We start from the raw sequence: 54,979 nt of genomic DNA, 5'->3' as shown, positions 1-54,979 counted from the left end.
CATTCTGTTCGCCGGCGCCGAGGTGAGCTTGCAAGGCCGTGTCCAGCTGCAGGGCGACGCCGCGCTGCTGTACGGCGACGTGCTCTGTCTGGGGCGGCCGGCCTGCGGCGAGCGCTTCGACCGCGGGCTTTGGCGTCAAAGCCTGGACATAGAACGCGATGGCCGTTTGATCTGGTGCGAGCGCGCCGCCTTGGCCGGCGGCGACCGCATGCTGGACGCGGCGGTCGGAATGGGCGGCCAGACCGCGGTCGGCCTGCTGTTGTGGGCCGGGCCGGCGCTGCCGGAGGCCTTGCATCAGGCGGTATTGGCGCTGCCGCTGGCGGGCCGCGCCGCCGCCAGCCAACTGCCGGACGTCTGGCTGGCGCGCTTCATCGGCGACAGCGCCGAAGCCGCCCATCATTGGCTGCGGCGGGCGCGGCGCTTGCTTTACCCGTTCACCCACGGCCGCGCGGCGCAGGAGCCGCGCATCTGGGCGACTTGACCCTTCAATGAGAAATGGGACTTCACGATGGAATTGACGCCCAGAGAAAAAGACAAGCTCTTGATCTTCACCGCCGGCCTGCTGGCGGAACGCCGCCGCGCGCGCGGCCTGAAGCTGAACTATCCGGAGGCGGTGGCCTATATCAGCGCCGCCGTCATGGAGGGCGCGCGCGATGGGCGCAGCGTGGCGGAGCTGATGCATTACGGCGCCACCTTGCTGGGCCGCGAGGACGTGATGGACGGCGTGGCCGAGATGATCGCCGACATCCAGGTGGAAGCCACTTTTCCGGACGGCACCAAGCTGGTCACCGTCCACCAGCCCATTGTATGAGGAGGCCGCGATGATTCCCGGACAGATCCAGGCCGCCGAGGGCGAGATCGAGCTCAACGCCGGCCGCCGCACCCTGACGCTGACGGTGGCCAATACCGGCGACAGGCCGATCCAGGTGGGCTCGCATTATCACTTCGCCGAAACCAACGACGCCTTGCGGTTTGACCGCGAGGCCGCCCGTGGCTGCCGGCTGAACATCGCCGCGGGCACCGCGGTGCGCTTCGAGCCCGGGCAGGTCCGCAGCGTGGAGCTGGTGGAGCTGGCCGGCCGGCGCCGGGTGTACGGCTTTCAGGGCAAGGTGATGGGGGCCTTATGAAAATCAGCAGACAGGCGTACGCCGAGATGTTCGGCCCCACCGTCGGCGACCGGGTGCGCTTGGCCGACACCGAATTGTGGGTGGAAGTGGAGCGCGATTACACCGTATACGGCGAGGAGGTGAAGTTCGGCGGCGGCAAGGTGATACGCGACGGTATGGGCCAGGGCCAGGGCCTGGCGGCGGAAGTGGCCGACACGGTGCTGACCAATGCGCTGATCCTGGATCACTGGGGCATCGTCAAGGCCGATATCGGCCTCAAGGACGGCCGCATCGCCGCCATCGGCAAGGCGGGCAATCCGGACATCCAGCCCGGCGTCGACATCGCCATCGGCGCCGCCACCGAAATCATCGCCGCCGAAGGCATGATCGTCACCGCCGGCGGCATCGACAGCCACATCCACTTCATCTGCCCGCAGCAGATCGAAGACGCCCTGATGTCCGGCGTCACCACCATGATAGGCGGCGGCACCGGGCCGGCCACCGGCAGCAAGGCCACCACCTGCACGCCGGGGCCGTGGCATCTGGCGCGAATGCTGGAAGCGGCGGAAGCCTTTCCGATGAATCTGGGCTTCACCGGCAAGGGCAACGCCAGCCTACCGGAGCCGCTGCGCGAGCAAGTGCGCGCCGGCGCCATCGGCCTCAAGCTGCACGAAGACTGGGGCAGCACCCCGGCGGCGATAGACAACTGTCTGACGGTGGCGGACGAGATGGACGTGCAAGTGGCCATCCACACCGACACCCTGAACGAATCCGGCTTCGTCGAGGCCACGCTGGCCGCGTTCAAGGGCCGCGCCATCCACACCTATCACACCGAGGGCGCCGGCGGCGGTCACGCGCCGGACATCATCAAGGCCTGCGGCCACGCCAATGTGCTGCCCAGCTCCACCAATCCCACCCGGCCGTTCACGGTCAACACCATAGACGAGCACCTGGACATGTTGATGGTCTGCCATCACCTGGACCCGGGCATCGCCGAGGACGTGGCCTTCGCCGAAAGCCGCATCCGGCGCGAAACCATCGCCGCCGAGGACATCCTGCACGATCTGGGCGCCTTCGCGATGATGTCCTCGGACAGTCAGGCGATGGGACGGGTGGGGGAAACCATACTGCGCTGCTGGCAGACGGCGGACAAGATGCGGCGCCAGCGCGGCCCCTTGCCGGGCGACGGCCCCGGCCACAGCAATTTCCGGGTCAAGCGCTACCTGGCCAAGTACACCATCAATCCGGCCCTGACCCACGGCATCGCCCATGAGGTGGGCAGCGTCGAAGCCGGCAAGCTGGCCGATCTGGTGCTGTGGCGGCCGGCCTTCTTCGCGGTCAAGCCCAGCCTGATCCTCAAGGGCGGCGTCATCGCCGCCGCCGCGATGGGCGATCCCAACGCCAGCATCCCGACGCCGCAGCCGGTGCACTACCGGCCGATGTTCGGCAGCTGCGGCGCGGCGGTGGCGCGCGGCAGCGTCACCTTCGTGTCGCAGGCGGCGCTGCAGGCCGGCGTCGGCGCGGAACTGGGCCTGCGCAAGCGGCTGGTGGCGGTGCGGGGCTGCCGTCAGCTGAGCAAGGCCGATCTGATCCACAACGATTATCTGCCGCATATCGAGGTGGACCCGCAAAACTACCAGGTGCGCGCCGACGGCGAATTGCTGTGGTGCGAACCGGCCGAGCGCCTGCCGCTGGCGCAGCGTTATTTCTTGTTTTGAGAGGATGCCATGTTGTTGCTGACACGCCGCGCCGACGATGCGAGCGCCTGGGACGATGAGTTGCTGATGAGTTACGAACTGCGCGGCAAGCGCCGGCTGCGCACCCGCAGCGCCGCCGGCGAAGACTGCGGTCTGTTTCTGGAACCGGGGCCGCCGCTGGCCGACGGCGAGGTGTTGCAGGCCGAGGATGGCCGCCGGGTGCGGGTGGCGGCCGCGGCGGAGGCCTTGCTGCATGTCTGTTGCGCCGACGCCGTCGCGCTGACCCGCGCCGCCTACCACCTGGGCAACCGCCATGTGCATCTGCAAGTGGGCGAGGGCTGGCTGCGGCTGTTGGACGACGAGGTGCTGGCGCGGATGCTGGAGCAGATGGGCGCGCGGGTGCGAAAAATCGACGCGCCGTTCCAGCCGGAGTCCGGCGCTTACGGCGGCGGCCACCATCACTCCCACGGCAAGGAGGCGGCCTTCCAGTATCCGCCGCGGCTGCATCAGTACGGCGCGGCATGAGCGCGCTGGCGCGGCTGCAACTGATGCGGCTGGCCAGCCCCGGCCTGCCTATCGGCGCGTATAGCTATTCGCAAGGGCTGGAGAGCGCGTTGGAGCTGGGCCTGGTGCATGACGCCGCCAGCGCCGCCGCCTGGCTGGGCGATGCGCTGCAAGGACCGCTGTCCCGTTTCGAAGCCGCGCTGCTGGCCCAGGCCTGGCGCGCGCTGGCCGCCGACGAGCAGCCGGCGCTGACGCGGATCAATCAGCAATTGCTGGCCAGCCGCGACAGCCGCGAACTACGGCAGGAAACCGTGCAGATGGGGTATTCGCTGCGCCGCCTGCTGCAAGCGTTGCCGGAATGCGCCGGTTTGCCGTGGCCGGCCGGGCTGGAGCAGCCGGAACTGGCGCTGCCGGCGGTTTGGGCGCAGGCGGCGCGCGCCTTGGGCGTGGACGAGGCCGGCGCGGTGGACGCGTATCTATGGGGCTGGCTGGAGAATCAGGTCACGGTTCTGCTCAAGGCGATGCCGATGGGGCAGACGGCCGGCCAGCAATTATTGTCGGCCTTGTTGCCGGCGGCGGCGGCCGCCGGCGCCGAGGCGCGGCGGCTGCCGGCGGACCAACTGAGCAATTTCGCCCCCGGCCTCGCCTGGGCGGCGATGAAGCATGAAACCCAGTACAGCAGGCTGTTCCGGTCTTGAGCCGGCGGCCGCTATCTCAAGGAGAAAGCAATGAACACGACAGGACTCGCCCAGGGCCGCGGGCCGTTGCGGGTGGGCATAGGCGGGCCGGTGGGCTCGGGCAAGACCCACCTGACCTGGGCGCTGTGCGCGGCGCTGCGCGACAAATACAATGTCGCCGCCGTCACCAACGACATCTACACCCAGGAAGACGCCCAATTCCTGGTCCAGCACCAGGCGCTGGCGGCGGATCGCATCATCGGCGTCGAGACCGGAGGCTGCCCGCACACCGCCATCCGCGAAGACGCGTCCATCAATCTGGAGGCGGTGGCGCGGCTGAACGCGCGCCATCCCGGCCTGGACCTGATCTTCATTGAAAGCGGCGGCGACAATTTGGCCGCCACCTTCAGCCCGGAGCTGTCCGATCTGACGCTGTACGTGATCGACGTGTCCGCCGGCGACAAGATTCCGCGCAAGGGCGGGCCGGGCATCTGCAAATCGGACCTGCTGGTGATCAACAAGATCGATCTGGCGCTGCTGGTGGGGGCCTCGCTGGAGGTGATGGCGCGCGACGCCGGCCGCATGCGCGGCGAACGGCCCTTTGTGTTCTCCAATCTCAAGCTTGGCCAGGGGCTGAACGACATCATCGCCTTCATCGAAACCCAGGGCATGCTGCAACTTGACGTCTCGGGAGCTGAAAATGACCTTTCTGCGTAAATTCACGCCGGGCGCGCTGGCGCTATTGCTGGTCAGCGGACTGGCCCAGGCTCACCCCGGCCACGCCGTCGCCGGCTTTTCCAGCGGCCTCGCGCACCCGCTTGGCGGGTTGGACCATTTGCTGGCCATGCTGGCGGTGGGTTTGTGGTCGTGGCGGCTGGGCGGCGCGGCTCGCTGGCAAGGGCCCTTGACCTTCATGGTCATGTTGGCCGCGGGCGGCGTGTTGGGCTGGCTGGGCGTGAGCGTGGCGGCGCTGGAAAGCAGCATCGCCGCCAGCGTGATCGCGCTGGGCCTGCTGCTGGCCTTCGCCTTGCAGCCGCGGCGCGGTCTGGCCTTGGCGGCGATCGCCGGCTTCGCCTTGCTGCACGGCGTCGCCCACGGCCAGGAAATGCCGCACGACGCCTCCGGCCTGGCTTACGCCGCCGGTTTCGTGCTGGCCTCCGGGCTGCTGCACGCGGCCGGCTTGCTGCTGGGACGGACGGAAACGCGCCTTGCCTTGGGCGAGCGGCTGGGGCGCGTCGCCGGCGGCGGCATCGCCGCGTGCGGAGTGTTGATGCTGGGCGGCTGGGTCTAAGCGGCTTCGTAAGCCGCTTCTAAGAACGTGTTTACGATCTCGCGAGCAAGAGCGAGACAAGGCGAAAACCGCTGAGAAATGAGCATTTCGAAGTGCTACTCGCCGCGCCCAGTTTCACGAAGCGCAGCAGATCGTAAACAGGTTCTAAGCGCGCGTCGCGGCGTCGCGGCCGGGCTGGGCCGCCCGCTCCCGGATCAGATCCAGCTCATTGTGGGCGTCCTGCGCCATCTCCGCCGCCAGCCGGCAGAGTTGGGCGATGTGCTCGCGCGTTTGAGAGTCAGCCGTTTCGTTCAGGCGTTCGATCGCGCGCATCAGCGAGGCCAGCGATTGCAGCGTGTCCATGACGCTGGCGGCGACGGCGCGTTCCGCTTGAGTGGATAAGGGCATGGCGGCGTTCAAACGCTGAGCGCTTGCGGGCACACCTGGAGGCGCAGATTGGTGTGGCGCAGGCTGTAGCCGGTTTCCGCGCAGTAAAGCGCGCCGGTGTGGCGGTCCGCCCACAATCTCCGGCGCTGGATGCTGACCGCGCAGACCCGGCGCGGCAGCACGCCCTTGGGGGTGTGCAGCGCGGCCTTGACCACGGGCAGGGGTTTGAGCAGGCGCAGGCTCTCCACGGCGATGCAGCTGCCGTAGTCGGTAAGCCGGGGGCGAAGCGGCGGGAAGGTCATGCCAATCTCCATTCCTCACAAGGCGATCAGCATAGCCTATCAATAAAGATATTAAGCAACAATAACCACTAGGTTATCTACGGCGGAGTGTTGCGTATCGGCCCATGGCCGCGCGCCGGCTCATTCCGCCGCGCCGCCCGCCCAAGCGTCCGCCGGCTGCGGCTGAGGGGGCTCCTGAGTCAGCGCTTCCACCATGCCGCGCAGGCTGATCAGCGCTTTGCGGCTGAGAGTCTGCCCGCGCACGCCGCGATGCAGATCGTCGATCAACAACTGCAGCAAGGCGCGTTCCGACAGCGCGGCCTCGAACTCCGCCACCCGCGCGTGCAGCGGCGGCAGGGCGTCGATGTCGCCTTCCTGATCCAGCCAGTAGCGGGGCAGGTTCAGCCGGTTTTCGATGTGGCGGGCCAGGTGTTCTCCCATGCCGCGGCCGCTGGGAGCGTCCGAGAACAGGCGGTAGATTTGCGGAGGGCGGCGATCGATCAGCTCCGCGAGTCGGGAAACGGTTCCGTCAAAATCGCGTTCGATCAACAGGCCCAGCTTGTGGCGGCGGATTTCGGTGGTGTTCATGTTTGCTATTCAAGCCTAAATATATCCGGCTGGTAAGCTGTCATATGGTTATTGATTTATATATCCGACAGGCCATGCCTGGGGCGGAGGAGCGATCGCCGCCGCTTGCGCGGCCATGAAAAAACGCCGGCAAGCCGGCGTTTTTCGCAGGGACGGCAGGCGCGTTTCAAGCCTCGGCGCTGAGATGGGCCACGACGTTGAAGCCTTCCTGCGGGCTGGGCGGCACGAAGTAGCGGGTGATGTGGTCGAACTCCGCTTCGCTGACGCTGAACGGGTGGGAGCCCTTGGCGTTGCGCTGGCGCAAGCGCGCCTTGCAGGCCTCGTCGCTGACGTCCAGATGGTGCAGCTGGTGGGCGGCGCCGCTGGACTCGATCAGCTCGCGCATCCAGCGACGGCTGTCCAGGGTGTTGGCCGGCATGTCCAGCACCACGGACAGGCCCTGCCGCAGCAGAGCGGAGACATGGGGCGCCAGCGCGTCTTTCAGCGACTGCGAGCGGCGCACATAGTCGGTCAGCGTGCGGATCTCGCCGGGATAGAGCTTGGCCAGCCAGTCGTCTTCGCTGATCAGCACGGTGCGGGGCTGATCGGACAGGCGGCGGGTCAGCGTGGACTTGCCCGCCGCGATTTTGCCGCAAACCAAGTGCAGTGTCGCCTCAGTGGCCGTATCTTTGAATTGTTCATTGCTTGGCATGACAGTCTCCTTGGGAGAGGGGCATATATGAAAAAACCCGCCGGTTGGGGCGGGTTGCCGGGCTTCGTCTGGCCGCGCGCCAACCCGCCTCAAAAAAAGGCGTCAATCCAATCTTGGCTGGAGAAGGGGGCGAAACGGCGCATAGTGGCCTTATGGTGGCCGCTTGGGCCGGCCTTGTCAAACCGCTGAGGCGGGCCGGCCGGCGCGATATCCGGTAGACTGGACCGATGTGCGTCAATTATCTATGTCCCCATCCGGATCAACTGCCGTTGTTCGGCGTGGAGGCCGGCGAACTGCTTTGGCAAGAAGAGGCCTGGCAGGATTACGCCGCGCCCTTCATCGTGGCCGGCCGCCGGGGCCTGGAGCCGCGGCTGGGCAATTACGGCCTGGTGCCCAAGCGTCATCAGCCGGACGGCATGCGGCTGTCCACCACCAACGCGCGTTCGGAAACCGTGGCCGAACTGAAAAACTTCCGCTACCCGTGGCGGGCCGGTCAGCGTTGCCTGGTGCCGATGCGGGCCTTTTTCGAACCCTCGTATGAAAGCGGCCGCGCGGTGCGCTGGCGCATCGGCCTGGCCGACGACGCTCCGTTCGCGGTGGCCGGGCTGTGGCGGGCCTGGTCGGAGCCGGACGGTTCGATCAGCCACGCCTTCACCCAATTGACGGTCAACGCCGAGGCGCACGCGCTGATGCGCCGCACCCACAAGCCGGAGGACGAGAAGCGTTCGCTGGTGATTGTGCGGCCGGAGGATTACCAGGCCTGGCTGACGGCGCGGAGGCCGGAGGACGCGCAGCGCTTGCTGCGGCTGTATCCGGCGGAGGAGATGCGCGCCGAGGACGCGCCGCTGGCGCCGCGCCAGGGCGCGCCCAAGCCGGCGCCTCAGCCGCTGCCGCGAACCTTGGGTTTGTTCGACTGAACGCCGTATGAGCAAGGCCGCGAATGCTGGCGGGTATCGCTTATGGCTCCTCCCTCCCTACGCGCGGCGGTTTGCCATGGGTAGGGTGGGTGGAGCGTAGCGATCCCGCGCGGAGGTCTGTCGCAGAGGCCTGGGGCAGCCAGGATGCGCGGTTTTCTGTGCGCCAAACCAGGTTCAGCGCACTGAAAAAGAGCTTAGATCATCGCCTTCGGATCCACCCACTGATCAAACTGCTCCGCCGTCACATAACCCAGCTCCAGCGCCGCCTGCTTGAGGGTGCCGCCGTTGGCGTGGGCCAGCTTGGCGATGGCGGCGGCCTTGTCGTAGCCGATGTGCGGGTTGAGCGCGGTGACCAGCATCAGCGATTGCTCCAGCAATTGCTCGATGCGCGGGCGGTTGGCCTGCATGCCGCGCACGCAATGATGGTTGAGGCTGTCCATGCCGTCTGACAGCAGGCGCGCGCTTTGCAGGAAGTTGTGGACGATCAGCGGCTTGAACACGTTCAATTCAAAATTGCCGGAGGCGGCGCCGATGGACAGCGCCACGTCGTTGCCCAGCACCTGGCAGCACAACATGGTCATCGCCTCGCACTGAGTGGGGTTGACCTTGCCCGGCATGATGGAGCTGCCCGGCTCGTTTTCCGGGATCAGCAATTCGCCCAGGCCGCTGCGCGGGCCGGAGGCCAGCCAGCGGATGTCGTTGGCGATCTTGATCAGCGCCGTGGCCAGTTGCTTGAGCGCGCCGTGGGAGTGAACCAGCGCGTCGTGGCCGGCCAGCGCGGCGAACTTGTTGCCGGCGCTGGCGAAGGGCAGGCCGCAGGCGCGATTGAGCTCCGCGGCCACGCGCGGGCCGAACTCCGGATGGGTGTTGAGGCCGGTGCCGACGGCGGTGCCGCCCACGGCCAGCTGGTAGAGGCCGGGCAGCGCGGCGCGGACGGCGTGTTCGGCTTGCTCCAACTGGTCCACCCAGCCGGACAGCTCCTGGCCCAGGGTCAGCGGAGTGGCGTCCTGCAAATGGGTGCGGCCTATCTTGACGATGTCGGCGAAGGCGGCCGCCTTGTCCGTCAGCGCGGCGCGCAGCCGGCCCAGCGCCGGCAGCAGCCTGTCGTGCACCGCGCGCGCGGCGGCCACGTGCATGGCGGTGGGGTAGATGTCGTTGGAGGACTGGCCGCGGTTGACGTCGTCGTTGGGGTGGACGAGCCGGCCCGGGCCGCGCTCGCCGCCCAGCAGTTCGGACGCGCGGTTGGCCAGCACCTCGTTCATATTCATATTGCTCTGAGTGCCGGAGCCGGTTTGCCAGACCGACAGCGGGAAGGCGTCCGGATGTTTGCCGGCCAGGACTTCGTCGGCGGCGGCGACGACGGCGTCGGCCTTGTTCGCCGGCAGTTTGCCCAGTTCGCGGTTGGCCAGCGCGGCGGCGCGTTTGACCTGGGCCAGCGCCAGGATCAGTTCCGGCGGCATGGTTTCGCTGGAGATGGCGAAGTGGCCGAGCGAGCGCTGGGTCTGCGCGCCCCACAGCGCGTTGGCGGGGACTTCGATGTCGCCGAAGGAATCGTGTTCTATTCTGTGTGTCATGGCATGCCTTTCGCACGGGAATGAGGTTTCGATTGTATGCTAAATGCAAGTTAAGGGCTGAACCATTGACCCTTTTCCCGGTCTGAACATGAGGCGGAGCGCCTCGGACAGACCGCTTGTCGAGGCGCTCCCATGGTTTTCGCCCTTGAGTGCGTGTTTACGATCCCGCGAGACCAGGCGAAAACCGCTGAGAAAGCAAATGCGCAGGTGGCGCATGAGCGTTTCGAAGCGGGTTTCAAGGCCTTTGTCTAACATCCCGCCGCGGCGCGGCGGGTCGTAAACAGGTTCTTAGCTTGCATCTTGGCTTTCAACAGGAGTCCTTCATGTCGCTTCGTTCCGAATCCACTTTGCGTTCCTTTACCCTGGCCTCGGGCCAGTCCTGTCAATTCCATTCGCTGCCGGCGCTGGCGGAGCTGGGCGTCGGCGATGTCGGCCGGCTGCCGGTGTCGCTGCGCATCGTGCTGGAGTCTTTGCTGCGCCACCTGGACGGCCAGCGCGTAGCCGAGGAGCATGTGCGGCAGTTGGCCGGCTGGCGGCCGCAGGCGCCGCGCAGCGAGGAGATCCCCTTCGTGGTGGCGCGCATCGTGCTGCAGGATTTCACCGGCGTGCCGCTGCTGTGCGATCTGGCAGCGATGCGTTCGGTGGCCCAGCGCTTCGGCAAGCCGCCCAAGCGCATCGAACCGCTGGTGCCGGTGGACCTGGTGGTGGACCACTCGGTGCAGATCGACCACTTCCGCGAGAACAACGCCTTGGACCTTAACATGAAACTGGAATTCCGCCGCAACGCGGAACGCTACCGTTTCATCAAATGGGGGATGCAGGCCTTCGACACCTTCAAGGTGGTGCCGCCGGGCATCGGCATCGTCCACCAGGTGAACCTGGAGTATCTGGCGCGCGGAGTGTTGAGCAAGGGCGGGGTCTATTACCCGGACAGCCTGGTGGGCACGGATTCGCACACCACCATGATCAACGGCCTGGGCGTGGTGGGCTGGGGCGTGGGCGGCATCGAGGCGGAGGCCGGCATGTTGGGCCAGCCGGTGTATTTCCTGACGCCGGACGTGGTGGGCGTGCATTTGAAGGGCAGGCTGCGCGAGGGCGTGACCGCCACCGATCTGGTGCTGACCGTGACCGAAATGCTGCGCAAGGCGCAGGTGGTGGGCAAGTTCGTGGAGTTCTACGGCGCCGGCGCGGCCTCGCTGACTCTGCAGGATCGCGCCACGCTGGCGAACATGGCGCCGGAGTACGGCGCCACCATGGGCTTCTTCCCGCCGGACGAGCAGACTGCCGCCTATCTGACCGCCACCGGCCGCAGCGAGGCGGAAGTGGACGCGTTCCGCCGCTATTTCCAGGCGCAGCAAATGTTCGGCATGCCGCAGGAGGGCGAAATCGATTACAGCAGCGTGCTGGAGCTGGATCTGGCCACGGTCGCGCCCAGCGTGGCCGGCCCGCGCCGGCCGCAGGACCGCATCGCCCTGCCGGACTTGAAGACGCGTTTCAACGAACTCTTGCACCAGCCGGCCAAAACCGGCGGTTACGGCAAGGAGGGCGCCGGCGGCTTCAGCGGCAAGCTGCGTCACGGTTCGGTGCTGATCGCGGCGATTACCTCTTGCACCAACACCTCCAACCCCGGGGTGATGCTGGCCGCCGGCCTGCTGGCGCAGAAGGCGGTGGCCAGCGGCCTGAGCGTGGCCGGCCACATCAAGACCTCGCTGGCCCCCGGCTCGCGGGTGGTGACCGACTACCTGGGCAAGGCGCATTTGCTGGCGCCGCTGGAGCAGCTGGGTTTCCGCGTGGCCGCCTACGGCTGCACCACCTGCATCGGCAACGCCGGCCCGCTGGAGCCGCAGCTGGAGAGCGAGGTCAGCGGGCAGGATCTGATCTGCGCGTCGGTGCTGTCCGGCAACCGCAATTTCGAGGCGCGCATTCATCCGGCGATCAAGGCCAACTTCCTGATGAGTCCGCCGCTGGTGGTGGCCTTCGCCATCGCCGGCCGGGTGGACATCGATCTGGAGCATGAGCCCTTGGGCGTCGGCGTGGACGGCAAGCCGGTGTATCTGCGCGATGTCTGGCCCAGCCAGCAGGAAGTGGGCGCCGCCTTGCTGCAAGCGACGGACGCGACCACGTATCGCCGCTTGTACCAGGATTTCGCCAGCGGCAACCCGCTGTGGAACGATATCGCCGCCAGCGCGGGCGAGGTCTACGGCTGGGAGGCGTCCAGCTATATCGCCGAACCGCCGTTCTTCCAGGATTTCGCGATGCAGCCCGCGCCGCAGCCGCCGATCCGCGGCGCGCGCGCCTTGGCGATCTTCGGGGATTCGGTGACCACCGACCACATCAGCCCGGCCGGTTCGATCAAGCCGAGCTCGCCGGCCGGCCTGTATCTGCAGGGGCAGGGCATCTCGCCCGGCGATTTCAACAGCTACGGCTCGCGGCGCGGCCATCACGAGGTGATGATGCGCGGCACTTTCGCCAATGTGCGCATCCGCAACCTGATGCTGGCGCCGGACGCCGACGGCAAGCCAGTGGAGGGCGGCCTGACCCTGCTGCAGCCGGACGGCGAGCAAATGGCCATCTACGACGCGGCGATGAGCTATGTGCGCGCCGGCACGCCCACACTGATCTTCGCCGGCGAGGAGTACGGCACCGGCTCCAGCCGGGACTGGGCGGCCAAGGGCACGCGCCTGCTGGGCGTGCGCGCGGTGGTGGCCAAGAGCTTCGAGCGCATTCACCGTTCCAATCTGGTGGGCATGGGGGTGTTGCCGCTGCAGTTCCTGGACGGGGACAGCGCCGCCGGCCTCAAGGGCGACGAAACCTTCGAGCTGCGCGGGCTGGAGGACGGCATCGCGCCGCAGCAGCGGGTGCATTTGCTGATCCGAGACGCTGCCGGCGGCGAACGCGAACTGCCCTTGCTGCTGCGCATCGACACGCCGGTGGAGGTGGATTACTACCGGCACGGCGGCATCCTGCCCTATGTGTTGCGTCAGTTGCTGGCTTGAGCGCCGACATCTGACCGCGTTTTAAAGCACAACAGCCGCTTTGAGCGGCTGTTGTGCTTTGGCGGAGCCGCGCGGCTTCAGCTGCGGCCCAGCTTGAAGTTTTGCCAGAAACGGCCGTAGATGCGCAGGGTTTCCTGGCCCACGCTCTTCTGAATGAAGCTGTTTTTCAGGTCTTCGGAATTGGGGAAGATGGAGCGGTCGTTCAGGTACTGTTTGTTGACGAACTGCCGCGCCGGCAGGCTGCCCGGGGCGAAGGTCACGGTATTGGCGTTGTCCGCGGCGATCTTGGGCTCCAGGCTGTAGTTGATGAAGGACAGCGCGTTGGCCACGTTCTTGGCGTCTTTGGGGATGGCCATGCTGTCCACCCAGATGGCCACGCCCTGTTTGGGCATCAGCGGAACCACCTTGACGCCGTTCTTGGCGTCCGCGGCGCGGCGTTTGGCGATGTTGAGGTCGCCGCCGTAGCCCATGGCCAGGCAGACTTCGCCGCTGGCCATGTCGTTGATGTAGCCGGAGGAGGAGATGCGGGTGACGCTGGCGCGCATGGCGTTGAGCTGCGGCATGATGGCGCGGTAGTCGGCTTCCTTGGTGCTGCCCGGGTCCTTGCCGAAGTAGTGCAGCGCCATCGGGAAGAATTCGGACGGGGAGTCCAGAATGCTGACGCCGCAGGATTTGAGCTTGGACACGTACTCAGGCTTGAACAGCAGATCCCATTCATTGGCCGGCAGCTTGCCGCCCAGCGCTTTTTTGACCTTTTCCTCATTGATGCCCAGGGTGATCACGCCCCAGAAATACGGCACCGCGTATTTATTGCCCGGATCGGACACTTCCATCATTTTCAGCAGCGCCGGGTCTATGTTCTTGTAGTTGGGGATCTTGCTCTTGTCCAGCGGCTGAAACAGCCCGGCCTTGATGCCCAGGCCCAGCACATTATTGGACGGCACCACCAGATCGAAGCCGGAGCGGCCGGTCATCAGCTTGGCGTTCAGGGTTTCCATGCTGTCGTAGACGCTGTAATTGACCTTGACGCCGGTTTGCTTGCTGAAGGCCGGCACGGTGGTGGGAGCGATGTAGTCGGACCAGTTGTAGACGTTGACGGTATTGGCTTGGGCGTGGGCGGCGCCGGCGAGGCCGAGCGCGAGCAGACAGTGCTTCCAGGTATTCATGTTCTCTTCCTTCTCTCTCTCTCTTTGCATGGTTATTTCCTGCGCCGTATCGCCAACGCGCGGCAGATCGTAAGCAGGTTCTTATGCGGCGGCCGGTAGGCCCGGCTCTGGCGCAAGGCGCCGGCGCGGGGCCGGATCTTGCCGAGCCAGCATATCGCCCCACGCTGGTGGCGTCTATTATTTTTGCCATTTGATGTTTTTGTGTTAATTATCTGCATACTCCATGCAACCACGCCTGACGCGCGCGGTCCTGCCATAAGCGGGACCGGCCGGCGGACACGGCGGGACGCGCGCATTCGCGACGGCGCTTGAGCGCCGACGCGGGCACATAACAAGGCGAGGGCCGACGTTGCGACGCGGTCCCGGACAAAGGAGATGCACCATGCGTAATGTTGACAACGCGCTGCCGGCCCCGGACGGGGGAGGCTTGAGCGCCAAGGGTTTGCCCGCCGGCTCCATCGGCATTCTCGGGCTGGTGGTGATCGGCATTTCCGTATGCGCGCCGGCGTACACGCTGACCGCCTCGCTGGGGCCGGCGGCCTCCCAGGTGGGCAAGCAGATGCCGGCGGTGTTTTTCGTCAGCTTCATTCCCATGCTGTTGGTGGCGATAGGCTACCGCGAGCTGAACCGCGAGATGCCGGACGCCGGGACGTCCTTCACCTGGGCCACGCGCGCCTTCGGGCCGTGGATAGGCTGGATCGCCGGCTGGGGGCTGGTGGTGTCCACGGTGCTGGTGCTGTCCAACACCGCCGCGGTGGCGATGGATTTCATGTATCTGGCCTTGGGCCAGGCGCTGGGGCGGCCGGACATCGCGGCCCTGCCTGACAACACGGCGGTGAACATCGTCTCCTGCCTTGGCTTCATGGCGGTGGCCACCTGGATTTCCTGTCGCGGCCTGCAATCCACCAAACGGGTGCAGTATGTGTTGGTGTCGTTCCAGGTGCTGGTGCTGGCCTGGTTCGCATGGGCGGCGTTCAGCGCCGCCGCCGACGGCGGCCATCCGTATTCCATTCCGGTGGAGTGGAGCTGGTTCAATCCCTTCGCCGTGGAAAGCTTTTCCCAATTCGCCGCCGGGGTGGCGGTGTCCATCTTCGCCTATTGGGGCTGGGACACGGTGGTGACCATCAGCGAGGAGACCACCGGCGACAAGCGCGCCAATCTGTCCGGCAAGGCCGCCACGCTGGTGATGGTGCTGCTGGTGGGCTCTTATGTGTTGATCAGCGCGGCGGTGGTGTCCTTCGCCGGCGTGGGCACGGACGCCACCGGCCTCGCCAACCCGGCCATCGCCGCCAATGTGTTCACCGCGCTGGCCGGGCCGGTGATGGGGCCGGCGGCCATTCTGCTGTCGCTGGCGGTGATGTCCAGTTCCGCGGCCTCCCTGCAGTCCACCTTTATGTCGCCGGCGCGCACCATGTTGGCGATGGGCCATTACCAGGCCTTGCCGGCCAGATACGCGGTGGTGGAGTCTCGCTTCAAGGCGCCGGCTTACGCCACCGTGGTGTCCGCGCTGGTGGCTTCGGCGTTTTACGCGGTGATGCGGGTCTTGAGCGAAAACGTGCTGTCCGACACCATTACCGCGCTGGGCATGATGGTGTGTTTCTATTACGGCCTGACGGCCTTTGCCTGCGTCTGGTATTTCCGCAAGCAGGCGCTGACTTCGGCGCGCCATTTCCTGTTGCGCGGCCTGTGCCCGGGGCTGGGCGGCGTCCTGCTGTTCGTCGCCCTGATCCGCACCACGCTGGACAGCATGGATCCGGCTTTCGGCAGCGGCTCGCATATCGGCGGCCTGGGTCTGGTGTTCATCCTGGGCGTGACGGTGGCCTTGGTCGGCCTGCTGCTCATGCTGTACATGTACCGCAAGCATCCGGCCTTCTTCCGCGGCGAGGTGCTGAAGAAGGGCACGCCTGTGTTCAGCTTCGACGAAAAAATCTGAGCATCTGTTTGCGATCAGCTGCGCGTCGGCGGGGTGGCGTTGAAACCCGCTGAGCGCGCGCAAATGAAAAGCCGCCCGGGAGGGCGGCTTTGATGTTTGACTCGCGCCGGCGGCTCAGATGCGGAAGAAACGCACCGCCTGATGCAGGTTCTGGGCGATGTCGGACATCGAGCGCGAGCTGTCCGCCACATTGCTGACGATGGCGGTGTTTTCCTCGGCCATCTGCGCCACTTTCTCCATGTTCTGGGCAATCTCGGTGCTGGCCAGCTTCTGCTCCTGCACCGCGCTGACGATGGTGCCGGTGCTGTCGGTGGATTTGGCCACCGCCTGTTCGCCTTCTTGCAAGGCGGCTTCAACGGTGGAGACAAAGGATTGGCTGCTGCTCAGGGAGGCGAGGCTGCTGGTGATGGCGTCTTCCAGTTCCACCGACTGGGTGCCCAGCACATGGGTGACCTGATCGATTTCCTTTGCGGATTCCGCCGAGCGTTCCGCCAGCACGCGCACTTCGTCGGCCACCACGGCGAAGCCGCGGCCCAGTTCGCCGGCGCGCGCGGCTTCGATGGCGGCGTTCAGCGCCAGCAGATTGGTCTGATCGGCGATGTCGCGCACCTGGCTGGTCATGCTGGTGATCTTGCGGGTGTTGGCGACGAAGTTCTTCACCGCTTCGGCGATGCCGTTGACCGCTTTCTCGACATTGTCGACTTCCTTGATCAGCAGGCTGAGCTGGGCGGTGCCGTTCTTGGCGGTGACCAGGCTGGTCTGCGCGTGTTCGCGCACTTCCTGGGCGGCTTCGGCCACATGGCTGATGCTGACGGTGAGCTCTTCCACCGCGGCGGCGGAGCTGGCGGCGGCCTGGCTTTGCTGATGGGAGGCGGTCAGCACCTGATCGGCGGATTCGGACAGCTGGCCGGCCACGCTATTGGCTTCTTCCGCGCCTTGCTGGACGTTGCCGATGGCTTTCACCAGTTGTTCGCGCATATCGGCCAGCGCGGCGATAACCTGGGCCGGCTCGTCCTTGCCGTCCGGCTGCAGCTCGATGCGCAGATTGCCGGCGGCCACTTCGCGCGCGGCTTCCACCGCGCTGTTCAGCGGGCGGGTGATGGAACGGGTCAGCAGCCAGCCTATCAGCACGGCCGCGCCCAGGCAGACGGCGGTGATGGTCAGCGAGGTGGCGCGCACGGCGGTGGCGCTGGTTTCAGCGTCCTTGCGGCTGTCCTGGGCGCGGTCGGCCAGCGCCTTGCTGAGGGCTTCCACCTTTTGTTCCAGCTGGTGGATCAGCGGGCGGTGCTCCCCGACCATGAAGGCTTCCGCCTCCTTGTTCTGGTTGGCCATCGCCAGCGCCATCAGCTTTTTAGTGGGGGCGTCCAGCGCCTCCTGGGCCTGGCCCACGTCTTTGAGCAGGGCGGCGGTGGCCGGTATCGGCGGGAACTTGGTGAAGTGGTCTTCCAGCGCCTTTTCGGCGTTGTTGAAGGCCTTGATGGTCTGGTCGGTCTGCGCCTTGATCTCGGCCATCTTGGCCGGATCGGTTTCAATGATCAGATCGCGTGCGCCGATGCGCTGCTGCTGCAGGTGGTGATCCAGCTGAGCGACTATCAGCAAGGATTCCAGCCGGTTGTCGGTGATGTCCTCCATGCTGTCGCTGATGGAGGAGAGCCCGTTGAGCATGACCACACTCATGATCAGCACCAGGGCGATCAGCGCGCCGAAGGCGAGGGCGAGTCTTTGTCCAATGCGCAGGTTTTTCATCAGTTTGTCCCGTGGTGACTTTATTGTGGTGCTTCCAATTTAATATATTTATGAAGTGATCAAAAAGTGAATAATTACTTATAGGACAGCGGATAAATTTTTGGAGACGTTTTTGCGTCTTCGCGCAAAAACCATGGGCATGAGGCGGCGCGCCGGCGAGGCGGGCCGGGGCGCGGCGCGGCGGCGGCGCTTATGCGACGGGTATGAAAAAAGCGGACCGGGGTCCGCTTGCTCTGGCTTGCCGCGTTTTGCGGCTTACTTCTGGATTTGCGCCTTGGCTTTCAGCTCGGCGATCAGCTTTTCCACGCGGCCGCCCATGATGCGCTGGGTCAGTTGCGGGCGGATGTCGTCCAGCGCCGGCACATTGCGTTGCACGCGGGCGTCGTCCAGCTTGATCACGTGCCAGCCGAACTCGGTCTTCACCGGCTTGGCGGTCACTTCGCCCTTGGACAGCTTGGTCATGGCTTCGGAGAACGGCGCCACGAAGGTGCCGGCTTCCTGCCAGTCCAGGTCGCCGCCCTTGTCCTTGCTGCCCGGATCCTGGGACTTCTCCTTGGCCAGCTTGTCGAAAGACTTGCCTTTCTTCAGCGCGTCGATCACCGCCTTGGCTTCGGCCTCGGTCTTCACCAGAATGTGGCGAGCGTGGTATTGCTTGGTTTCCGGCACGCTGGCCACCAGCTTGTCGTATTCGGCTTTCAGGTCGGCGTCGCTGACCGGATTGGACTTTTCATAATCCTTGATCAGGCGGTTGGCCAGCGCCATCGCTTGCATATTGGCCAGTTCGGCGGCGAATTCCGGCGACTTGTCCAGACCCTTCTTCACGGCTTCCTGGCGCAGCACTTCGGCGGTGACCAGTTGATCCTTGACCATGTCGCGCGCTTGCGGGTTGGCCGGCTGGCCCTGGGCTTCCATCATCTTGACCACGGCGTCGATGCGGGCGTCGGTGATGGCCTGGCCGTTGACGACCGGGCCGGCAACCACGATGGCGCTGCCGGCGAAGGCGGCGACGAGGGCGCTGGTCAGCAAGATTTTACGCATATTCTTAGATGTCCTGATGGGTTGGTTTATTGGATCTTGGCCTTGGCGCGCAGGTCTTCCACTGCCTTGGCGATGGCTTCTTCTTGCAGTTGGCGGCCGATTTGCGGCTTGGCCTCATCCAGCGACGGAAGCTTGGCGTCACGAATGTCTTCCACCTTGAACACATGCCAGCCCAGCGGGGACTGGTAGGGCTTGCCGCTGGTCTGGCCTTTGCGGATGTCTTTCAGCGCGGCGGCCAGCGGCGGGTCCATGCGGTTGAGGTTGCCCCAGCCCATTTCGCCGTTGCTTTGCTTGGCGTTGGGGTCGATGGAGCGGGTCTTCACCAGTTCGTCGAACTTGGCGCCTTTTTTCAGATCGGCGATCGCCTTCTGCGCGTCGGCCTCGCTCTTCAGCGTGATCTGGCGCGCGTGGACTTCCTTGCTGCCGGTCTGCTGGGCGGCGAGCTTGTCGTAGACGCCCTTGATCTGAGCGTCGGTCACCGGCGCCTGTTTGGCGATGTCGGCGAACAGCGCTTCGCGCAGCATTTCATTGCGGATGTCGTCCAGGCGCTGGGTGAACAGCGGCTGCTTGTCCAGCTGGCGCTTGCGCGCTTCCTGCAGAATCACTTCGCGAGTGATCAGCGAGGTTTTCAATTGCTCGCGCAGCTCAGGGTTGTCCTGGGCCTTGCCGCCGCTGCTTTGCACGATGTTGGCGACGGCCGCGTCCAGTTCCTTCTTGTCGATGGCGGCGCCGTTGACCACGGCGATGGATTCCGCGGCGGCGGGCAGGGCGACGGAGGCGGCCAGCGCGAGGGCGGCGATGCGGGAAAGCTTCATGGGGTATCTATCCTTCTTATGGAATCAAGTCAGATTTCTTCTGGCGTGAACGCTCTGATGGCCAGAGCGTGCACCTTGGTTTGCATCAAGTCGCCCAGCGTTTCGTAGATCAGCCGGTGGCGATGCACGCGGCTCAATCCCTGAAAGCGGGCGCTGACGATGGTTAGCGTGTAATGTCCGCCGCCGTCGCGCGCGCCGGCGTGTCCGGCGTGCAAGGCGCTGTCGTCCTGGATGTCCAGGTGTTCCGGCGTCAAGGCCTGCAAGGCGGCGCTGAGCAGTTCAACCGTGGCGCTCATTGCGGAAACACCTTGAGGAAGGGTTTGACGCTGACGTCGGCGTAGACGCCGGCCGCCACGTAGGGATCGGCGTCGGCCCAGGCCTGGGCGGCGTCCAGCGATTCGAATTCCGCGACGATCAGGCTGCCGCTGAAACCGGCCGGGCCGGGGCTGGCGCTGTCGATGGCGGGACAGGGGCCGGCCAGCACCAGGCGGCCGGCGTCCTGCAGCGCCTGCAAGCGCGTCAGGTGGGCCGGGCGGGCCTCCAGCCGGCGCGGCAGCGAATCTTCATGATCTTGGCCGATGATGGCGTAAAGCATTATTTCTTTTCCTCAATGTATTTGGCGAGGAACAGGCTTTGGGCGATGACGAAGGCCAGCATCAGGCCCAGGCCGCCAAACAGTTTGAAATTGACCCAGACGTCTTCGCTGAAGCGATAGGCGACAAAGAGGTTGAGCGCGCCCATGAAGGCGAAGAAGCCCACCCAGGCCCAGGTCAGCTTGCGCCAGACCGGGGCCGGCAATTGCAGCTGCTGGCCCATCATCAGCTTCAGGCCGTTCTTGCCCAGGAAGTCGCTGATCAGGAGGCCGGCGCCCATCACCCAGTACAGCACGGTGGGCTTCCACATGATGAAGTGCTTGTCGTGCAGCAGCAGGGTGGCGCCGCCCAGCACCACGATCAGGCCCAGGCTGACCCACTGCATGGTGTCCACCTTGCGGTGGCGCAGCCAGGTCCAGCCCACCAGCAAGGTGGTGGCGGCGATGGCGACGCCGGTGGCGATGAACATGTCGCGGCTCAGCCAGTAAGTGGCGAAGAACAGGACGACGGGAAACAGGTCGGTGAAGAATTTCATGCGCACGATTATGGGGGCGGCCCGGCGGATATTCAAGCAGGGCAAGGGTTGAAGAGTGAGGTGCGGGTTCTTGATCCGGCCGGCGCCCGCGAACGGGGCGCCGCCGGAGCGGCCTTTAGCGCGGGGCCTGGGTCTGCTTGACCACGCTCATCGCGCTGGCCACCAGCGAACCGACGTCGGCGACGTTGGCCGGCAGGATGATGGTGTTGTTTTCCTTGGCCAGTTTGCCGAAGGCGGCCACGTATTGTTCGGCCACTTTCAGGTTGACCGCTTCCAGGCCGCCCTCGGTGTGGATGGAGCTGGCCACGCGCTTGATCGCGTCGGCGGTGGCGTCCGCCACCAGACGCAGCGCTTCGGCCTCGCCCAGCGCCTTGTTGATGGCGGCTTGCTTGTCGCCCTCAGAGTTGTTGATGGTGGCCTGCATCTCGCCCTGGGATTTCTGGATCGCCGCTTCGCGCGAGCCGTTGGCCAGGTTGATCTGCTCCATCTTCAAGCCTTCGGACTGGGCGATGCGCGCGCGCTTCTCCCGTTCCGCGGTGATCTGCGCCTGCATCGCGTGCAGGATGTCCTGCGGCGGCACCAGGTCCTTGATCTCGTAGCGCAGCACTTTCACGCCCCAGTTGACCGCGGCCTCGTCCAGCGCCGCCACCACGGTCTGGTTGATCTCGTCGCGTTCCTCAAAGGTCTTGTCCAGCTCCATCTTGCCGATCACAGAGCGCAGCGTGGTTTGCGACAGCTGGGTGATGGCGATGATGAAGTTGCTGGTGCCGTAGGAGGCGCGCTGGGCGTCGGTCACCTGGAAGTAGAGGATGCCGTCCACTTTCAGCTGGGTGTTGTCGCGGGTGATGCAGACCTGGCTGGGCACGTCCAGCGGCACTTCCTTCAAGCTGTGCTTGTAGGCGATGCGGTCGATGAAGGGAATGATGATGTTGAGGCCGGGCGCCAGGGTGCCGTGATAGCGGCCGAGGCGTTCGACGATGTAGGCGTTCTGCTGCGGCACCACGGCCAGCGATTTGAACACGAAGACGATGACGGCGGCGAGCAGGATCAGGGGCAGGAGTTCCATGGGTCTTATTGTTCCGGTTGGGTTGAACTGATTTTGAGCAGATTGCCGTCGCGGCCGACGATGTAGGCGGTAGCGCCGGCTTCCAGCGCGGCGCCGTCGACGGGAGACGCGTCCCAGGCCGCGCCGCGGTATTGCACGCGGACGTGGCCGGCGGGGGAGGCGTGGAGGATTTGCACCGGCTGACCCAGATCGGGATCGTCGGCGCGCGGCTGGGCGGCGGCGGACGGATGACGGCGCTTGTAAGCGTAAACCAGCGCCACGCCGATCACGCCGGCAAGGCTGGCGATCACGTATTGGCTGGCCTCGGCCGCGCCCAGCCAAGCGGCAGCGCCGCCGCACAGCATGGCGACGGCGACGACCAGCAGGTAAAAGGTGCCGGAAAAGAACTCGGCGATCAGCGCGATCAGCGCGCTGGCAATCCAGATGGCGGTTAGCGGCAAAACAATGCCCTTGTCAAATTGAAGCGCTCATTTTCATGCCATCGCCGCAGAATGACAAGCGAGCGGGCGTCGACCGTCAAAAAAACAGGCGGACGCCTAGAACCGGTTTACGGTCTCGCTCTTGCTCGCGAGACCCTGAACCGGTTCTCAGACATGATCCTTGTCCGGCAGATAATGAGACAGGCGAGCCTCTTCCTCCTCATCCAGCCAGAATTTGTCCAGCATGAACCAGACTACGGCAAGCAGCGAAGCGAGCACGACAAGCAGGATGATCATGGCTTTGGCTCCTCTAAGGTGAACAAGGCGCATTCCCGTTTCCATTGTAGTGCTTGCCCGGGCGCTTTGCCGGCGCTGGGGTACAATCCACTCCTTCGGACAGTCAGAGGGACGGAATGTTCCATTTGCAAGCGTCGGCCCAGGCCGAGATCGAAATCAAGAAGAGCCGCTTCATCGGCATCGTGCAGCCGGTGAGCAGCCGGGAAGAGGCGTTGGCGCGGCTGGCGGATATCCGCGCGCAATGGCCGGACGCGCGCCATTATTGCGCGGTGCTGCTGTGCGGCGCGGATTCCATGCTGGACGACGACGGCGAGCCTTCCGGCACCGCGGCGCGGCCGATGTACAACGTGTTGCGGCATAAGGACGTTTGCGATGTGCTGGCGGTGGTGGTCCGTTATTTCGGCGGAATTAAATTGGGTGCGGGCGGCTTGGTCAGAGCCTACACTCAAGCTGTCAACGCCGCGATGGACGCGGCCAGCCTGACGGCGGTGGTGCCGCGCGGCGATTACGCGGCGACGGTGGATTTCGCCGGCGAGGCGCGGCTGCGCCATTTGTGCCAAGAACTGGGCGTGCCGGTATCGGCGCCCGTTTACGGCGAGCGGGTGAGCTTGACGCTGAGCCTGCCGCTCGCGGAGGCGGAGGCCTTGCTGGCGGCGTTGACGGACGGGATGGCCGGCGCGCTGGAGGTGTCGCCGGCCGACTGAAGCGCCGTACGGCGCGGGCGGGGCCGCGCCGGCCCTTCAAGAGGGAGAGAGGGAACTCATGTCGCAACAGCAATATCGCCTGGTGACGCGCAGCGATTTCGACGGACTGGTGTGCGCGGTGCTGCTCAACGAACTGAATATGATCAACGAGATCAAGTTCGCCCACCCCAAGGACATGCAGGACGGCAAGGTGGAGATCACCGAGAACGACATCACCACCAACCTGCCTTACGTGGCGGCGGCGCATCTGGTCATCGACCACCATCTTTCCGAAACCCTGCGCAATTCCAGCGCGGACAATTACGTGATCGACCCCAAGGCGCCGTCGGCGGCGCGGGTGGTGTACAAGCACTTTGGCGGCAAGCAGGTGTTTCCCAATATCAGCGACGAGATGATGGAGGCGGTGGACAAGGCGGATTCCGCGCAGTACACCTTGCAGGAAGTGCTGCATCCGTCCGGCTGGGTGCTGCTCAACTATCTGATGGACGCGCGCACCGGCCTGGGGCGCTTCAAGGAGTTCCGCATCAGCAATTACCAGCTGATGCTGGACTTGATCCGCTATTGCCGCGACCACAGCATCGATCAAATCCTGGCCTTGCCGGACGTGCAGGAGCGGGTGGAGCTGTACGCCAAGCACGAGGCGCTGGCCAAGGAGCAGATCCGGCGCTGTTCCCGCGTCTACGGCAATCTGGTGGTGTTGAACCTGCTGCATGAGGACGTGATCCATCCCACCAACCGCTTCATGATTTACGCGCTGTTCCCGGACTGCAATATCTCCATCCACCAGCTATGGGGCGTCAATCGGCAGAACACGGTGTTCGCGGTGGGCAAGTCCATCATCAACCGCAGCTCGCGCACCAATGTGGGCGCGCTGATGCTGCAGTACGGCGGCGGCGGCCACGAGGCGGCCGGCACCTGCCAGGTGGGCAACGACCAGGCCGAAGATGTGCGCGACGAGCTGGTCGCGCGCATCCGCGGCCACGGCTGAGCGCCGGTTGACAATGGTGCGCGTTAAGGCGTGGCGAGGCGGCTGAACTCGCCGTGCCGCGCCTCATTACGCGCAGCCGCTCGTATCAGGCCAGCTGTTGCAGCACTTCCAGCGCCTGATGCAGATCCTGGCATACCGCCAGCGCGTGATGGGTCTGGTCCGCCGGCGGCGTGACCAAGTCCGGCACCAGAATCACCCGCATGCCGGCGGCGACGCCGGCGTGCAGGCCGTAGATCGAGTCTTCCAGCACCACGCAGCGCAGCGGATCGACGCCCAGCTTGCGCGCGGCGGCCAGGTAGACGTCCGGCGCCGGCTTGGTGTGGGCGACTTCGTCGCCGGCCACCACGGTGTCGAAATAACGCGATAGCCCGGTGCGGCCCAGTTTGATGTCCGCCAGCTGACGCTGGGTGGACGTGGCCACCGCGCGCGGCAGGTTTTGTCCGCGCGCCCAGTCCAGCAGCGCCTCGATGCCGCGCTTCAGCGGAATCTCCTCATGTTCCAGCATCTGCCAGTAATGCCGGCGGCCCACATTCTGCAGCGCGACGGCGTCGTCCTGGCTGCCCAGCCTTTCACTGAGGAATTCGGTGCAGCGGCGCATGGACAGGCCCACCATGTCCAGCAGCAGCTGATCGCTGAGCGTCATGTCCAGTTCGTCGGCGGCGCGGCGCCAGGACTCCATGGAAATTCTTTCGGTGTCTATCATCAAACCATCCATGTCGAACAGGATGGCGTCATAGTTTTGCGGCATGCGGACTCCTTTTCCGGGCTTCGACCTTAACCCGATCGCCCGGCTGCGGCAAGCGCTTCCCCTCTGGTATAGTGGGCCATCGCAAACGGCAGAGGAGGCGGATGTGCAATCGGTATTGGTGGCCAACCCCAAGGGCGGCAGCGGCAAATCGACCTTGGCGACCAATCTGGCCGGCTATTACGCCGCGCGCGGCAAGCGCGTGATGCTGGGCGATGTGGACCGGCAGCAATCCTCGCTGGGCTGGCTGGCGCAACGCGACGCGGCGCTGCCTTCCATCGCCGGCTGGGAGGTCAAGGCCGGAGAAGCGGCGCGGCCGCCCAAGGGCACGGAGGTGGTGGTGCTGGACAGCGCCGCGGGCCTGCACGGCAAAAAGCTGGCGGCCCTGGTGTCCCGGGTGGAGCGCATCCTGGTGCCCATCCAGCCGTCGCCGTTCGACATGTGGGCGAGCGAGGCTTTTTTCGAACAGCTGCTGGAAGAGAAGGCCATCCGCAAGAATAAGGCTTTCATGGCGGTGGTGGGCATGCGGGTGGACCCGCGCACCCGCTCCGCGCGCGAACTGGAGAAATTCCTGGCGGAGCATCAGGTGCCGGTGCTGACCTGGCTGCGCGACACTCAGCTTTACGTGCAGGCGGCGTCCAGCGGCTTGTCCCTGTTCGACCTGCCGCCGTCGCGCGCGCAGCGCGACCGCGAGGCCTGGCAGCCTCTGCTCAACTGGCTGGGCGAGGAGGACGGCAGCTGGTGCGACAAATGAAATGTTTTGTCTTGATCTGAAATAAAATCGCTTGACGTGAAGAAACCTGCGGCGTAAGGTGTGCCGGTAAGTGCTTGCGAGCCAAACGAGAGCGTCGCAGGGGACACTGTAAACGGGAGCCGTCGGGCTCCCGTTTATGTTTGGGGCCCCTTGTTTTTTGACTCTTTTCCGCTTTGGGAGCACACGCATGATCAAGACAGAACTCAATTACGGCGACGTTTACCTGGTGCCGAAAAAAACCGTGGTGGACAGCCGCAAGGAGTGCGACACCTCGGTGCAATTCGGCCCGCGCCGTTTCGACATGCCGGTTTACGCGTCGAACATGAAGTCGGTGGTCTGCGCCGAAACCAGCGAGCTCTTCGCCGCTCGGAACTGGTTCTACACCATGCACCGCTTCAATGTGGACGCGGTGGCCTTTACCCGCGCCATGCAGGACAAGGGCCTGTTCGCCTCCATCAGCGTTGGCGTCAACGACGACACGCTGGAACAGCTGGCCGCGCTCAAGCAGGCCGGCCTCACTCCTGAATACATGACGCTGGACATCGCCAACGCCTGGTGCGTGAAGGCGGAGCGCATGATCCAGCACATTAAGCAGACCTTCCCCGAGACCTTTCTGATCGGCGGCAACATCGCCACCGGCGAAGCCGCGCGCGATCTGGAAAGCTGGGGCTGCGACGCGATCAAGGCCGGCATCGCCGGCGGCCGCGTCTGCATCACCAAGAACAAGACCGGTTTCCACCGCCCGATGATTTCCACGGTGCAGGACTGCGTGGCCGCGGTGTCCGTGCCGGTGATCGCCGACGGCGGCATCGTCGAGCACGGCGATATCGCCAAGGCGCTGGCCTGCGGCGCCAGCATGGTCATGGCGGGCTCGCTGTTCGCCGGCTACGACGAATCCGCCGGCGAGATCGTCGAGATCAACGGCAAGCACTACAAGGAATACTTCGGCAGCGCCTCTCAGTTCAACAAGGGCGCCTACGTCAACGTGGAAGGCAAGAAGATCCTTGTGGAGTACAAGGGCAGCATCGGCAAGCTGCTGCGCGAACTGCAGGAAGACCTGCAGTCCTCGATCAGCTACGCCGGCGGCAACACCCTGCAGGCCTTGCGCGGGGCGGAACTGATCCAGGTTCGCCGCTGATCCGGGCGGCGCGGCTCAGGCGTGCTGCACCGCCGGGTGCGGCGCTTCTTCTGCTTGCGGCTGGGCGCGGCATTGCGCCCAGATCGAGCACTCCAGCTGCATCGCCACCTCGTCGCGCTGATTGACGGTGGTCCAGCGCACCTTCACCACGCCGAAGCCGGGCTGGCTGTTGGAGCGGCGCTTGTCCAGCACCTCCACGGTGACGCGCAAGGCGTCGCCGGCGCGGGTGGGCTGGGGCCAACGCATCTTGTCGATCTGCATGCCGATCAAGCCGTTGGCCATCTTGCCCAGCTCGGTCTGGGTCACCAGCCGCATGCTCAGGCTGCTGGTCTGCCAGCCGCTGGCGGCCAGGCCGCCGAACAGGCTGTCCGCCGCGCGCTGCGGATCAGTGTGGAAGTATTGCGGATCATACTGCCGGGCGAAGCCGATCAGCTCGTCCTCGCTCAATACATGGGTGGGGCTGTGGAACAGCTGTCCGGCTTTCAAATCTTCAAAATAGAGCATATCGACTTACGTTTGCGTCATCTCGAGCGCGCAGCTTAACGCGGCCGGCGAAACGGGTCAAAATCCCTGGTGCGTTCAGCCCAGCAAGGGGGATATTTTGTCGCAAGATAGACAGTTGGAAGTGTGCGCCGGCTCGCTGGCGTCTTGCCTGGCCGCCGCGCAGGGCGGCGCGGCCAGGGTGGAATTGTGCGCCAGCCTGGAAACCGGCGGGCTCACGCCGTCGCCTGGCATGATTGCGCTGGCGAGGCAGAGGCTGAACATTGGCCTGCATGTGATCGTGCGTCCGCGCGGCGGCGATTTTCTGTATTCGGACGAGGAGTTCGACGTGATGCGTCGCGACGTGCTGGCCTGCCGCGAACTGGGGGCAGACGGCGTGGTGTTGGGCCTGCTGACCGCGGACGGCGAGGTGGACGTGGAGCGCAGCCGAGAACTGGTCCAGCTGGCCGGGCCGATGACGACCACCTTCCATCGCGCCTTCGACATGGCGCGGGATCCCGAGCGGGCGCTGGAACAGATCATCGCCAGCGGCTGCCGGCGCTTGCTGAGCTCCGGCCAGGCGCCGGACGCGCTGGCGGGCGCGGCCCTGATCCGCCGGCTGAGCCGCCAGGCGGGCGAGCGGCTGATCCTGATGCCGGGCGGCGGCGTGCGGCCGGACAATCTGGCCGAACTCGCGCGCGCCACCGGCTGCCGCGAATTCCATGCCTCGGCCCGGGTCAAGGTGGCCAGCGCGATGCGCTACCGCCAGACCGGGATCAGCATGGGCGCGGCGGGCCAGGACGAGTACGACAGACGGGAAAGCTGCGCCGAAACCATACGGACCATGACGGATTTGCTGCGCGGCCTGGATTGACGCTTGTCGGACGGCACGCATTTGCAGGATGATGCTGACATTTCCGGCTGCGGACCATTCAAGAGCCGCGGACCAAAACCTGAACCAAGGCGCGCCGACGCAGGCAGTGCAAGCCGTACGACCAGGAAGCGCAATGCAGGATCAGGGGTTTTGTCAGCGGTTTTAAGGAGCGCAAGATGAGCAAGCCGTCGCATGTGGTCAATATCGACCAAGTGGAAGCCGTGGACTACCGGGAGGGCGAAGGGTGGGGCGGCAGCTATCATCCGCTGACGCCGGCGCTGGACGCCTTGCCCGGCCGGCTGGGCGCCAATCTGACCCGTCTGCCGCCGGGGCATGCGGGCTGCCCCTTTCATTCCCACGCCCGCGAGGACGAGATTTTCTATGTGTTGTCCGGGCGCGGCGTGCTGCGACTGGGCGACAGCCTGCAGGAAATCGGGCCCGGCGACTGCATTTCCTGTCCGGCCGGCACCGGCGTCGCGCATCAAATCGCCAACCCCTTCGATCAGGACCTGGTCTACCTCGGCATCGGCGTCAACGACCCGCACGAGGTCTGCGTCTATCCGGACAGCGGCAAGGTGCTGGTCCGCCATCTGAAGCAGGTGGGGCGGCTGGAAAGCGCGCCGTACTACGACGGCGAGCCGGCGCGCCCCGGCATCTTCGACATGCTGGAGCGGGAACAGACGCTGGTCCGGAAATAGCCGGCTTGGCATGCGGCCGCGGCATGAGCGATAACGGAACCATCGTTCCTCCATGGATAAGGCAATGAAGAGGCGGGCATTGAGCCGCGCGGCGGCGGTGTTGGCGCTGGCGTGGCCGCTGGGCGCGGCGGCGGAGCCCTTGTCGTTCTGCTATGAGGATCAGACTTCCTATCCCTGGCTGGACGGCCGCGGCGGCGGGCTGGACATTCAGCTGATCAAGCATGTGCAGAGCGCCTTGAAGCTGGAGCTGTATTTGCATCCGATGCCCTGGCGGCGCTGCATCAATATGCTGCGCCAAGGCAAGATGGACGGCGCTTTCGCCGCCAGCTTCGTGCCGGAGCGTTCGCAATGGGGGCTGTACCCCATGCTGCCGGACGGCGGACCGGACGCCGGCCAACGGCTGCACAGCGCCAGTTATTCCTTGTATCGGCTCAAGGGCACCACGGTGGATTGGGACGGCGCGCGCCTGTCCAGCGGCATGGCGCCGATAGGCATGCAGACCGATTTCTCCATCGGCCTCTTTTTGCGCAAGCAGCAGGTGGAGATAGACGACAGCAACCGCGATCCGCTGGCCATTCTGCAAAAGCTGCGCCTGCGGCGCTTGAGCGGAGCGGCCTTGCAGACGCCGCGGGCGGAGCAGATCCTGCGCGAGCATCCCGAGCTGACGGAGACGATAGAGCGCTGCCGGCTGCCCTTGGAAGAAAAGCCTTATTTCCTGATGTTGTCGCGCCAATTGGCGCACCGCGAACCCAGCTTGCCGGGCAGGATCTGGGCGGAGCTGGAGCGGCAACGCGAGTCGCCGGCCTTTCTCGCCCAGCTGCGGGCGTTGGGCGCGCACCGCGACGCCGGCGGCGCGGCGCACAAATGATGATGGATTGTTCAGCGACTGCTTGCTATCAAAGTTAAAGCTTTTGCTTTATTATTTTCCGCTCCTTGATTTCCTTAGGAATCCCCATGCATAAGAAAACGCTTTTGGCCGCCGGCTGTCTATGGCTGGCCGCCGGTCCGGCCTTGGCGGAGGCCTGGTCCTATCCCGGTTGGCAGGACGGCCGAGACACCCGCGTCAAGGCGCTGGCCCTGCTGCAGACCTTGAACGCCACCTTGCTGAGCAATAGCAGCGCCACCCGCACCTTGCAGCAATGGTGCGCGGATCACCGGATGGCGTCGCCGGCGCAGATTCGCGCCTTGCGCAATCCGGCGGATCACAAGGAAGCCAGTCCGGAAGTGCGCGCCCAGTTGCAGGCGCGGCCGGACGAGCGCATCGCCTACCGCCGGGTGCGGCTGGCTTGCGGCGAGCATGTGTTGTCCGAGGCCGACAACTGGTATTTGCCGTCCAAGCTGAGCGCGGAGATGAACCGCCAACTGGACGGCAGCGACGTGCCGTTTGGCCGCGCGGTGGCGGCGCTGAACTTCCGCCGGCAAACCGAGGAAGTCAAATTGCTGTGGTCGCCGTTGCCGGCGGGCTGGGAAATGAAGCCCGCGGCCCAGGGCGTCGCCGCCGGCGGCCTGGATATCGCGCCGGAAGTGTTGCAACACCGCGCCGTGCTCTACCGCGGCAGCGACAACGCGCCGTTCAGCGTGGTGGTGGAGACGTATCAGCGAGACGTCTTCGCCTTCCCGCTGGCCTATTGAGGCCGCGTCGAACGAGTCTTGCGAGCAGGGCGCTGGCAGCGTCCGCTGCGCAAACAACAGAAGAAGAAAGCAAGCATGATGAAGAAAACACAGAAACTGGGCGGCCTGCTCTTGGCCGGCCTGATCGCCGGCCAGCCGGCGCTGGCGGACCGCCTGGACGATATCCTGCAACGCGGCAGCGTGCGGGTGGGCACCACCGGCGATTACCGTCCGTTCAGCGAGCGGGACGCGGCCAGCGGCGCCTATCGCGGCCTGGACATCGAGATGGCCGAGAGCCTGGCGCGGGCGCTGGGCGTCAAGCTGGAGCTGGTGGCCACCAGCTGGCCGACCTTGATGCGCGACCACGAGGCCGGCAAGTTCGACATCGCGATGAGCGGGGTGTCGATCAATCTGGAGCGGCAGAAGCGGGCGCTGTATTCGCAGCCCTATCTGAACGACGGCAAGACGCCGATCACCCGCTGCGAAAACGTCCAGCGTTTTCAAACCATCGCCCAGATCAACCAGCCCCGGGTCAAGCTGATCGTCAATCCGGGCGGCACCAATGAAAAGTTCGCGCGCGCCCGCTTGCCGGCGGCCGCGCTGACCGTGCATCCGGACAACGTCACCATTTTCCGGCAGATCATAGACGGCAAGGCCGATCTGATGGTGACCGACGCGGTGGAAACCCGTTATCAGCAGAAGCTGCATCCGGAGCTGTGCGCGGTGCACCCGGAGCAGCCGTTCGACTTTTCGCAAAAAGCCTATCTGCTGCCCAACGACTGGCGCTGGAAAGCCTGGGTGGATCAATGGCTGAGCCAGAGCCTGCAAAACGGCGAATTCGCCGGCCTGTCGGCCAAGTGGCTGGGGAAGTGAGTCTGACCTAGGCTTCGCTGCCTCGCAGTTGCTCGATATAGCAATTGAACAGCTCGGCGTGGCTGGCCACGCCGAGCTTCAGATACAGATTGCGGCGGTGAACCTTGACCGTTTCCGGCGAAATGGCCAGCTGTTGGGCGATGGCCTTGCTGGACAGGCCGCACAGCGTTAGCCGCGCCACCTCGGCCTCGCGCTCGGACAGCCTGCCGTGGCCAAAATGACTCAGCGTCTGCGTCAGTTGATCGGCCAGGCGCTGCGATGGCGGCGTGGGCGCGGAGCTCAGCTGCCAGTGACGCCGCATCGCGGACAGCAGCCAGGGCTGCATCACGCGCAGCTTGCCGATGTCGGCCGGCTCGAACGCGCTGGCCTTGCCCAGCGACAAGGTCAACACCTGGTCCGGAGCCAGGCGCAGCAGCAGCTGGACCTCGTCCACGCCCACCTCGCCGCTCATATAACGCTGAAAATACTCGCTTTGGCGGAAGTGGTCCGGCGCGATGTCGGGCAAGTGGTGGAGGCCGTCGGGAAAAGGCCGCTGCGCGTATTGATAGAAGGGGTCCAGCAGATACAGGCCCTGGCAGTAAAGCGCCATCGGCGACGGCGCGGCCAAGTGCTGAAAATCGCATTCCTCCAGAATCTGCGGCGGCGCGTTCGCGTGGAAACAGGCGGCCAGCGCATTGTCCAGCGGCACGCTGCCGCGCAACAGCAAGACCAGCTGACGCCAAAACCCGGGCAGACCGATGTGCGCCATCAGCTGCGCCAGATGATGGTGCAGCGGCAGTTCCTTCAACAAAGCTTCCATCCGGCAATCCCCGCTCGGGGTAACCCATCACGGTGATTGGGCGCCCTCCCGCGTCAAAATACACTGTCTCCCGCAAGTCTGACTACAAGACCATAGCGACAAGAGGAGAACACTATGAGCCAAGCCGCAAGCCGCCCCGGATTGCGCCGTTCATTGAGCGTGACGGACGTCGTGTTGATAACCGTGTCCGGCGTGACGCCGGCCAGTTCCATTTTCGTGATCGCGCCGTTTGCGCTGCAAGGCGCCGGCAGCGGGGCTTTTCTGGCCTTCGCGCTGGCGGCGGCGCTGGCCGTCGCGTTCGCGCTGTGCTACGCCGAGCTGGGCGCGGCCCACCCCAACGCCGGCGGCGAGTACGTGATCATCGAGCGGGTGTTCGGCCGCGCGCTCAGCCTGCAAATGTATCTGCTGATTCTATGCCTGCTGCTGTTCATCCCGGCGGTGCTGGCCACCGGGGCCGCGCCCTATCTGAACTCCGCGCTGGGCACCCGGCTGGACGGCGCCGAAGTGGCGCTGACCATGATCGTGCTGTGTTTCGGCATCGCGGTGCTGGACATCAAGCTGAACGCCTGGCTGACCGGCTCCTTCCTGCTGCTGGAGCTGGCCGCGCTGGCCTTGATCGCCTGGCTGGGCTTCAGCGAAGCGCAGCAGCCGGCGACGGTGCTGTGGCAGCCGGTGAAGGCGGCGGCGGACGGCGGCCTCGCCGCGGTGCCCGCCGCGGCGATCATCGCCATGGTGGGGACGGCGGTGTTCGCCTACAACGGCTTCGGCGGGGCGGTGTACTTTGCCGAGGACATGCGCGAAAGCGGCCGGCCGGTGGCGAAGGCGGTGCTGGCGGCGCTGTCCATCGTGGTGCTGGTGGAACTGATACCGGTGACCGCCCTGATCCTGGGCGCGCCCTCGCTGGCGGAAATGAGCCGGCAGGCCGATCCGATCAACTACGTGCTCAGTCATTTGAGCAGCCCGGGGCTGGCGCGGGTGATCAGCGGCGGCATCTTTCTATCGGTGTTCAACGCCATCATCGCCATCGTGGTGCAAAGCGGCCGCTTCTTGTATTCCAGCGGCCGGGACGGCTTGTGGCCGGCGCCGGCGAGCCGGGCGCTGCAACGCATCCATCCGCGCTTCGGCACGCCCTGGGTGGCCACGCTGGCGCTGGCCGTCCCATCCGCCTTGCTGACCTTTCATTCCAGCCTGGGCGATCTGGCGTCCTTCACCGTGATCATCCTGATGCTGAACTATCTATTGCTGGCGCTGGCGGCCCTGCGCAGCCGCCTGGGCCGGCATCCGCACCCTTACCGCATGCCCGGCTGGCCGTGGCCGCCCTTGTTGGCGGCGGCGGGCAGCCTCTCCCTATTATGGGCGGTGCTGCGAGACGCGCCCGCGCGGGACTGGTGGATTATCGGCGGCATTGCGCTGACCGGGCTTTTGCTGGCGGGCCGTAAGCAGCCCGCCGCCGTATTGATCGTTGAAGAACAGAAAGAGAGGTGAGTATGTTGAAACGAGCCAGAGCATTGGGCATTCGCATCGGCCAGGGCGAGCCCGGCCCCCTGAACGCGATTACGGACGTGCCCGGCGTGAGGGTGGGGCACGCCGCCGCCTGGGCGGATTTCGACGACGGCCGCCGCGCGCGCACCGGGGTCACGGTGATCGAACCGCGGCCGGGTCTGGCGCGGCGCATGCCGTGCTTTGCCGGCGTGCATGTGTTGAACGGCAACGGCGACGCCAGCGGCCTGGAGTGGCTGCGCGAGGCCGGCGTGCTGAGCACGCCGATCGCGCTGACCAATACCCATAGCGTGGGCGTGGTGCGGGACGCCTTGATCGCCGGCGAGCGCGAGGCGGTGGCCGGCGAGCCGCAGCTGTATTGGACCATGCCGGTGGTGCTGGAAACCTTCGACGGCCTGCTCAACGACATCAACGGCTTCCACGTGAAGGCGGAACACGCGCGCGCCGCGCAAGCGGCGGCCAGCGGCGGCCTGCCGGCCGAGGGCAGCGTGGGCGGCGGCAGCGGCATGATCTGCCATGAGTTCAAGGGCGGCATCGGCACCGCTTCGCGACGGCTGCCGGCGGAGGCGGGCGGCTGGACGGTGGGGGCGCTGGTGCAGGCCAATCACGGCAAGCGCGGCTCCTTGCTGGTGGAGGGCTACCCGGTGGGCCGCCATCTGAGCTGCGCGGAGATTCCCTCGCCGTTTGACGCCGGACGGCTGCCGCAGCCGGGTATGGGCTCCATCGTGGCGGTGCTGGCCACCGACGCGCCCTTGCTGCCGGATCAATGCCGGCGGCTGGCGCAGCGCGCCGGCATCGGCATCGCCCGCACCGGCGGCGGCACCGAGGATTCCAGCGGCGACATCTTCGTGGCCTTCGCCACCGGCAACCAAGGCCTGCCGATGACCGATTACGCCGGCAAGGGCGCTTTGACCTGCGCGGTGGAAATGGTGAACGCGGACCATCTCTCGCCCTTGTTCGAGGCGGCGGCGGAAGCGGTGGAAGAGGCCATCGTCAACGCCTTGCTGGCGGCGGGCGATCTGAGCGGCCACCACGGCCACGCGGCGCATGGCCTCAAGGCCGAGCGCTTGCTGGCCGCTTTGCGGGAAAGCGGCTGGCGTCCACGCTGACCGGCGCGTCGGCGCGCGGTCCCGGTGTTTTGTTTGCGTCATGAAATGCTATTATCATGGCATGGGGCCGCATCGGCGGCGGACACACAGCAGGAGGCGGAGATGAAAACACCGGACAGCCCGGCCGACGAACCGCAGCGCTTGGCGACCCTGCGCGCGCTGGGCGTGCTGGACACGGCGGCGGAGGAACGTTTCGACCGCCTGACCCGCATGGCCAAGCGTTTGTTTCGGGTGCCCATCGCCCTGGTCAGCCTGGTGGACGAGAACCGTCAGTGGTTCAAATCCTGCGTCGGCCTGTCGGCGGCGGAAACCGGACGCGATATTTCCTTTTGCGGCCACGCCATACTGGGCGACGACATCTTCTACATCCCGGACGCGCTGGCGGACGAGCGCTTCGCCGACAACCCGCTGGTGACGGACGCGCCGTATATTCGCTTTTACGCCGGCTGCCCGCTGCACGCGGCCAACGGCGCCAAGGTGGGCACCCTGTGCGTGATCGACGTCCAGCCGCGCGAGTTCGATCACGACGACGCGCAGGCGCTGCACGATCTGGCGCGCATGGTGGAGGCGGAGCTGATCGCCTTCCAGGCCGCCACCACCGATGAGCTGACCGGCCTCTCCAACCGGCGCGGCTTCCGGCTGCTGGCGCAGTACAGCCTCAATTTCTGCGCGCGGCAAAACCTGCCGGTCAGCCTGGCCTTCATGGACCTGGACAAGTTCAAGGCGATCAACGACAGCTTCGGCCACGCCGCCGGGGACCATGCGCTGGCGGCTTTCGCCGAACAGATGCGCGCCTCCTTCCGCTCCGCGGACCTGCTGGCGCGGCTGGGCGGGGACGAGTTCGTGGTCTTGCTGTCCGATGTCGAGCATGAGCGGGCGCAGGCGGCGATGGCCAAATTCGCGCGTCACCTGGAGGCTTACAACGCCGGCGCCGGCCAGCCTTATCGGCTGGCGTTTTCCGACGGCATCGTGGAGCTGGACGCGGAGCGCCACTTCTCTATCGAGGCGCTGCTGGCGGAGGGCGACGAGCTGATGTATTCGATCAAGGCCGCCAAACGCTAGCCGCGGGCGGCTTCCCGGACCGGCGCGCCCGCTTGTCCGCGTGATTTTTACAGCGGAACTTTCACTTTTCATGCCCCTCTAGTCTGAAAACAAACTGCGCAGCATCCTGTGCGCCTAAATAAAAAATCCACACTAGGGAGGCGGCCGCTATGGTCCATGATGTGTCCTTGATTTCCACCATTGCGGCGGGCCTCGGCCTGTCCCTGATTCTGGGCCTGCTCTGCGAGCGGATGCGCATCCCGGCCCTGGTCGGCTATCTGCTGGCCGGCATCGTCATCGGCCCGGCCACGCCGGGCTTCGTCGCCGATATGAAGATCGCCGCGCAGCTGTCCGAAATCGGCGTGATGCTGCTGATGTTCGGCGTTGGCTTGCACTTTTCGATGAAGGACCTGCTGTCGGTCCGGCGCATCGCCGTGCCGGGCGCCATCGTGCAAATGAGCGCCGCCACCGGGCTGGCGCTGTTCATCGCCTGGTGCTGGGGCTGGAGCTGGTCCAGCGGCCTGATCTTCGGCCTGTCGCTGTCCTGCGCCAGCACTGTGGTGCTGCTCAAGGCGCTGGAAGTGCGCGGCATCCTGGACACCATCAACGGCCGCATCGCCGTGGGCTGGCTGGTGGTGGAGGACCTGGCCTGCGTGCTGGTGCTGGTGCTGATGCCGCCGATGGCGGCGTTGTTGAGCGGCGCGCCCGCCGCCGCCAACGCCGCGCCGTTGTGGCAGACCATCATGCTGACCTTGCTGCAAGTGGCCGCCTTCATCGCCCTGATGCTGATCGCCGGCCGGCGCGCCTTGCCGTGGCTGCTGTGGCGGGTGGCCAAGACCGGATCGCGCGAGCTGTTCACGCTGGCCGTGACGGCGGCGGCCATCGGCATCGCCTTCGGCGCCGCCCATCTGTTCAACGTCTCCTTTGCGCTGGGCGCTTTCTTCGCCGGCATGATGATGCGGGAGTCCGAATTCAGCCACCGCGCCGCCCGCGAATCGCTGCCGCTGCGCGACGCCTTCTCTGTATTGTTCTTCGTGTCCGTGGGCATGCTGTTCGATCCGGCGATTCTGCTGGAACAGCCGCTGATGGTGCTGAGCGCGGTGGCCGTCATCATGCTGGGCAAAACCCTGGCGGCGCTGGCCCTGGTCATTCTGTACCGCTATCCCCTGAGCACGGCGCTGACCATTGCCGCCAGCCTGGCGCAGATCGGGGAATTCTCCTTCATCCTGGCCGGGCTGGGCGTGTCCCTGGGCCTGCTGTCGGCGCAGGGCATGAGCCTGGTGCTGGCCAGCGCCCTGATCTCCATTGGCCTCAATCCGCTGTTGTTCGCCTTGCTGGAGCCCTTGCGCGGCTGGCTGCTGGCGCGCTCGGAATGGGCGCGCAGCCTGGAGCGCCGAGCGGACCCCTACGCCGAGCTGCCGATGAGCACCGAACGCAAATATCTGGAAGGCCAGGTGGTGCTGGTGGGCTACGGCCGCATCGGCCGCGGCGTGGCGGCGGAGCTGGAGCGCAACCGGGTGCCCTTTGTGGTGGTGGACCATAATCGCGAGCTGGTGGAAACGCTGCGCAATCAGGGCCGGGCGGCGGTGACCGGCGACGCCGCCGAGGCGGCCGTGTTGATCCAGGCGCATATCGTCAACGCCTCGGTGTTGGCGGTGACCACGGCGGACGCGCTCAATCTGCGACAGATGGTGGAGGTGGCGCGCACCTTGAACCCGGAGTTGCGCATCGCGCTGCGCGCGCGCAACGGGGAGGAAGCCGAACTATTGCGCGGAGAAGGGCTGGGCGCGGTGTTCCTGGCCGACGAGGAGCTGGCCGGCAGCATCGGCCGCCATGTGCTGCACTGCTTCACCGCGGAGTCGCCGCGGGCGGCGCACTGAGCCCCGCGGATTCATCCCGCTCCAGCCAGGCTTTGGCCGCGGCCAGGTCGCGCGCCACCCAGTCGGCGTCGGCCTCGAATTGCGCGTCGTCGACGCCTGCTTGGCGAAACAGGGTCAACAGCAGCTCGCAACCCTCGTCGCGCGCCAGCAGGCGCAAGGGGATGTAGACCTCCGCCTGCCCGGGCGGCGACACCCAGTGATCCAGCACGCCGTAGTCGTTGGCCGGCGAAAAGCGCAAGGGCATCACGCCCTGCGGCGTGTCCGCCAGCCAGCCGTCGCCGTCGCGGCGCAAGGCCCCGGCCAGGCCGGACGCCCAGCGCGGGAAGTTTTCCGGCGGCGCCAGCAAGGCGTAGGCGCGGGCGAAAGGGCAGGCAATACTGACGCTGAGATGGCGCGGCGGCGTGGGCATGGGATTCTCCAATACGGCGATGCTACTTGAGTGTAGACGACGGCGGACCATGTGCCGTTGACATGCTTCGCGCCAACGGGCTATGGTCATTCCCGGTGCTCAAAACACCTATACTACTAGCGGCTACCGCACCCGTAAGATTCGCGGTTTTTTTGCGTCCATGGTTTTGGCAAACTCCCACTTGTGGGACAATGCGCGTCCATGGCCGGGTGTGCGGCTAATACAATACCCGCAAGGGGAATACGCCCGCCGACTAGTAGCGGTTTTGAGCACCCGGCCGCCCTCTCAAAAGGGGCGAAATCAAAAATGCTACTAGGAGGCCGCCATGGCCAAGATCGACACCCTCCGCGAGGCGCGTCGCGCCCTCAGGCATATTCGTGCCGCCCAATCCCATTTCAAACAATTGCCCGAGGCGCTGCGCCGGGAGATGTCCCGTCAACCGCCGCGTCAAACGCCGTTCATCGTAGAACTGTCCCCGGAGGTTTTGTGGAGCCTGCTGGAGGCGAGGTATGGCGTGGAATGCGCGTATGAGCGACTACGCCTGCTGCTGGCTGCGGCGCGGGGAGAGCGCTCCAAGTAAGGCAAATACTTAGAGTCAGTGACTGAAGCGGACTATGACGTAGGTTTGATGTCTGAACTATCGTTGGGTACGCCATCCGGTACTTGTCTGGTGTTTTCTTGGTTGACAAAATTGCGGTTTTGCCAAAATAATTAGGTTGACAGTTTTTGATATTTGCAAAAACTGAAATCGACAACAACTAGCTGAGCTTCGGAGAAATATGAGCGCCAAAAATCCTTGGGACTATTATCCGGTCCTGACTCAAGAAAGACTGATCATCATCGCGGAACTCCTGCGAGATGTGTACTACAAAACCGAGGTAGATCTGTCTACACCTTTGGATTGGGGATACACTCGAGGGACTACGACGTTTGGTCGTCAACACCGGGCGCTCATTTTGCTTTGGCAGTCCAAGGCTTACCCATGGTTTGAGATTTTGAATGCCGCGATGGACTTGGTGTTTGCATTCGAGGGGGTACCGATTCGCTTTTTCAGCGATGATCCGAGGAGTCCCAAAAAGCCAAACTATTACCGCCGAAACGATGTCGATCAGTTGTTCAGTGATGATTTGGGCATGCCGGTCATATTGAGGTTTGTTGTCGAGAAGCCATTGACTGACGAGGATGATGTGTCCATTTATTTTCTTGGACACAATTGTTTGGAAGAAGAGGTTTTCCGTTGGAAGTACGCTGCCGAATCCGTACATGTCTTGCATGCGGTCGGTGGTGAGCCACCAGCGGCTGTTGAACAACAGCCGGCCGAGGTAGACCTCCCCGAGGATATTCCGGCTACCAAGACCGGCTCAACTGAGACTTAAATTACTATGGAAGTGTTGTTCCACGGGGCAAGCTTGAGGCTTGCCCGTGTTTTTCACAGCTATTCGCTCGAAGAACTCGGGCAAATGGTTGGAAAGTCGCGTCAGTATCTGTCTAGGTTGGAGACGGGGAGTGATATGCCCTCAGTTGAGCTTTTGGAACAGCTCGCCCGAGTGTTAGGGGTGACTCCTGCGTTTTTCGCTGCAATGCAAATGAGTGAGGTGCCAGAGTATCTAATTCACTTTAGAAAATTGTCGTCCACTAGGGAGGGGATTCGACAGACTACACAGGCCCATGGAAGGATGTTTGAGAAAGCTGCAGCATATCTTGATGGTATTTTGAAGTTGCCGCCGGTAGACTTTCCTTCGATCGATGTGATAACACCGGAAGATATCGAGCGGGCTGCTGAGCAGTGCCGTCAGTATTGGGGGATTGGGCTAGGCCCTTTGTTAAATATGATCCGTTTGGCTGAGCGTGCCGGCGCACTGGTAACAACATTTGATGGTGTTTCCCCCCAGGTGGATGCGCTTTCCATCAAGGCTCGCCGTCCTGTGATTGTACGTAATGAAGCGAAAGAAAGCGCTTGTCGTCAGCGTTTCGATGTGGCTCACGAAATTGGCCACTTTGTGATGCATGAGGGGCGGGTGACAGGGGATCGGATGACGGAATCGCAGGCAAATCGCTTCGCAAGTGCCTTGCTTGTACCCAGGGTGATGATGCTTAAGCATTTCCCTATGCCACGGGGGGGGCGTATGGATTGGCAGGGACTAAGTCAATTCAAGCGGACTTGGGGGATTAGTAAGGCCGCGTTGTTGTACCGTGCGCATCAGTTGGGCCTTTTGGATGATGGTCAATATAAGCGAGGAGTGGTTCACCTCACCCGTTCAGGTCAAACCAAGACTGAGTCCGAAGATAAAGAGATTCCATTGGAACAGCCGGAGTTGCTGACCAACGCTCTGCGCACCATGCACAACCGACTAGGGATTGATTTGACCATGATGGCGAAGGTGTTGGAGTTTTCCCCAAAGTTATTGATGCGAGTGTTGAATCTCCCATCTGCTTTTTCTGATAATGTCATTCCTTTCCCGAGAATATTAGTTAGGCCGGAGTCAGCGAGTCAGGTAACCAATAGATAAATGGTTATTCGTCCCATCATGGGCAATTAAGTAGTTGCCAGTTAGACATGGAGGGAGGATTAGCGAGTGGGTTGAGAGGTCCAGTGTATCGACGCCAGAAACGGCAATAGCCCAAGCATAGGCTTGGGCTATTTATTTTGGCGGAAGCGGTGTCCGCCTTTGTTGTGTTTTTAGACCTTCCATCATCTTCCATGTAGCACCACAAACAAATCAAATAAACTGTTTATAAACAGCATATTGCCTTGTTTTCTCGTCTCAGATTCTTCCATTTTCATCCGTCAACAATCATGGAGTTTTGTTATAATTTTGTAGGTTGATTTGTGGGTTGATGGGGAGGGGGGTATGGCTAAGGGGATGCATCGGCTAAGTGCGATGAAGGTTGCAAAGGTGACGGAGCGAGGTTGCTATAGCGATGGCGGTGGTCTGTACCTTCAGGTTACCCGTGACGGGGTGAAGTCATGGGTGCTGAGATACATGCGGCAAGGAAAGGCCAGAACGATGGGGCTCGGACCAATTCACACCGTCAGCTTGGCAGACGCTCGCGTCAAGGCAATGGAGTGCAGAAAATTGCTTTTGGCAGGCGTAGACCCATTGCAAGCTCGCCAAACCGAGGCAGAAGAGGCCCGCTCTCGACACGCTCGTTCGAAGACGTTCGTTCAGTGTTGCGAGGCTTACATTGAGGCCCACAAAGCAGGCTGGCGGAATGTCAAACACGCTGCCCAGTGGACGAATACACTTACTACCTATGCTTATCCTGAGTTGAAAGATCTTCCTGTCACAGATATTACCGTTGATCTCGTCATGAAGGTCTTGGAGCCCATCTGGACAGCCAAAAACGAAACAGCGTCACGGCTGCGCGGCCGTATAGAAGCAGTCCTAGATTGGGCTACGGTTCGTGGTTACCGTACTGGAGACAATCCCGCTCGCTGGCGCGGCCATCTTGATCATCTTTTGCCACAGCCCTCGAAGGTTAAGCGGGTGGAGCACCATGCGGCGCTCCCTTATGTTGAGATGGCTTCTTTTTTTGTATCACTAAAAGCACAAGAGGGATTGGCGGCCCGTGCTCTTGAATTGCTTATTCTTACCGCAGCACGAACGGGTAGTGTCATAGCAGCAACCGTAGGTGAGTTTGATCTTGAAAATAAAATATGGACGATCCCCCCGGAGCACATGAAAGGCAATAAAGAGCACAGGGTTCCACTTGCCCCTCAAGTTGTTTCACTGCTAGTTCCTTTGTGCGAGGGCAAGAGTAATGAGAATTTTGTATTTAAGGGAAGACGGGATGGCGAGCACCTGTCAAATATGGCCATGTTGCAGCTACTTAAGCGCATGGATCGAAATGATCTGACTGCGCACGGCTTCCGCTCTACTTTCCGAGACTGGGCTGGAGAGTGCACAAACCACCCTCGTGAAGTGGCAGAGGCAGCGCTGGCTCACGCTTTAACGAATAAAGTAGAAGCTGCATATGCACGCGGCGATATGTTTACAAAGCGCTCATTGCTCATGCAAGATTGGGCCAGCTATTGTTGTTAGAAGAAATGACATCCAGCATTTTTCGATAAATTGATTTCCTCTTCTGCCAGATTAAAAACAAGACCCAGTTCTTCCTGAGAGAAAAGAAAATTAAATCATGTACTTATATTGACATGCTTTAATTTCAGATTTATCGTTATCATTAATGGGAGCATAATTTATGCCCCATCGGGAATTCGATCTCCTGTGGATGGAAAGCCGGCAACGGCAAACTTGCGACGTGCATCCCGGCTGGCACTTGCCAGCCGGAAATGCCGTACCCCGTAGACATAACGGAGAATATAAAATGAATTACGATGTTCTTCCTTTTCTTCATGGCACTTCTCTTGAAACAACGGGGCAGATACGCACGTTTTGCTTAGATTTACAGAAGAAAATCACGAAGAGCTTGGAACGTTGTACTTTGGGGTATCCGGCCTCCCATCACGCAAAGGAAATTGCAAAGAACGTAAGGCTTGCCATCAATGAAGAAGCAAAACGTGGAGCTCAATTAGCAACAAATTTAATTGATACAGGTGTTCTTACGAAAAACGAGGAGAACATTAAATTAACGTCTGCTCTAGGCTATCTTGAGAGCGATGGCGAGGTAATGGTTCTGCTCAGTATGTTTGATAATTGGGCTGAAGATGTAGGAGTACCTGTTGATACTATTGTTCTGGAGAGGATTGGCTGTACTTCTTATGAGGCCTTGCTCGCATACTCGTATGACTGTGTTGACATATTCAGTTCTTCTGTAATCAAGAAAAATGGTAGAAGTGAAGTGCGATACTTTCTGTCAGTTGACAAAACTTCTGCAATTAGACGTTGCAATAATGCAGCAGAGGCTTGGAGCTTTGCTCGAATGCCTCTATTGCTAGCGAAGGGTGATGACGAAGCTGCGGATCGCAAAAATGCGCTTCTGAAGCATTTTTATAAAGATCGCTCAGAACTTTATGCGGATCATGTTGTAGTTAATTTGGTTACACAATGGGCAAATTCTGTTAAAGCGCGGTCTTTTCAAATTGAGCTAGATCCAGTTCACCTGGAAAATCAAGCATCAGCATGTTTAAGAGTTGGGCAAGCTGCTGGTGAAAATAAGTGCTTAGACAGGATAGCTAAACGAATTGTCAAAACCCATATTTATAATGCAATCAAGGATATTGCTAGTTTCTTAATTAATGATCGGGACCCTGCCGAAGAAGACTATAAAAGGATATCAGACGTCATCCGTGCATCTGCCTTTTCCTTGTCAGGACCCCAAGTGCGTTCAGTAATTAGACAGCACTTCTTGGATATTAAATCGGAAAGAATCGGGGAAGGTGTTGTGTATTAGAAAGCAATCATGGACATACGGCTGGAGGGAAGGAAAATGAGCCTACGCTTTAGAAGCTTTCTTGCCTTGATTGGCGTGACATCTGCATGTGCAACTATCTGGTTAGTGCCAGAGCAGAGATTTTGGCTGTTTGTTATAAGTGGATTATTGCTATCCCCTCTTTGGGCTGAATTCTCGGATGGTCGGAGCAACTCAGAAGAGGACAATTATGCAACTCAGCGTAGTCTGTTCAATTTACAAGAAGATTTCTACCTTTCAAGTAATAATTCATCTGACTTTTGGGGCAGTTCAGATCCTAACCATATTTCAAATGGGGGCTCCAATCTTGTTGAGTGGAGTGATCGATAACCACCCTTGCAGCTCCTATTATAATCTTCAGGATGACTCTTTCATCGCGTTGCGCACGCCATCAATCGCACCAATCAACGGTGCAAAATAAAGACGAGGTCCCTGGCGGGCTGCACGCAGAAACTCAAGAATGAAATTTTTCATATTTGCTCTCCACGTAGTGATGCAGTTGAAATCTATATAATATTAGTTCAAATTTCGCAACAGGTTTCATTTTTTTAATAACATGCTACGTGGAAATCCTTCTTCGGCATTTGCTTGTCGGAGCTGATCCAGGCTGACAGCCGGATCGTACGCCAATGCTACGGATAGTGCGCAGGATTTTCCAAGCATGGTGCAAAGTTTACTAATTACCATTGCCGAAGCCTTATTCTCTCCGCCCGTCAACTTTGGAGTAGCGTTGTGTATTGCTTCAGCTTGTGCATTGTCGATACTGTCAAAAGCCATATTGGCGGCGACTGCAGGGTCGTTACAGACATGTAGGACAGCACACATCAAGCCGCTTCCAATCAAATGGAAAATCGGAAATTTAAGCCCGGAGGTTTCACTCTCTTTGGATGGTGTGTAGTCTTCCGGCTTTCCTGCATAAACCTCCTCTATAGTATAGAGTTGAGACTTTTCCTCAGGCTTGGCAATTTGGTAGCCTGCCGCAGCGATCTCTTTTAGCAGTAGTTTTGCTAGCTCAGGGTTCAGGTCATCAGTAACGCTAATCTTACTGTTGAACAGCTTCATCAGCGGTGTTGGATGACTTCCTATTTCAGCTGCATAAACCTGAATTTTACCAAGATCAGAATGGAATGACTCAGCGGCAAAACCATCGGCGCTCGCTAGGAAAGCAATACTGGCGAATAGGGCTTTTTTAATCACTATTTTGCCTTTTTATTTTCTGGGCGATTGAATGGGTTGTTATTGGGTGGCTGATGAGATAACCATCAGAATGAGCAGTTGAGCATTACTCATTTTTCTCATTGCTCATCACACAGGCGAAAATCGCCAGCTCGATATATTTTGCCAGCATACACTTTCTCATCTAAACGAAGAATTCGCCCATCTTCGGCATCAAGGTCATTAAGATATTGGCTGTCTGCCTGACTGAATCGCATGATAGTTCCATCGGGTAACTTTCCTTTGATCCACTCCAAGCGAATCTTGAAAATATTCAGATAAAACTGCCCGTCTTCACCTGTGTGAGCCGGAATAATCTCTACTATCTTACCTCCGTAGAATATCTTCATCACACCTCGTGGTGTTGATACGCTCTGGTATGCGCCAGAATACCCGTCGCCATGACAAACCCTCTTACCTATATCACTGGCAATGGGGATGTCACCAATGTTCCCGTAGGCGCCTGCTTGGTTAGCTGAGCATGAGAGTGTCAAAGCTAAAGTTAGGTATCTGATCATTTTTCAACTCGAGTAAAAGTCATATGGCATGCCGATTGCTAATCGTAGTATGTAGAATCGGAGTATGCAATAGCGGACAGTCAAAAGATGTCCGTCAAACCGCATCAATGTTCACTCGTCACCGTCTTTGCGACCAACGTGCGCCGGCGCCGCCTTGAACTAGGCCTATCCCAGGAAGAACTTGCAGAGCAGGCAGGGGTACACAGAACCTATGTGGGGATGCTTGAGCGTGGTGAGAAAAATGTAACGATCTACAACATCGAGCGGATCGCCGTTGCGTTGAATGTAAGCCCCGCCTCCCTACTGCAAGAGTCCTGAACTAGTCGCTTCCCGCCTTCCTTTGCTTTGCATGTCCATCTCCCTTGTCTCCATACGCCCGCTCGAAATTCAGGCCGTTCATAACACTTATAAATAATTGATTTAAAAAAACTTTTCACAAAATAACTAGGAGTGTAAAATCACCTGGCGATCCGTGAAAGGGTTCGTGACCTCACACTTTGACTGTGATGGGGCCGCCAACCCCAATCACACTCGCCCCGCATCGCCTCTTCCGACTGCCAATCGGAAGAGGACTGCCGCTGAAGCGTGGTGCTCGTAGTTGAGCTCGCCATGCTACGCCGGGCGCTGGAGGGGTGAAATTCCCTTCCTTCGACCCAATCAATTAGTTTTCTTGTTGAAAGAGATTGGGCGACACGGAAACGGTCCTTGGGAGGAAATGCCCGAGTGACCTGCCGTGATACGAAAGCAGGTATCCAGACCTGCCCTGGGGATCTACCGTGAGGGGATGACCGGTGCCGCACACGTAGGCTGCTGAGTGCGTAGAGATGCGCAAGGCCGTGGAGGGGAAACCTGGAAACGGCGGCACCTCGAGAAATCGGGGGTCGCAGAATAGCTCAAGCGTGTAAACGCCCCCGGCATCGTACAGATGCCAGCGTAGGGGGCTATGTGGAGTGTAGTAGAGCCACTACCCGTGGAGACCACGGGCAGTCAGGAGCGTGATGATACGTCAATGGAGTAAGGGAGTCGCTTTGGAATCTCGGACCCCTGAAACCCGCCGTGTGCGGGGTAGGCCCTCAGGGCTAGGCATTGATAGTGGAGCGCGGTGGCGCTGTTACATGCAGTAGTTCACGGCTAACGTGGGAATCACCGTCTTTCGATGATCTGGGGTGGCACTCAGGTAGGGAGCGGTGAGGGAGACTGGCTGAGTAGCGATGATACGCGGGCAGACCTGACGGATGTCCAAGTGGAGTGAAAGGCCGGAGCGGCAAAAGATGTAAGGCGAGTGTGATCTGACCACCGTGGGGGGCTTGGCCGCCCTCCATTTTTTGCGGAGAAACTATAGATGTGCAAAATGTGATCAACGGCCATAGGGCCACAGCCGCTAAAATGCGTGCACAACAGCCGCCGGGGTAGTTCACCCGGCGGTTTTTCTTTCTTGCGCATAAAAAAGCTGCTTAGGGCCAAAGTGAATACCCTATAAATCTTGTCGATTAGGAGGATACATCAAAATCAGTCATTACTTTCATTTAATATATATTGGCAATTCAGTTTTTCTATGCACCTGCTTGAGCATCATCGGCACTCAATGCTGATGCATACTTATTCCAATCTATAGCGGGGACAGTTCCTAATGATTGCAGCTTCTGAAGTAGTCGAAATAAAAACGTTGCAAGAGATCCGTAGGATTCAGTTATTTTGAGAGTGCCTTCAAACGTATCAAAGGCCCTATCAGATAATGCCAGACCACAGTCAAGTGCTCGAGTCCCACTCAGAGTGGCTAGGTTTGTGGCGAACGCATTTCCTGCCAGCCCGTCCACCCAGTCTACAGAGGTAGAAACAATGCCAGCAATTATTGGAAAGAGAGGTTTAGGAGGATATTCACCGCCAGCATGTGGAATCGCAATACTTGTCCGCTCAAGGGTCCTGACTGAATGAGCTTTATCAGCCGCATAGTCAAGATACTCTTTACTCATAGTCGGCTTAACTTCGAAAACACAGTAGACGGCTTCAACAGGAATAAATCTGTGTGCCTGTTGGTCCAGTAGTGTTGGCGTGTACTGATGATCAAAAATTATCACATCAATTTGATCACTCGTAGCACCATTCGAGTCGATCACGATACCTTGGTCAACTTCATAACGTCTCGGGAGGTACTTTCGGAGAACATTTATGAAATGCTGCTCACTAACATCACCCATAACTCCATTATGGGTGATGGACTTTGCAGATAGCTCTAGTTGAACGGCGAGGACAGCCTGCTCAGCGGCAAACGCTTCTCGCAAAAATCTTTTCCCATCCATTACAGATGTGCATTTTGCTTTATTCATTTTACCAAACAATCTCTTGCCATGTTTTTTCTCTCAGAGATTTACCCGCCTGAGTAGCAATTGCTGCTTTCTCTGCTCGGGTATAGTCATCAGAAACGATATTGTTACTGTTGGCTGGGTCGATGTATCGTACCGATTCTATATTGTCACGAAGGTGCTCTAAAACTCGCAAGACGTTATCGGCAACATTACCCACTCGAGCATAGTGAAGCGAATCTATTACAGCAAGCTCCAGGTAGAACGATGACATTAAAAGTTCGTGTCTTAGGCGCCATAGTTTCAAAATCCTGATTTCTTCAGTTCGTTTACTGTTCTTTACATACGATATATGCGTATTAACATTTGTTTTTGTCCAGGTGCCCGCTCGGCTTCGGTATAGGCTGTGATCATTTCCATATTGCGACTGTCTGCGACCAGGGACTAAGTCAATCGAGCAGCCATTAACGGACACCCCAATTGAGACATTTTGCTTTCTTGTCGTATACCCTGCCGCTGCCACATACTGGTGCAAACTAGAATAGATGTCAGAAAGAGTTCCCGGCGTGACAGACGAAAGAGATAAAAAAATGTCTGCATCGGTTGAAATAGATATGCCAGTGCCTTTTGCTAATGACCCGGAAAAAGTAGCACTATTCAGGTATTGGTTTCCCCATTTCTTTAATACTGGATAGATCATTCTCCCTGCGGCCATTGCCTCTGAAGCATTAACAGCGTATGTCTGGAGTAGGCCTCGAAGATACTGATCTGCTGTCATGTAGCCACCTTTAAATTCCTAACTTATCCTCAACAATCTCCGGCAATGACACCTTACCCCCTGAGCATGTGTCGTTTAAATGCCTACATCCACGCTGTGGTAAAGCCAATCCGGAAGTATGGCCACATTACCAACGTTGATCCTACTTGCCTTATCGCCTTAACCCCGCCGTCCTGAGATAGAATGAACCCTACCGACGGTTCCATGCTTGCGACGAATCGGAAGGCCGACCTATGTCGTGTACCGTATTCAGCAAATTGCACCTCTTTCGTTTTGGTGGCTTCTGCTGTGTGTGCGACGTGAACCTTGTCTCCTGCTGAAAAGCTCGTCGTGACCTCGGCCCCGAAGCCAATGATCCTCAATGAGTCCGTCAACACTACAGCGCCATCCACGGCCGTCAAAGACGCAATGAACCGTGCTGCATCTCTCGCAGCATCTTCGCGGCTCAACTGCTCTTCCTCAAGCGCATTCAACTGCTCCAACTCCTCCGCTTTCACAGTTCGCCGATTTTGCAGTTTCTCCGCTAGAGCGTTGCGCTCAAGTCTTGCAGCCATCGCCGATGTCAGTGCGTCTCGTGGCCGCGTGCTAGACAAGATGTACTTGATCGATACACGGCTCAGTAAGCGTGGGTCCTCGTGCGTAATCTCATCTGGCACGAACAGCAACGTGCCGCCATGTTTCAGCTCGGCTGCATACAAGAGCACCGACTCGATAAACGACTGATGGGCTAAGCTCAGGCCGTCATCCTCGAATGGGTCTTGATCGATGCCGGATTGCAGACAAGCCTTGTGAATAAGAGTCTCCCACGCTGTATCAAAAAATTGGGTGACAGGCCCCTTCAGCAAGACGCTTTCCGCCGCCGTTACGACTTCCCCCTCTCGCATTCTCAGGGCAGATCTATCTCCGCGAGAAATGCTCAACTCACCAGGCTTAGTGGACATCACAATCAGGGCATCAGGGGACGAATGACCCCAAATTCGTTCGTGGCGGGCCATTTCCCACAACGTCATGCCGATATCGACAAGACCGTAGATTTGCAGCTGTCCGCCAGACTGCTCGATCGCGATCAATACCCGCCTTGGATCAGCAACCGGGGCCAGTCGCCGAAGCTCGTGTTGAGTGAATGGCACAGGCTCGTTGAGCAGGTATCGCGTGGCCGGTGGCAGATCATCTTCGTCCCTTGGCGAAACTGGACTATGGCTGTCGAGGTAGACAATTCGGAATACCGTCGGGCGACCTTCCTCTGTCAACATGCTCGCGTGGTAACAGACATCAATGATCTCATCGAACACGGCCTTTGGAGGGAGTTCAACGTTCGGCCAGTTTGGATAGAACGGCTTGTCGTCCCAAAGCCCTTGTAGGATTCCGTACAAGTCTCGCGGGTATACTCGCCCCAGTATTTCTGCTTGTTTCTTTTTCATCTAGTAAAACGTTCCAACTTTGAATCGAGAGCGGATATTGATTGGGACTTACCCCTGATCACTGGTGAAGGGAGATCATGAGTTAACGGCCGAGTAACACCGCTAATGCCTCATCCAATGCTGTAACCGATTCGACTATTGTGCGCACAGTGGTGCGGTCGAACTCATGGTCTCGTTGGGAGTCATGCACACCACTGTTGAGATAGCCCCATTCGATGCTTCCAGCACCGACACCGAGGAGGCGTGTCAATCCGGCGACGACATCTGGTGCGCCGGCGTGCTGTGCCGCGACGCGATCGACGGCTGACCGTAACTTAGTACATTTGTTATTGAGCTCCCATGGTGAGCGCGGTCCGCCTAGCTTGAGTTCGATGCGTCCATCCGTACGCCGGCCCAGCCAGGTCCAGAGGCGGTCCGTCAGGCTCTCCAGTGCGGGCCGCGCTTGGCGCAACGCCTCGCGCTTCTCGTCGGCTGCCAATGCCTGCTGGGCCAGAAGAACGTAGTTCTTAGTCGGCGGGTCGCTGTCGACGCGGAGCTCGTGTTCGCCCTGATGCGGTAGAAATTTGTAGCGCTTGATGACCGCGGCACGCCGCGTACCCAGCTCCTGCTGGATGCGATGCAAGAACTCTTCGGCGTGCGAAGTTAGGATGATTTGCTTGCCGTCCAGCAGTCCATCCTCGAAGAAGGTACGCCAAATCCCATCGCGGTGGTCATCGTCGATCGCGTTGACAACGTCATCGAAGATCACTACGGGGCAGCCCTGCGCGATGTTTTTGGCCAGCAGTATCGCCAGGCCCAAGCATTTGATGTGTCCTTCGCTGAAGATGATCAGTGCGTCATAGCGCACGCCCGGTTCGCCAACGAACTCCACCTCGATCTTGCCGTTCTCTGCCACGGGCAGCCACAGCGCGTGCAGCAGGTCGCCAGGCGGATCAGCGCGATTGAACGCGTTGTACAGATGACGAGCCTGCTCTCCCAGGCCCTGGAGCAGTACGCCCGGCAGTGCGGCCAGGTAGGCCTGGATCTCGGGCAGGAAACCGTCGTAGGCGGCCTTGATCCGCTGATGGTGCGCGACCAGCGGCACCTCTGCCGCGACAGCCTGGATCAGTTCGCGGTTCGCCTCATCGAACTGGGCCACGGTTTGGTGGGCAGCGGCCAATTCCTGGTCCGCCGTCATGCGCACGGTCCGAAGTTGTTCGACCTCCAGCTGATGCTGGTTCAACCTGTCCCGCTCTTGGGCCAGCGCTCCGCGCTGGGCAAGCACTTCGCGAGCCTGCGCGTCGAACCGCTCAATGGTTTCGGCGACCCGCAGCAGAGCGTTCCAGGCATGTCGCTCACCATCGACCCACGCACCAAGCCAGTTACCCGCAGCGGAGGGAGGCAGCAGAGGCAGACCCGCTGCCTGCAGTTCAGCAGGACACGCGTTCGCAGCGGCCGCCACGACGCGACGCATCTCATCCCAGAGCGCCCGCACGGCCTCACTCAACTGCGTCCGAAGGTCGGCCTCTTGCTGCTGAAGGGCGGCCAATTCCGCGAGCTGCTCCAAACCCGCTCGTGCCTTGGCGAAAGGATCCTGAGCCACAACAGCCAGTCCAGTCCCGCATGCGGGACAGGCGGTCGCCCCGTCGGCGAGGGCCAGCACCGCCTCGTAGAGCTTGGCGTACGACAGCTCGCCAGCACGGGCCGCGAGCTGACCGGACGACTCCTGCCAAAGTCCCTGGACGCGGTAGGCTTCTGCCAGAAGTGCCTGCAGCTGAGTTTGGGTGACATCGTGTACGGCAGGTGGGACGGCATCCAGCTGTCCTTGGACAAACGGCAGCCGCCCTTGCTGTTGCGGCGTACCGAGCATCCAGTCCACGCAAGCCTGGTACGCCACGCCGGGGAACATGCGCTGCGCCAAGGCATGCTCCAAGCCCTCGACTGCTGAGATCTTTTGCGGGTAGGCAGCGATCGTCTGCTCGGAGTTCGTTAGTTGCAGGCGGCGCTGTACCAGCTGAGACGCCTGGACCCCAACGAGCATCAGGTCCTGATCGAGCGAGGGATTGAAGCCGCGGACGAACTCGCTGAACTGATCCACGCCGAACAAGGTTGCGATGAGCTGTCTCTGATCGCCCGGTGTCCGCGCGGCGATGCGGGCGAAGTCGTCGAGGCGGTTCTTTTCAATGAAGCAGAAGCGGTACTCGGTCTCGTCGGGCTGCACGGTCCGCGCCTCGTCTGCCCCTCTGGCGGAGAGAACCGGCGCGACATGGCGACGCAGGCGGGCATTGTTACAGTAAATACGCTGATCGACCCGCTTGACTTGCGCTTCGCTGATGGAGCCAAGCATCGCCACTTCCAATGCCTCACAGAAGCTGCTCTTGCCAGTGCCGTTGGCGCCATAGACAAGGGTGATGTCATGGCTGAGGTCGAACGTCTCCTGCCGCATAAACCCGCGAAACGGACCCACCTCGAGCTGCTGCAGGCGCCCAAGTGCCGGCCCAGCTTCGGGCACGTGAGCTTCCCCGTCGTACACGGCAGGCATCTGCGCCAGTTGCGCGATGGCCAGCGGCGCCAGGCGAGTGGACCGCCCACGGCGCGCGGCTCCGACCTCGGCAAGTGGCTGCAGGTGGTTTAGCACTAGGTGCGCGAGTCGGCGCACGTCGTCGTGCACTTCTTGCTGCGTCAGGTACGTTAGAAAGCGTTGATACTCCGAATGAATGCTTGCCATGCAATCCCCTCCACTCAGAAAGACGCTTTCAGCCGCGTCCGTGGTGATGTTTATCTGCCCCCCGCGCAGTAGCACGGGAGGTTTTGCTTCCATTTGTCATTGTGGCTTATGAAATTTTTTTGCGAAATAATCGATCACCTGTGCCGCCTGGGTTCCCTGGCGGAAACGCTTTTGTTCCTTGAAATCGATCGATGGCAACATATGGATAAGTTGATGATCTGCATACAGCGCCATAACCTTCTCGGCATCCAACGTCCCGGCTCGTTGCCCCGAGAGCGTGCTCACCGCCTCAATGGCCGCGCCGATCATCACGTCGGCAAGTTGCACTGCGGGACTGGCCTTGGAATCGACCTGTGTCACCGACTGGAGCTTGAGCGGAAAGGTGATACTGGCGATCTCTGACTGACGAAACGTGATCGCGTCCTCATGGCTGATGTAGCGCTGCAGCAATTCGTGATAGATGAGTAGGTTCTTGGACTGATCGTGTTCGATTCGATAGGGGCCGTCGGCAATGACCTCCATTCGGCTGACCAGGGACTGCAGCACCACGAAGGCGGCATCTGTGGTAACACCCGGGGTGGCGATCGCTTGCATGCATTCCGGCGCCGCAAACCTTGCCAACGGGCCCAACGCTTCCGGCAGTTCCCGCCAGCGCGAGGCGCGCGCGGCCGCGACCAGATCGGCCAGCGCCGACGGACTTTTCTCCTTCACTGCACGCTGGAAACTTGCAAGCAACCGGTCAAGTGCTCCGCTCCCTAGGAGCGTCGGCCCTGTCACGTACAGCAGCGATGCAAGCGAGTAGTTCTGTCCGTCCTCGTAGAAGTCGATCCCCCGCTCGTAGTAGAAGGGCTCGACTGCATAGTCCAAGAACATCAGCAGAAGTAAGAAGCGCTTGTCGCAGACATAGGTCACGCATTTGTGGTGGGTTAGCAAGGCGCGCTGAAGCGCCATCAGGCGGTGGTGGTTGGCTGGGCGACGCGCCAATGCACGGTACTTGAGTTCGTCTGCCTGCAGCTTGGGAAAGTGCTCCCGGATCAGACGCCTGGCCTCGTCATTGTCGATGGCAATGGCCGTCGCCCCCTGAAACTGCTGCTCGGGGTTCAGCAGGTCAAAGCCGGTGAAGCCGCTTTCGTCGATCCGGAAACACTCCATTTGCAATTCCCTGCATACGGCGAAAAGCCTTCGTTTCATGATGCAGCCGGTCACAGGCTCGAGATGCTGGCTGTTGTGTGGTGGTATGTCTTGTACTGGCTGATAGCCATCATGCTAGCACATAGGCATGATGGACTGCTTTGGCCGAATATCCGCCGGATGATGTGACCAAGATGAACAAGCGAGCCATGAGCAACCGCGTCGTGACAAGCCGTCATAGGAAATGTAGCCAGTTTTGGCCGGCACAGTGGTCAGGTGCTATAAGCGCCTGCAATTAGGCCCCAGGACGAATAAATCTTCCCAACCTGGGGGACAAGTTGGCGTTTTATGCTCACATACAGATGCTTGCCGCCAACTTGTTTTGCTATTTTTGGCTAGCCCCTTTTAGCCATCGCCAAATGCGGCACGAAATAATGCCCGTCGTTCCTCATTTGTCATTTCAGGCTCATTTTCAAATTGTCTAGGGGGCTTATTCGGAAAGAATTGGATGTACGGCAAGTAAGTACGTTTCGATGGCTGCGGACCATTGAGTGGCCTCAACCGACCCCATTCACCACGTAGCTGGCTTACGAGCCAGCCAACTTGTCGGCGGATCAACCTAAATCCCGGTTCTCCATATAACTGATCCTGCAGTTTTTCAGCGTGGTAGTCGCATCTAATACCGTCAATCTCAATTATCTTTCGCCGATTTACTGGCAGCGATGCAATTGAATGGATTCTATCTTGATATTTTTGGAACATGGATGAGGTCATCTTCCAACTCCATGTTTTCCCATCATGAACTAACTCATATTTGCTGGAAAAAGTAAGGCGGCTATCGCGACTTCGCAAATCCTTAAGCTGCTCTCGCTCATTGATACGACCATAGCCGCTACTTACGATCAGTACCCAGTAGACAGGAATTTCACCATCCAGATTGACAATGGATGTCCGGCGCACTGCATAGAGGGTCGCGGTGGCTTCTCCTGAGTGACGGCGTTTGTATTTTGTTTTGCGGGGAAGTTCCGTTCCATATATCGTCGCAAATTTTCTTGCTAAGCGTTCAAATTTACTAAGATCAATTTCCCCATTGATGTAGTAATAATTTCCTCTGGCTGCGGCAAATTGCAATCGCTGCATAAATGTCAGGGTGTTTTCATAAAGCATACTACTCCTCCATATCATGGATCTACCATCTACCATCTACCATCTACCATCTACCATCTACCATCTACTGCACACTGCACACTGCACACTGCACACTGCACACTGCACACTGCACACTGCACACTGCACACTGCACACTGCGCAGTAAGAAAGTTGACTTGGCGATCAGAAAACTTCACTTGGCTAGGTGACAACATAAAGAGACAACATTTGAAAAACGTGGATCTTAGCGATGTAAAAAGAGTCGTCGCGGAGCGACGACACAATTAGAGATTCCTGTTTTTGCGATTTCGGCAACGAAAGCGCGAGAGCCAACGGATCGCTTTGCCTCCAGGCTATCTGGAGGCAGCCGTCATCCAGGACGGCAACAAGCAGATATTCTCTTCCTTGATCGGTGCCATGGGCTTGCAACCATTGGGACAGATTACACATACCTGTTATTCGTTATCCCCATGAAGCGGCGGTCA

58 protein-coding genes (1 of these 58 running past the window's edge) are annotated in these 54,979 nt (G+C 61.3%); 31 read left to right on the top strand and 27 right to left on the bottom strand.

All coding sequences use genetic code 11. The features are described 5' to 3' along the window. The 8 genes in view from DB032_RS09780 to DB032_RS09745 are tightly spaced (at most 30 nt apart) and all read left to right on the top strand, a layout consistent with a single transcriptional unit that may run on beyond the window. Window positions 1–481, top strand: partial view of an urease accessory protein UreD gene (locus DB032_RS09780; protein WP_107799314.1) — the 3' portion only. The gene continues 362 nt to the left of window position 1, outside the view; 481 of the gene's 843 nt are visible here — the last part of the coding sequence; its start codon lies beyond the left edge, outside the window; it ends in the stop codon at window positions 479–481. Window positions 482–508: 27 nt separating this feature from the next. Further along, window positions 509–811 carry an urease subunit gamma gene (ureA, locus tag DB032_RS09775; RefSeq protein WP_107799313.1) on the top strand — a complete coding sequence of 101 codons (303 nt, stop codon included), beginning with the start codon at window positions 509–511 and terminating at the stop codon, window positions 809–811. Window positions 812–821: 10 nt separating this feature from the next. Further along, window positions 822–1,127: an urease subunit beta gene (locus tag DB032_RS09770; protein WP_107799312.1), complete on the top strand. Its 306-nt coding sequence runs from the start codon at window positions 822–824 to the stop codon at window positions 1,125–1,127. Further along, a complete protein-coding gene (gene ureC / locus DB032_RS09765) occupies window positions 1,124–2,824 on the top strand; it encodes an urease subunit alpha (protein WP_107799311.1) in 1,701 nt (566 codons plus the stop codon). Before DB032_RS09770 ends, ureC begins: the two co-directional genes overlap by 4 nt. A gap of 9 nt (window positions 2,825–2,833) precedes the next feature. Next, the gene (gene ureE / locus DB032_RS09760) at window positions 2,834–3,328 is read left to right on the top strand and encodes an urease accessory protein UreE (protein WP_107799310.1); all 495 of its coding nucleotides are present in this window, start codon (window positions 2,834–2,836) and stop codon (window positions 3,326–3,328) included. Continuing rightward, window positions 3,325–4,005, top strand: coding sequence for an urease accessory protein UreF (locus DB032_RS09755; protein ID WP_107799309.1), 681 nt, complete (start codon window positions 3,325–3,327; stop codon window positions 4,003–4,005). Before ureE ends, DB032_RS09755 begins: the two co-directional genes overlap by 4 nt. A gap of 30 nt (window positions 4,006–4,035) precedes the next feature. Then, on the top strand, window positions 4,036–4,701 hold the full coding sequence (ureG, locus tag DB032_RS09750) for an urease accessory protein UreG (RefSeq protein WP_107799308.1): 666 nt from the start codon (window positions 4,036–4,038) through the stop codon (window positions 4,699–4,701). Then, complete coding sequence (locus DB032_RS09745; RefSeq protein ID WP_107799307.1) at window positions 4,685–5,275, top strand: HupE/UreJ family protein; 591 nt, start codon at window positions 4,685–4,687, stop codon at window positions 5,273–5,275. The genes ureG and DB032_RS09745 overlap by 17 nt, the downstream gene beginning before the upstream one ends. A 144-nt stretch (window positions 5,276–5,419) precedes the next feature. Here DB032_RS09745 and DB032_RS09740 read toward each other — a convergent pair whose 3' ends face one another. The 4 genes from DB032_RS09740 to DB032_RS09725 form a co-directional block, all read right to left on the bottom strand. Then, window positions 5,420–5,662 carry a hypothetical protein gene (locus DB032_RS09740; protein ID WP_107799306.1) on the bottom strand — a complete coding sequence of 81 codons (243 nt, stop codon included), beginning with the start codon at window positions 5,660–5,662 and terminating at the stop codon, window positions 5,420–5,422. An 8-nt stretch (window positions 5,663–5,670) separates the two neighbouring features. Further along, the gene (locus DB032_RS09735) at window positions 5,671–5,943 is read right to left on the bottom strand and encodes a hypothetical protein (RefSeq protein WP_107799305.1); all 273 of its coding nucleotides are present in this window, start codon (window positions 5,941–5,943) and stop codon (window positions 5,671–5,673) included. A gap of 120 nt (window positions 5,944–6,063) precedes the next feature. Next, a complete protein-coding gene (locus tag DB032_RS09730; RefSeq protein WP_107799304.1) occupies window positions 6,064–6,510 on the bottom strand; it encodes a hypothetical protein in 447 nt (148 codons plus the stop codon). 166 nt (window positions 6,511–6,676) lie between these two features. After that, the gene (locus tag DB032_RS09725) at window positions 6,677–7,201 is read right to left on the bottom strand and encodes an ATP-binding protein (protein ID WP_107799303.1); all 525 of its coding nucleotides are present in this window, start codon (window positions 7,199–7,201) and stop codon (window positions 6,677–6,679) included. Between the two features lie 227 nt (window positions 7,202–7,428). On the opposite strand from DB032_RS09725, the gene DB032_RS09720 reads away from it, so the two are divergent. Further along, on the top strand, window positions 7,429–8,118 hold the full coding sequence (locus DB032_RS09720; protein ID WP_107799302.1) for an SOS response-associated peptidase: 690 nt from the start codon (window positions 7,429–7,431) through the stop codon (window positions 8,116–8,118). Window positions 8,119–8,312: 194 nt separating this feature from the next. Here the strand turns inward: DB032_RS09720 and fumC are convergent, their stop codons facing one another. Then, a complete protein-coding gene (fumC, locus tag DB032_RS09715) occupies window positions 8,313–9,692 on the bottom strand; it encodes a class II fumarate hydratase (RefSeq protein WP_107799301.1) in 1,380 nt (459 codons plus the stop codon). A 323-nt stretch (window positions 9,693–10,015) separates the two neighbouring features. Here fumC and acnA point away from each other — a divergent pair, with 323 nt between their 5' ends. Continuing rightward, a complete protein-coding gene (gene acnA, locus DB032_RS09710) occupies window positions 10,016–12,688 on the top strand; it encodes an aconitate hydratase AcnA (RefSeq protein ID WP_107799300.1) in 2,673 nt (890 codons plus the stop codon). 77 nt (window positions 12,689–12,765) lie between these two features. Here the strand turns inward: acnA and DB032_RS09705 are convergent, their stop codons facing one another. Next, a complete protein-coding gene (locus tag DB032_RS09705) occupies window positions 12,766–13,884 on the bottom strand; it encodes a polyamine ABC transporter substrate-binding protein (RefSeq protein WP_233246672.1) in 1,119 nt (372 codons plus the stop codon). A 352-nt stretch (window positions 13,885–14,236) separates the two neighbouring features. On the opposite strand from DB032_RS09705, the gene DB032_RS09700 reads away from it, so the two are divergent. Further along, on the top strand, window positions 14,237–15,787 hold the full coding sequence (locus tag DB032_RS09700; RefSeq protein ID WP_107799298.1) for an APC family permease: 1,551 nt from the start codon (window positions 14,237–14,239) through the stop codon (window positions 15,785–15,787). Window positions 15,788–15,901: 114 nt separating this feature from the next. Here DB032_RS09700 and DB032_RS09695 read toward each other — a convergent pair whose 3' ends face one another. The 9 genes from DB032_RS09695 to DB032_RS24755 form a co-directional block, all read right to left on the bottom strand. Beyond that, on the bottom strand, window positions 15,902–17,533 hold the full coding sequence (locus DB032_RS09695; protein ID WP_107799297.1) for a methyl-accepting chemotaxis protein: 1,632 nt from the start codon (window positions 17,531–17,533) through the stop codon (window positions 15,902–15,904). Window positions 17,534–17,788: 255 nt separating this feature from the next. Then, entirely contained in the window at window positions 17,789–18,571 is a 783-nt protein-coding gene (locus tag DB032_RS09690) for a peptidylprolyl isomerase (protein ID WP_107799296.1), read from the bottom strand. Window positions 18,572–18,597: 26 nt separating this feature from the next. Next, window positions 18,598–19,386 carry a peptidyl-prolyl cis-trans isomerase gene (locus DB032_RS09685; RefSeq protein WP_107799295.1) on the bottom strand — a complete coding sequence of 263 codons (789 nt, stop codon included), beginning with the start codon at window positions 19,384–19,386 and terminating at the stop codon, window positions 18,598–18,600. A 29-nt stretch (window positions 19,387–19,415) separates the two neighbouring features. Next, window positions 19,416–19,682 (bottom strand): BolA family transcriptional regulator, encoded by a 267-nt coding sequence (locus DB032_RS09680; protein ID WP_081544784.1) that lies wholly within the window; start codon window positions 19,680–19,682, stop codon window positions 19,416–19,418. Beyond that, a complete protein-coding gene (locus DB032_RS09675; RefSeq protein ID WP_107799294.1) occupies window positions 19,679–19,981 on the bottom strand; it encodes a YciI family protein in 303 nt (100 codons plus the stop codon). The genes DB032_RS09680 and DB032_RS09675 overlap by 4 nt, the downstream gene beginning before the upstream one ends. Continuing rightward, complete coding sequence (locus DB032_RS09670) at window positions 19,981–20,514, bottom strand: septation protein A (protein ID WP_107799293.1); 534 nt, start codon at window positions 20,512–20,514, stop codon at window positions 19,981–19,983. The genes DB032_RS09675 and DB032_RS09670 overlap by 1 nt, the downstream gene beginning before the upstream one ends. A gap of 115 nt (window positions 20,515–20,629) precedes the next feature. Beyond that, window positions 20,630–21,580, bottom strand: coding sequence for an SPFH domain-containing protein (locus tag DB032_RS09665; RefSeq protein WP_107799292.1), 951 nt, complete (start codon window positions 21,578–21,580; stop codon window positions 20,630–20,632). Window positions 21,581–21,585: 5 nt separating this feature from the next. After that, entirely contained in the window at window positions 21,586–22,020 is a 435-nt protein-coding gene (locus DB032_RS09660) for an NfeD family protein (protein ID WP_107799291.1), read from the bottom strand. Between the two features lie 147 nt (window positions 22,021–22,167). Beyond that, window positions 22,168–22,296 carry a hypothetical protein gene (locus DB032_RS24755; protein ID WP_255411645.1) on the bottom strand — a complete coding sequence of 43 codons (129 nt, stop codon included), beginning with the start codon at window positions 22,294–22,296 and terminating at the stop codon, window positions 22,168–22,170. Window positions 22,297–22,412: 116 nt separating this feature from the next. Here DB032_RS24755 and DB032_RS09655 point away from each other — a divergent pair, with 116 nt between their 5' ends. Beyond that, the gene (locus DB032_RS09655; protein WP_107799290.1) at window positions 22,413–23,000 is read left to right on the top strand and encodes a YigZ family protein; all 588 of its coding nucleotides are present in this window, start codon (window positions 22,413–22,415) and stop codon (window positions 22,998–23,000) included. A 58-nt stretch (window positions 23,001–23,058) separates the two neighbouring features. Continuing rightward, the gene (locus tag DB032_RS09650) at window positions 23,059–23,988 is read left to right on the top strand and encodes an exopolyphosphatase (RefSeq protein ID WP_107799289.1); all 930 of its coding nucleotides are present in this window, start codon (window positions 23,059–23,061) and stop codon (window positions 23,986–23,988) included. Between the two features lie 85 nt (window positions 23,989–24,073). Here DB032_RS09650 and DB032_RS09645 read toward each other — a convergent pair whose 3' ends face one another. Then, window positions 24,074–24,736 carry an HAD family phosphatase gene (locus tag DB032_RS09645; RefSeq protein WP_107799288.1) on the bottom strand — a complete coding sequence of 221 codons (663 nt, stop codon included), beginning with the start codon at window positions 24,734–24,736 and terminating at the stop codon, window positions 24,074–24,076. Window positions 24,737–24,839: 103 nt separating this feature from the next. Here DB032_RS09645 and DB032_RS09640 point away from each other — a divergent pair, with 103 nt between their 5' ends. Together DB032_RS09640 and DB032_RS09635 are read left to right on the top strand one after the other, a co-directional pair. Continuing rightward, window positions 24,840–25,487 (top strand): ParA family protein, encoded by a 648-nt coding sequence (locus tag DB032_RS09640; RefSeq protein ID WP_227108134.1) that lies wholly within the window; start codon window positions 24,840–24,842, stop codon window positions 25,485–25,487. Window positions 25,488–25,674: 187 nt separating this feature from the next. Beyond that, window positions 25,675–26,625, top strand: coding sequence for a GMP reductase (locus DB032_RS09635; RefSeq protein WP_107799286.1), 951 nt, complete (start codon window positions 25,675–25,677; stop codon window positions 26,623–26,625). Window positions 26,626–26,640: 15 nt separating this feature from the next. Here the strand turns inward: DB032_RS09635 and DB032_RS09630 are convergent, their stop codons facing one another. After that, window positions 26,641–27,129, bottom strand: a complete 489-nt coding sequence (locus DB032_RS09630; RefSeq protein ID WP_107799285.1) for a MaoC family dehydratase — start codon at window positions 27,127–27,129, stop codon at window positions 26,641–26,643. A 97-nt stretch (window positions 27,130–27,226) separates the two neighbouring features. On the opposite strand from DB032_RS09630, the gene DB032_RS09625 reads away from it, so the two are divergent. The 5 genes from DB032_RS09625 (at window position 27,227) to DB032_RS09605 (ending at window position 31,161) form a co-directional block, all read left to right on the top strand. Further along, on the top strand, window positions 27,227–27,979 hold the full coding sequence (locus DB032_RS09625; protein ID WP_107799284.1) for a copper homeostasis protein CutC: 753 nt from the start codon (window positions 27,227–27,229) through the stop codon (window positions 27,977–27,979). A gap of 176 nt (window positions 27,980–28,155) precedes the next feature. After that, window positions 28,156–28,677: a cupin domain-containing protein gene (locus DB032_RS09620; protein WP_107799283.1), complete on the top strand. Its 522-nt coding sequence runs from the start codon at window positions 28,156–28,158 to the stop codon at window positions 28,675–28,677. A 64-nt stretch (window positions 28,678–28,741) separates the two neighbouring features. Further along, a complete protein-coding gene (locus DB032_RS09615; protein ID WP_158274274.1) occupies window positions 28,742–29,545 on the top strand; it encodes a transporter substrate-binding domain-containing protein in 804 nt (267 codons plus the stop codon). 86 nt (window positions 29,546–29,631) lie between these two features. Then, entirely contained in the window at window positions 29,632–30,309 is a 678-nt protein-coding gene (locus tag DB032_RS09610) for a hypothetical protein (protein ID WP_107799281.1), read from the top strand. 75 nt (window positions 30,310–30,384) lie between these two features. After that, complete coding sequence (locus DB032_RS09605) at window positions 30,385–31,161, top strand: transporter substrate-binding domain-containing protein (protein ID WP_107799280.1); 777 nt, start codon at window positions 30,385–30,387, stop codon at window positions 31,159–31,161. Between the two features lie 7 nt (window positions 31,162–31,168). Here DB032_RS09605 and DB032_RS09600 read toward each other — a convergent pair whose 3' ends face one another. Continuing rightward, window positions 31,169–31,960 (bottom strand): LuxR C-terminal-related transcriptional regulator, encoded by a 792-nt coding sequence (locus tag DB032_RS09600; RefSeq protein WP_107799279.1) that lies wholly within the window; start codon window positions 31,958–31,960, stop codon window positions 31,169–31,171. A gap of 114 nt (window positions 31,961–32,074) precedes the next feature. Here DB032_RS09600 and DB032_RS09595 point away from each other — a divergent pair, with 114 nt between their 5' ends. The 4 genes from DB032_RS09595 to DB032_RS09580 all read left to right on the top strand — a co-directional run bounded on the left by DB032_RS09595 (window position 32,075) and on the right by DB032_RS09580 (window position 37,490). Then, complete coding sequence (locus DB032_RS09595; protein WP_107799278.1) at window positions 32,075–33,445, top strand: APC family permease; 1,371 nt, start codon at window positions 32,075–32,077, stop codon at window positions 33,443–33,445. Window positions 33,446–33,447: 2 nt separating this feature from the next. After that, on the top strand, window positions 33,448–34,569 hold the full coding sequence (locus DB032_RS09590) for a P1 family peptidase (RefSeq protein WP_107799277.1): 1,122 nt from the start codon (window positions 33,448–33,450) through the stop codon (window positions 34,567–34,569). A gap of 102 nt (window positions 34,570–34,671) precedes the next feature. Beyond that, window positions 34,672–35,631, top strand: a complete 960-nt coding sequence (locus tag DB032_RS09585; RefSeq protein WP_107799276.1) for a diguanylate cyclase — start codon at window positions 34,672–34,674, stop codon at window positions 35,629–35,631. Window positions 35,632–35,780: 149 nt separating this feature from the next. Then, window positions 35,781–37,490 carry a cation:proton antiporter gene (locus tag DB032_RS09580; RefSeq protein WP_107799275.1) on the top strand — a complete coding sequence of 570 codons (1,710 nt, stop codon included), beginning with the start codon at window positions 35,781–35,783 and terminating at the stop codon, window positions 37,488–37,490. Here DB032_RS09580 and DB032_RS09575 read toward each other — a convergent pair. Beyond that, the gene (locus DB032_RS09575) at window positions 37,459–37,899 is read right to left on the bottom strand and encodes a polyketide cyclase (protein WP_107799274.1); all 441 of its coding nucleotides are present in this window, start codon (window positions 37,897–37,899) and stop codon (window positions 37,459–37,461) included. The genes DB032_RS09580 and DB032_RS09575 overlap by 32 nt on opposite strands. Before the next feature lie 325 nt (window positions 37,900–38,224). Here DB032_RS09575 and DB032_RS24110 point away from each other — a divergent pair, with 325 nt between their 5' ends. The 6 genes from DB032_RS24110 to DB032_RS23680 all read left to right on the top strand — a co-directional run bounded on the left by DB032_RS24110 (window position 38,225) and on the right by DB032_RS23680 (window position 43,602). Next, the gene (locus DB032_RS24110) at window positions 38,225–38,479 is read left to right on the top strand and encodes a hypothetical protein (protein ID WP_158274273.1); all 255 of its coding nucleotides are present in this window, start codon (window positions 38,225–38,227) and stop codon (window positions 38,477–38,479) included. Between the two features lie 199 nt (window positions 38,480–38,678). Next, entirely contained in the window at window positions 38,679–39,275 is a 597-nt protein-coding gene (locus DB032_RS09565; protein ID WP_107799272.1) for a hypothetical protein, read from the top strand. Between the two features lie 6 nt (window positions 39,276–39,281). Next, complete coding sequence (locus DB032_RS09560) at window positions 39,282–40,409, top strand: ImmA/IrrE family metallo-endopeptidase (RefSeq protein WP_199225864.1); 1,128 nt, start codon at window positions 39,282–39,284, stop codon at window positions 40,407–40,409. Between the two features lie 342 nt (window positions 40,410–40,751). Then, on the top strand, window positions 40,752–41,942 hold the full coding sequence (locus DB032_RS09555) for a site-specific integrase (RefSeq protein ID WP_107801773.1): 1,191 nt from the start codon (window positions 40,752–40,754) through the stop codon (window positions 41,940–41,942). A 286-nt stretch (window positions 41,943–42,228) separates the two neighbouring features. Next, window positions 42,229–43,254, top strand: a complete 1,026-nt coding sequence (locus DB032_RS23685; protein WP_146176636.1) for a hypothetical protein — start codon at window positions 42,229–42,231, stop codon at window positions 43,252–43,254. A 9-nt stretch (window positions 43,255–43,263) separates the two neighbouring features. Continuing rightward, window positions 43,264–43,602 (top strand): hypothetical protein, encoded by a 339-nt coding sequence (locus DB032_RS23680; protein ID WP_146176635.1) that lies wholly within the window; start codon window positions 43,264–43,266, stop codon window positions 43,600–43,602. A 210-nt stretch (window positions 43,603–43,812) separates the two neighbouring features. Here DB032_RS23680 and DB032_RS23675 read toward each other — a convergent pair whose 3' ends face one another. Both DB032_RS23675 and DB032_RS23670 read right to left on the bottom strand, forming a co-directional pair. Next, on the bottom strand, window positions 43,813–44,469 hold the full coding sequence (locus DB032_RS23675) for a hypothetical protein (RefSeq protein ID WP_146176634.1): 657 nt from the start codon (window positions 44,467–44,469) through the stop codon (window positions 43,813–43,815). A 98-nt stretch (window positions 44,470–44,567) separates the two neighbouring features. Beyond that, on the bottom strand, window positions 44,568–44,837 hold the full coding sequence (locus tag DB032_RS23670) for a hypothetical protein (protein ID WP_146176633.1): 270 nt from the start codon (window positions 44,835–44,837) through the stop codon (window positions 44,568–44,570). 255 nt (window positions 44,838–45,092) lie between these two features. Here DB032_RS23670 and DB032_RS09550 point away from each other — a divergent pair, with 255 nt between their 5' ends. Further along, a complete protein-coding gene (locus DB032_RS09550; RefSeq protein ID WP_107799271.1) occupies window positions 45,093–45,323 on the top strand; it encodes a helix-turn-helix domain-containing protein in 231 nt (76 codons plus the stop codon). 1,235 nt (window positions 45,324–46,558) lie between these two features. Here the strand turns inward: DB032_RS09550 and DB032_RS09545 are convergent. The 6 genes from DB032_RS09545 to DB032_RS23665 all read right to left on the bottom strand — a co-directional run bounded on the left by DB032_RS09545 (window position 46,559) and on the right by DB032_RS23665 (window position 54,512). Then, window positions 46,559–47,332, bottom strand: coding sequence for a DUF6602 domain-containing protein (locus DB032_RS09545; RefSeq protein ID WP_107799270.1), 774 nt, complete (start codon window positions 47,330–47,332; stop codon window positions 46,559–46,561). Between the two features lies 1 nt (window position 47,333). Next, window positions 47,334–48,086 (bottom strand): nucleotidyltransferase, encoded by a 753-nt coding sequence (locus DB032_RS09540; protein WP_107799269.1) that lies wholly within the window; start codon window positions 48,084–48,086, stop codon window positions 47,334–47,336. 83 nt (window positions 48,087–48,169) lie between these two features. Beyond that, a complete protein-coding gene (locus tag DB032_RS09535; protein ID WP_107799268.1) occupies window positions 48,170–49,507 on the bottom strand; it encodes a putative sensor domain DACNV-containing protein in 1,338 nt (445 codons plus the stop codon). Window positions 49,508–49,589: 82 nt separating this feature from the next. Beyond that, entirely contained in the window at window positions 49,590–52,214 is a 2,625-nt protein-coding gene (locus DB032_RS09530) for an ATP-binding protein (protein WP_107801771.1), read from the bottom strand. A 96-nt stretch (window positions 52,215–52,310) separates the two neighbouring features. Continuing rightward, window positions 52,311–53,366: a DUF3800 domain-containing protein gene (locus tag DB032_RS09525; protein ID WP_107799267.1), complete on the bottom strand. Its 1,056-nt coding sequence runs from the start codon at window positions 53,364–53,366 to the stop codon at window positions 52,311–52,313. 384 nt (window positions 53,367–53,750) lie between these two features. After that, the gene (locus tag DB032_RS23665) at window positions 53,751–54,512 is read right to left on the bottom strand and encodes a hypothetical protein (protein WP_146176632.1); all 762 of its coding nucleotides are present in this window, start codon (window positions 54,510–54,512) and stop codon (window positions 53,751–53,753) included. Window positions 54,513–54,979: the final 467 nt, after the last annotated feature.

The organism is Chromobacterium sp. Panama (assembly GCF_003052555.1).
Classification (GTDB): Bacteria; Pseudomonadota; Gammaproteobacteria; order Burkholderiales; family Chromobacteriaceae; genus Chromobacterium.
The sequence above is the reverse complement of the archived record's forward strand: the minus strand, read 5'-3'. Positions and strand labels throughout refer to the sequence as shown.

Excerpts from the sequence above, each read along its gene's own strand:
- ureA (WP_107799313.1), top strand. The coding sequence starts at position 509 with ATGGAATTGACGCCCAGAGAAAAAGACAAGCTCTTGATCTTCACCGCC.
- DB032_RS09770 (WP_107799312.1), top strand. The coding sequence starts at position 822 with ATGATTCCCGGACAGATCCAGGCCGCCGAGGGCGAGATCGAGCTCAAC.
- ureC (WP_107799311.1), top strand. The coding sequence starts at position 1,124 with ATGAAAATCAGCAGACAGGCGTACGCCGAGATGTTCGGCCCCACCGTC.
- ureE (WP_107799310.1), top strand. The coding sequence starts at position 2,834 with ATGTTGTTGCTGACACGCCGCGCCGACGATGCGAGCGCCTGGGACGAT.
- DB032_RS09755 (WP_107799309.1), top strand. The coding sequence starts at position 3,325 with ATGAGCGCGCTGGCGCGGCTGCAACTGATGCGGCTGGCCAGCCCCGGC.
- ureG (WP_107799308.1), top strand. The coding sequence starts at position 4,036 with ATGAACACGACAGGACTCGCCCAGGGCCGCGGGCCGTTGCGGGTGGGC.
- DB032_RS09745 (WP_107799307.1), top strand. The coding sequence starts at position 4,685 with ATGACCTTTCTGCGTAAATTCACGCCGGGCGCGCTGGCGCTATTGCTG.
- DB032_RS09740 (WP_107799306.1), bottom strand. The coding sequence starts at position 5,662 with ATGCCCTTATCCACTCAAGCGGAACGCGCCGTCGCCGCCAGCGTCATG.
- DB032_RS09735 (WP_107799305.1), bottom strand. The coding sequence starts at position 5,943 with ATGACCTTCCCGCCGCTTCGCCCCCGGCTTACCGACTACGGCAGCTGC.
- DB032_RS09730 (WP_107799304.1), bottom strand. The coding sequence starts at position 6,510 with ATGAACACCACCGAAATCCGCCGCCACAAGCTGGGCCTGTTGATCGAA.
- DB032_RS09725 (WP_107799303.1), bottom strand. The coding sequence starts at position 7,201 with ATGCCAAGCAATGAACAATTCAAAGATACGGCCACTGAGGCGACACTG.
- DB032_RS09720 (WP_107799302.1), top strand. The coding sequence starts at position 7,429 with ATGTGCGTCAATTATCTATGTCCCCATCCGGATCAACTGCCGTTGTTC.
- fumC (WP_107799301.1), bottom strand. The coding sequence starts at position 9,692 with ATGACACACAGAATAGAACACGATTCCTTCGGCGACATCGAAGTCCCC.
- acnA (WP_107799300.1), top strand. The coding sequence starts at position 10,016 with ATGTCGCTTCGTTCCGAATCCACTTTGCGTTCCTTTACCCTGGCCTCG.
- DB032_RS09705 (WP_233246672.1), bottom strand. The coding sequence starts at position 13,884 with ATGCAAAGAGAGAGAGAGAAGGAAGAGAACATGAATACCTGGAAGCAC.
- DB032_RS09700 (WP_107799298.1), top strand. The coding sequence starts at position 14,237 with ATGCGTAATGTTGACAACGCGCTGCCGGCCCCGGACGGGGGAGGCTTG.
- DB032_RS09695 (WP_107799297.1), bottom strand. The coding sequence starts at position 17,533 with ATGAAAAACCTGCGCATTGGACAAAGACTCGCCCTCGCCTTCGGCGCG.
- DB032_RS09690 (WP_107799296.1), bottom strand. The coding sequence starts at position 18,571 with ATGCGTAAAATCTTGCTGACCAGCGCCCTCGTCGCCGCCTTCGCCGGC.
- DB032_RS09685 (WP_107799295.1), bottom strand. The coding sequence starts at position 19,386 with ATGAAGCTTTCCCGCATCGCCGCCCTCGCGCTGGCCGCCTCCGTCGCC.
- DB032_RS09680 (WP_081544784.1), bottom strand. The coding sequence starts at position 19,682 with ATGAGCGCCACGGTTGAACTGCTCAGCGCCGCCTTGCAGGCCTTGACG.
- DB032_RS09675 (WP_107799294.1), bottom strand. The coding sequence starts at position 19,981 with ATGCTTTACGCCATCATCGGCCAAGATCATGAAGATTCGCTGCCGCGC.
- DB032_RS09670 (WP_107799293.1), bottom strand. The coding sequence starts at position 20,514 with ATGAAATTCTTCACCGACCTGTTTCCCGTCGTCCTGTTCTTCGCCACT.
- DB032_RS09665 (WP_107799292.1), bottom strand. The coding sequence starts at position 21,580 with ATGGAACTCCTGCCCCTGATCCTGCTCGCCGCCGTCATCGTCTTCGTG.
- DB032_RS24755 (WP_255411645.1), bottom strand. The coding sequence starts at position 22,296 with ATGATCATCCTGCTTGTCGTGCTCGCTTCGCTGCTTGCCGTAGTCTGG.
- DB032_RS09655 (WP_107799290.1), top strand. The coding sequence starts at position 22,413 with ATGTTCCATTTGCAAGCGTCGGCCCAGGCCGAGATCGAAATCAAGAAG.
- DB032_RS09650 (WP_107799289.1), top strand. The coding sequence starts at position 23,059 with ATGTCGCAACAGCAATATCGCCTGGTGACGCGCAGCGATTTCGACGGA.
- DB032_RS09645 (WP_107799288.1), bottom strand. The coding sequence starts at position 24,736 with ATGCCGCAAAACTATGACGCCATCCTGTTCGACATGGATGGTTTGATG.
- DB032_RS09635 (WP_107799286.1), top strand. The coding sequence starts at position 25,675 with ATGATCAAGACAGAACTCAATTACGGCGACGTTTACCTGGTGCCGAAA.
- DB032_RS09630 (WP_107799285.1), bottom strand. The coding sequence starts at position 27,129 with ATGCTCTATTTTGAAGATTTGAAAGCCGGACAGCTGTTCCACAGCCCC.
- DB032_RS09620 (WP_107799283.1), top strand. The coding sequence starts at position 28,156 with ATGAGCAAGCCGTCGCATGTGGTCAATATCGACCAAGTGGAAGCCGTG.
- DB032_RS09615 (WP_158274274.1), top strand. The coding sequence starts at position 28,742 with ATGAAGAGGCGGGCATTGAGCCGCGCGGCGGCGGTGTTGGCGCTGGCG.
- DB032_RS09610 (WP_107799281.1), top strand. The coding sequence starts at position 29,632 with ATGCATAAGAAAACGCTTTTGGCCGCCGGCTGTCTATGGCTGGCCGCC.
- DB032_RS09605 (WP_107799280.1), top strand. The coding sequence starts at position 30,385 with ATGATGAAGAAAACACAGAAACTGGGCGGCCTGCTCTTGGCCGGCCTG.
- DB032_RS09600 (WP_107799279.1), bottom strand. The coding sequence starts at position 31,960 with ATGGAAGCTTTGTTGAAGGAACTGCCGCTGCACCATCATCTGGCGCAG.
- DB032_RS09595 (WP_107799278.1), top strand. The coding sequence starts at position 32,075 with ATGAGCCAAGCCGCAAGCCGCCCCGGATTGCGCCGTTCATTGAGCGTG.
- DB032_RS09590 (WP_107799277.1), top strand. The coding sequence starts at position 33,448 with ATGTTGAAACGAGCCAGAGCATTGGGCATTCGCATCGGCCAGGGCGAG.
- DB032_RS09585 (WP_107799276.1), top strand. The coding sequence starts at position 34,672 with ATGAAAACACCGGACAGCCCGGCCGACGAACCGCAGCGCTTGGCGACC.
- DB032_RS09580 (WP_107799275.1), top strand. The coding sequence starts at position 35,781 with ATGGTCCATGATGTGTCCTTGATTTCCACCATTGCGGCGGGCCTCGGC.
- DB032_RS09575 (WP_107799274.1), bottom strand. The coding sequence starts at position 37,899 with ATGCCCACGCCGCCGCGCCATCTCAGCGTCAGTATTGCCTGCCCTTTC.
- DB032_RS24110 (WP_158274273.1), top strand. The coding sequence starts at position 38,225 with ATGGCCAAGATCGACACCCTCCGCGAGGCGCGTCGCGCCCTCAGGCAT.
- DB032_RS09565 (WP_107799272.1), top strand. The coding sequence starts at position 38,679 with ATGAGCGCCAAAAATCCTTGGGACTATTATCCGGTCCTGACTCAAGAA.
- DB032_RS09560 (WP_199225864.1), top strand. The coding sequence starts at position 39,282 with ATGGAAGTGTTGTTCCACGGGGCAAGCTTGAGGCTTGCCCGTGTTTTT.
- DB032_RS09555 (WP_107801773.1), top strand. The coding sequence starts at position 40,752 with ATGGCTAAGGGGATGCATCGGCTAAGTGCGATGAAGGTTGCAAAGGTG.
- DB032_RS23685 (WP_146176636.1), top strand. The coding sequence starts at position 42,229 with ATGAATTACGATGTTCTTCCTTTTCTTCATGGCACTTCTCTTGAAACA.
- DB032_RS23680 (WP_146176635.1), top strand. The coding sequence starts at position 43,264 with ATGGACATACGGCTGGAGGGAAGGAAAATGAGCCTACGCTTTAGAAGC.
- DB032_RS23670 (WP_146176633.1), bottom strand. The coding sequence starts at position 44,837 with ATGAAGATATTCTACGGAGGTAAGATAGTAGAGATTATTCCGGCTCAC.
- DB032_RS09550 (WP_107799271.1), top strand. The coding sequence starts at position 45,093 with ATGTCCGTCAAACCGCATCAATGTTCACTCGTCACCGTCTTTGCGACC.
- DB032_RS09545 (WP_107799270.1), bottom strand. The coding sequence starts at position 47,332 with ATGAATAAAGCAAAATGCACATCTGTAATGGATGGGAAAAGATTTTTG.
- DB032_RS09540 (WP_107799269.1), bottom strand. The coding sequence starts at position 48,086 with ATGACAGCAGATCAGTATCTTCGAGGCCTACTCCAGACATACGCTGTT.
- DB032_RS09535 (WP_107799268.1), bottom strand. The coding sequence starts at position 49,507 with ATGAAAAAGAAACAAGCAGAAATACTGGGGCGAGTATACCCGCGAGAC.
- DB032_RS09530 (WP_107801771.1), bottom strand. The coding sequence starts at position 52,214 with ATGGCAAGCATTCATTCGGAGTATCAACGCTTTCTAACGTACCTGACG.
- DB032_RS09525 (WP_107799267.1), bottom strand. The coding sequence starts at position 53,366 with ATGGAGTGTTTCCGGATCGACGAAAGCGGCTTCACCGGCTTTGACCTG.
- DB032_RS23665 (WP_146176632.1), bottom strand. The coding sequence starts at position 54,512 with ATGCTTTATGAAAACACCCTGACATTTATGCAGCGATTGCAATTTGCC.